This window comes from Kitasatospora sp. NPDC127121, from assembly GCF_042677305.1.
Taxonomy (GTDB): domain Bacteria; phylum Actinomycetota; class Actinomycetes; order Streptomycetales; family Streptomycetaceae; genus Kitasatospora.
Window position 1 is genome coordinate 60,105 of record NZ_JBHXTQ010000014.1, and the last position, 55,296, is coordinate 115,400.

Below are 55,296 nucleotides of genomic sequence, written 5' to 3' on the forward strand. Positions count from 1 at the left end.
AGACCTCTGCGGTCTTGGTGTCCGGGTTGTAGACGGTGGTGGGGCTGTCGGTGAACTTCCAGTCGCCGGTCATCGTCCAGGATCCCCAACCGGTGGCACGGGTCCAGGTGGTGCGGTACAGCGATCGGTCCGTACCGATCGCGAAGAGCTCAACGGCATTGGTGACCGGGTTATAGACGACGGCGGGAGTGCCCGTGAAGTGCCCCCCGGCGCCGATCGTGAACCAGCCGGACCAGTCTTTGCCGTCGGTGTTGTAGTGGGCGTTGGTCATGGTGCCGTCGGTGGTCAGCGTGAAGATCTCTGCGGTCTTGGTGTCTGGGTTGTAGACGGTGTTGCGGCCCCCGGTCCGACTGGCCATCACAGCGGACCATGCTGAGGTGGTCTGTTGGATCCAGGTGGCGAGGTCGTCGGTGCGGGTGTTGTAAGCGCCGGTGTGGGTGGTTTCGGTGGAGCCGAGGCAGTTGTTCTGCCAGGAGCGGCTGTTGAGGGCGGCGAGTTCGTAGTGGTCGCCGACCGGTCGTAGTGCGGGGCCGCCGGTGTCGCCCTTGCAGACGGCGGCGTCTGCGGGGGACTTGGCGGTGATGGCGAGGCCGGTCGGGTCGATGGCGCCGACGGTGAAGGCTGCGCTGTGGAGCTGGTCGGGCACCCACTCGGTCTTGGTGCGGCCGTAGCCCGTCACCCGTAGTTCCTCACCGGCGGTGGGGGCGGTGGTGGACAGGGCGAGTGGGGTGATGTCGGTGACGGGGTTGGCCAGGCGCAGCATGACCAGGTCGCGGTCGGTGCGGAGGACGAGTTCGGCGACGTCGCGGACCTGGCCCGTGGTGGTGGGGTCGGTGCGGCCGATGGTGGCGGTGGTCTTGAGTGCGGGTGGGCCGGCGGGGACGGTTGCCGGTTGGGCGGGGTTGTCGGCGAAGCAGGAGGCGGCGGTGATGATCCAGTACGGGTCGATCAGGGCGCCGGAGCAGGCGCGTGTGCCGTTGCCGATGTCGATCCTTGCGGTGAACGCGTAGGAGCCGGTCGGCGGGGTGTCACCGCTGACGGCGGGCGCGGGCGTGCCGGTGAGCAGGGCACCCGTCAGGGCGGCGGCCGTGACGGCCCCGGTCGTCCAGGCGGTACGTGAGCGTGAGCGAAACATGGGATGACGTTCCTTCGTTGCCGTTGCGACCGGTGGGTGACTCTGTAACGGGTCGGTGCCCGCTCGGCAGTGGCCCGACGGGCGCGGGGTCAGCCGGTGACGCGGAGTTCGACGAGCATGGTCGACTTCTGGCCGGCGCCCTCGCCGACGCCGGTGATCCCGCCCTTGGGGATGTCCACGGTCTGGGCGACGCCGTCGGCGGTGAGGTTGGCGCGAACCGCGCGGTCGTTGGTCTGGATGAGGAACGTCTGCGGCAGTTCGAGGGTGAGCTGGCCGACGGTGCCGTTCACCCGAAAGCAGACTGAGGGACCGCCGGCCGGGTTGGGGACGGCCCGGCTCCAGAGCTGGATCTGGGTGGCGGTGTTGCAGTCGGCGAGGAGGATGTGGCCGTCTCCTCGCAGGAGCTTCAGGCTCGGGAAGGGGCTGGCGCCCGGGTAGCTGAAGTCCTCGACCGCCGGCGGCGGGGTCGGGTCGGCGGCCGCGGCAGCCGGGGCGGCGGCGGGCCGGGTGGCGGAGGAGGAGGAGTCGGCCGAGGCGGCGGCCACGGCGGTGAAGGTGACAACGGCGGCAAAAGCGGCAGTCGTCAGCCGGCTGAGCGTGCGGCGGCTCATCCGATTCCCTTTCTGGGCTGATCATGCAGACAGATCTGCAGATGCCAAAAGTATCGAGGATGCGTCCGTTTTCGCCTGGAAACTCAGGGCGCCGGGACGCGAAGAACGCACCGTCCACCCTGAGGGGATCATCAAGGGAAAGTCAAGGGTCACTATTGTGCCTCGACCCTGAATATCGCCGACACGTGTGGAAATCCGTGCATGGCGCCCCATAAGGCCCGATGTCCGGCAAGGTTTGGCCGCCTACCTCACCCGTCCCACCAGGAGCAGGGGCCCCGGTTCTGTGAATCCGGAACTCCTGTCATCGGCTCGGGGACTGGAGCGGGGAACTCCATTTTCGGACCCTGGTTCCGGCCGCTCGAAATATTTCTGCCAGGGGTGGACCGGGCCCATGAATTCGTGCTCTTCTTTCACGTAATGCCAATAGCCAGGCCGTGCTCGAACGAGGCCTGAGTGAGATCCGGGGGGTTTTCTCGTGACGCAGGGGTGGGGTGGTTATGCCATGCGCAGAAGGCGACGCCGAGTACTGGCGGGCATGAGCCGGGTGTGGCTGGGGATGTTGCCGCTGGCCCTCGTCGCGGGGCTGCTGGGGACGAACCCCGCCTCGGCGGCCGGCGGCGACGGGCAGCCGGTGCCGCTGACGGACCGCGCCCGGGTGGTGATCTTCTGGCAGAAGGGCGGCCCAGGGGTCCAAGCCGCGGCGGAGGCCGCACTCACCGGCTCGGATGCCGACGTGCGCCGCTTCCTGGACAGCGAGCAGGTACTCGCACAGATTCAGGACGACCAGGTCAGCGCGGCCCAGATCCACTCCGTGGGCGGGAAGGGTGTGCAGGAGGCGGCACGCCGGGCGCTGGCCGGCACGCCCCAGGAACTCGCCGCGTTCCTCGACGGGGGATGGCGTGAACCGCTGAAGGCCGATCAGCAGGTCCGGGTCGCCCAGCTGATGAACGGCGCCGGACCGGGCGTTATACAGGCCGGGCAGGCCGCGCTGAACGGCACCGAGGATGACGTCGACGCGTTCCTGAACAACGGCCAGTACACGGCGCGGGAGGCCGATGACCGCGTACAGCTGGTCCAGATCCTCAGCCAGGGCGGACCCAACACGGTGGCCGCCGCCCGCCTGGCGATCAGCGGCACGGCCGACGACGTCCGCGAGTTCCTCGCCGTCGGCCAGCACGTCGCCCGCGCCCGCGACGTGGAGCGCACCACCGTGGCGCAGCTGGCCCAACAGGCCCAGGAGGCCGGGGCCCAGGCGGTCCGTGAGACGGAGGCGGCGAAGGCGTCCGCCGCGCAGGCAGTGGCCGCTTCCGCCCTGGCCAAGGAGGCGACGGCGAGGGCGGCTGCCGAAACGGAGGCCGCGCGCAACGACAGCGTCAAAGCCGGGGCGGCCGCCGCACGGGCGGCCGATGCCGCGGAGCGGGCCGGTCGGGCCGCGCAGACGGCGGTGCAGGCCTCGCGGGCGGCGACGAACTCGGCGCGCGCCGCCGCCAGTGCCGCCTCCCAGGCCGCGTACGCTGCGGCCGGCGCCGCGCAGGCCGCCTCCGCCGCACGGTCGTCCGCGGCAGCAGCCGTCTCCGACCGCTCGCGCGCAGGTGACGCGGCCAAGGCGGCGGAGGCCGCGGCCAAGGCGGCAGCCGCCGCGGACGTCTCGGCACAAGCACTGACCCAGACCAAGGTTGCGGCCTCCGCCAGCAAGGACGCGGCAGATGCCGCGGAGAGCGCCAGCGGCAACGCGATGGCCGCCGCCGCCTCCGCGGACCAGGCCGGCGACTTCGCGGGCCAGGCCGGCGCGCAGTCCTCCCGGGCGAAGGCCGCCGCCGCATCCACCCGCCGCCACGCCCAAGAGGCCGCCCGTGCCGCCGGCGCCGCCAGGTCCCTGGCGGGGGACGCAGCAAAGGCTGCGGCCAGTGCCTGGACGCTGGCCGCATCCGCCGCCGCCCACGCCCGCGCCGCAGCAACGGCCGCCGACGAAGCGGCGCAGCACGCGACCGAGGCGTCCCAGGCCGCCCAGGTAGCCACCACGCATGCGGACGCCGCGCAGGTGGCCGCCCAGGAATCGAGCGACGCCGTCGAGGCGGCCAGTACGATCCAGGACCTCGCGCGGCGCGCGGAGGCGGAAGACCTCAACTCCCGTACCGCCGCCGCCGTGGAGAAGGCACGGGACGCCAAGGCTTTCTACGAGGACAAGCAGACCGCTGCGGGCGAGGCCGTCCAGCAGGTGCGCCGGGTCAAGGACGAGGCGGATCGTCTGGCCGGCGCTCTCGCGCAGCCGGGCCCCGACACGACGCGCATCGTCACGGACGGCCGCAAGCTGGCCCTGCTGTCGATGCGGATCTCGGACGCCTGGGGCACGGCCGCCGCCGGCGCCGCACTCTCCGGCCCCGACAGTGCCGTCCTGGAGTACCTCACGACCGGACGCCACCGCGCCAGCGAGATGGACGACCGTGAACGCGCGAGTGCCCTTGCCGTCGGCTCCGAACTGCCGGCCGTGCGCGCCGCCGCCGCCCATGCCCTCGCCGACGGGCCGAGCGCGGTCACCGCGTTCCTGAACACCGGCCAGTACCAGGTGGCCGCGCCCGACCTCCAAATCAGCGTCGCCCAGCTCGTCGCGAGCAGCGGACCCGGAGTGCAACAGGCCGCACGCGCGGCCTTGAACGGCCCGGTGAGCGCCCTGCGCGACTTCCTCACCCGCGGCCGCTACACGGCGCAGATCAGCGACGACCAGGTCCAGGCCGCCCAACTGGCCGGCACCGGCGGCCCCGAAGTCCAGGCCGCGGCACACATCGCCCTCGAAGGGCCGCCGACAGTCCTGCGCGCCTTCGTCGAGACCGGGCAGTACACCGCGCAGCGCAAGGACCGGCTGACCGCCACCCATGTCGCCGAGATCCAGCGCTTCATCGCCGAAGCCTCCGCCGTCGCCGCCTACGCCCAACAGAGCGCCGCCGAGGCCGCACAGGTCGCGGCCATCGCCCGCCAGGCGGCGGCCGAGGCCAACGGCTACGCCGTCCAGGCCCGCCAACACGCCGACCGTGCCGCCGGCTACGCCGCCGACGCCCGTACGAAGGCCCAGCAGGCCGAGGCCAGCGCCAACCGGGCCGCCGCCGCGGCCCAGACGGCGACGGCCGCCGAGGGCACCGCCCGCAAGGCAGAGGCATCGGCGGCGTACTCGGCCCGGCAGGCTCAGGTCTCGGCTTCGTGGGCGAACACGTTCGCCCAAGATGCGTACGAGTCCGCAGCAAAGGCCCAGACTGCGGCGCTGGAGGCCGGTCAGGACCGCCAGAGCGCTGGAAAGGCCTGGGCCCAGGCTTTCAAGTCGTACACCGACATGGTCGCGGCCGAGCAGGAGGCCGAGCGCCGTGCTGTCGAGAACGCGGGCGCTGAAGCGAAACAGCGGGCCGAACAGCAGAAACAGGACGCCCTCGCCGCCATCGAGGCGGAGCTGCGCAAGCAGGCCAAGAGCGACAGCCCAGGGTGGCTCGGCGGCCTGGTCGACAAAATCCTCGACGGTGGACTCGACGGACTTCACAAGTTCCTCGAAGCCGTCGGAGGGGTGGGCGGCCTCTTCTTCCCCGGCTTCGCGGACATTGCCGACCTGATCAACTGCGGCCTCTACGGCCTCCAGAAGGATGTCGAGAACGCCCTGCTGGCCTGCGCCGGTGCCATACCCCTTGCCGGCGACGCGGCAGCCATCGCCAAACTGGCCAAATGGGCTGAGAAAATACCCGGATCAGGGAAAGTCGTCAAATTCCTCGAAAAACTGTTCGCCAAAGTCCCAGGATCATGCCTGAAGGAGAACAGCTTCCCCGCCGGTACTCGCGTCCTTATGGCCGACGGGACCGGCGAGCCCATCGAACGGGTGTCTGTCGGGGCGCAGGTCCTCGCCACTGATCCACTCACGGGCGAAACCGGCGGCCGCCCCATTGACGCAGTCATCTATACGCCTGACGACAGGGCGTTCACCGACCTTCAGATCCAAGGCGAGGACGGCATCGCCCACAACGTCACCGCCACCGACAACCACCCCTTCTGGTCGGAAACCGCGAAGGCCTGGGTCGACGCCAGCGACCTGAAGACTGGGGACGTACTCCGGACACCGTCCGGCAATGGTGTACCCGTCAAAAGTGTCGCTGGCTTCACCACTCCGCAGCCGGCCTACAATCTGACGGTCTACGGCCTGCACACGTACTTCGTCGTGGCGGGGAACACCCCAATTCTCGTCCACAACGGCAAAAAGAATCCATTCCAGCTCTGCGGTGAGGACGCCAAGGCCCTCGACGACTGGGTGGGAACCAATATGGACCTTATGACGACTGCAGAGTACCACCTGGATAAGCATGGAAAGGGCCGCACGTTTGCCGAGTACACCAAGGAGGCCAAGAAGCTCTTCTCGGACCCAAAGGCCTCCCGTCGCGAAGTTCGGCTGAAGAACGGGGACATGGGGTTTCAGATAGACGGCGGCCTCATGGGTGGTCAAGGAGTGTTTACGAAGGATGGAAAGATTGTCACCTGGTGGGACTGAAAGTCGGGGATTCCTGGCCGCGTACATGGAGTTTCGCGACCACCCATTCCCGAATTATCCGAAGAGTCTCAAATTCACCGACGCAGGATTCGAACTCCTGCAGTTGGACACCCATATTGCAGGAATTTCAATCAGTGTGTTCAACGGCCAAGTCCAGGCAAGGGACGTTCCTGAACTCGGGGATCTCGCCTATGACCTCGACAGGCTTGACGGCCTGCTCGAATCAGTGACGGTGGAGAACGATGAAGACGCAACGACCGTCACGGAGTTCCGTAGCTATGGACACCTGTTGTTGAGGCTGATCCGGGAACTTCAGAAGCTGGCCTCCGCGTAGTAGATCCTTCGACGCCAGCCTGCTGCGACGATACGTCATCCCCCTCCGAACCTGGAGGGGGATGACGTGTTTTTCGGGTACGGGGTGAAGGCGGCCAGCGTCGCGTTGGCCTGTCCTACCTTCCAAGAATGGTTCGAGCTGGAGGCGCTCGGCATGATCTGGTCGAAGAACGCCAACGCCTGGGAACGCGGGGCCGCCTACGCCGCCGCCTTCCACCATCAGCACGGGCACCTGGCGGTCCCGGCGACCGCGAAGCCAGCGCAAGGCCGACAACCTCACCAAGGACCAGATCGCGAAGCTCGACGGCCTTGACGAGCTGTGGCGCCTGGAGCCGGACTGGAACAGGTCGTACCGCCGCTTGCTCGCCTACCTCGCCGCCGGCGGCACCCTGGACGGCCCGGCCAAGCGCACCGGTCTCGGCGACGACCCGGCGTTCCGCCCCGGCACCTGGCTGCGCAAGCAGGACAAGGCCCGCACCGACGGCAAGCTGACCGACCACCAGACCGCGCTCCTGGACGCGCTCACCCGGCACGCCGAGAGCGCTACGACCCCGACCACGACACCGCCCTCCAGCACGCGTTGCGCGCCCAACGCCACCGGCAGGACGTCGCCGAATGCGCCCGCGAGGCCGCCCACCAGGCCCGCGCCCACGCGAGCACCGTCGTCCGCAACCCTCGCCTCGACCATCGCGACCGGCTTGTCTCCGACGGTCCCTGCCCGCAGCCGCTGGACCTGGGCGCCCTCCAACTCGTCCTGCCACTGCCGGACGGGCGCAAGCAGCCGGCCAACGGGCCTCCATGACCAATCGGGCGCCCTGACCACCCGCAGCCCCCGCAGCTGGTCCGGCAGGCCGCGGCGATCGGCACCGGGCGGGTATCAGCCCCACCAGGCCAGCGCACACCCGTTGATGGCCAGGTGCACGGTGTTGTCGGCCACGATGACCAGGGCGCTCGCCAGACCGGCCAGGGTAGCGACGGATGAGCCGTGGTTCTTCTGCACATCCGCCCACGCCACCCGACGACCAGCGGGAGCAATCAGGTTCTGGGACCACACCAGGTACTTCGCCGCCCGGTAGCGATCGAGGACGACATGCGTCACCACGATCACCGCGAGCGCGATCGGTGACTGGGTGACCAGCAGGAACGGCAGGCCGTAGGTGGCGCCGTGCGCGATCGCCGGCCACCAGCGCTTGGTCTTCTCCACCGCCATCCAATCCGACTGCAGGACGAAGTCCTCGATCAGGTGGGCCAACAAGGCGTCGAGCACCATCAGCCGGCCAGTGGCGCGACGCGCTGTTCCATCGAGGCACCCCGGTCGTCCGCGTGAAGTTCTCCCAGACCGACTGCCGCCCATGTCAGACTCGCCCTGAGTGCATCAGCTCGACCGCCGCCAAACATTGGTCGGAACTGGGAGTTCCAGGGACTGCCGGGGGCCGACCTTGCTTGCCGACCAGCGCCAGGGTCAGCCAGATCACGAACTGCAACTGTCGTGACCGTTGGCCCCGGTGGCGGATCACTCCCCGGGTTCGACCCACTGCGATCGCCAGGCCGGCGGGTCGAACGGGTCCGCGAAGTACTGCGTCTCCCTCACCACGCGCCCTGCCGAGAACTCCATGATGCTCACCGTCTGCGTGGGTTTGCCGTCATAGGTGAGCACGAATTCGGTGACCCAGAGGTCGTCGGCTCCGAGGATCCTGCGCACGGTGAAGGTCCGGACCGCGGGATGTTGGGTGCGCAGTGCCTGGATGTTGCTCCTGCCGCGGATGACCTCGCCGGACTGCGGGTACTCGACGATGACGTCGTCGGCGTAGATGTCGTGTTCCGCGTCCGCGTCACCGCTGTTCGATGCGGCCCAGTGCCGGTCCAGCAGGGCCCGGGCAACCGTCGCTTCCACCGTCATGGCCCTTTCGTTCGGAACACCACGTGCCCGACGTCCTGCGACGCGGGCGCGTGTCTGGGCGGGATCGCTCCAGGACAGGTCACTTGAGGATCTCCAGCATCCGGTTTCCGAGGACCGCGGCCGAGGCCGGGTTCTGTCCGGTCACCAGGTTGCGGTCCTCGACCATGTAAGGCTCCCAGACCGGACCGCGGCTGAAGTCGACCCCGACCTTCGCCTTCACGTCGGTCTCCAGCAGCCACGGCACCCTGGAGGCGAGTCCGACGCCGTCTTCCTCCTCGTCGGTGAAGCAGGTGATGTGGTAGCCCTTGAACGGCGACTCGCCGTGGATCCTGGTGGCCAGCATCGCGGCGGGACCGTGGCAGACGATGAACAGCGGCTTGCCCGAGGCCAGTTGCCGGGTCAGCAGCCGCCCCACGTCGGCGTCCCACGCCAGGTCCGCCATCGGGCCGTGACCGCCCGGCAGGTAGACCGCGTCGTAGTCCTCCAGGCGCACGTCCGACAGCTGCAGCGGTCGACGCAGCACCTCCGCGGAACGGATGATGGCCTCCAGTTCCAGGGCGCTGTCGTTTCCGCCGACCATCTCGGGGCGCAGGCTCATCATGTCGACGGTCGGCGTCACACCGTTCGGCGTCGCGACGACGACCTCGTGACCGGCGTCCGTGAGGATCTTGTACGGGTTCGCGAACTCCTCGGCCCAGTAGCCGGTCGCGTGCCGCGTGCCGTCCTTCAACACCCAGTAGGTGGCTCCGCTGACGATGAAAAGCACTTTTGCCATGGCAGAAATCCCCTCTCGGACGCATGCCAGGAGCGGGTTCGGCGGGATGCCCCACGCAACCACGCTAGGCAGCTGCGCCGACCGCGCGCAACCCGGTGCTCCGTCGGCGCTCTGGCACACGTATCGCGCCGCCGACGGTGGCGCCCCCGGCTACGGACACATCCGGTCACATGTCGAGGACCACGTCGGCCGGGGGTGTCGAGCAGCAGATGAGCGCGCTTCCCGTGGCGGGGGGCTCCAGGGGCTGCGGGGCGTAGTCGACGTGGCCGGAGAGGAGCGCGGTCTCGCAGGTGTGACAGATTCCGGTGCGGCAGGACCAGCGCACGGGCACGTCGCACGCCTCGGCGAGTCCGAGCAGCGTCCCGTAGTCAGGGTGCCAGGGGACGATCAGCCCGCTGCGCGCGAAGGCCACGGACGGCCCCGGGCGGCCGCCGGGAGGAGCGGCCGGCTGGTGCGGTGCCCGGGCGGGTCCGGTCGCCACGCCGGGGGTGATGGCGGACGTGGCCCCGAAGACCTCGGTGTGGATCCGGGAGGGCGGCAGGCCGCAGGCCTGAAGGGCCCTGGTCATGTCCCGCATGAACGCGCTCGGCCCGCAGATGTAGGCGTCGGCGTCCGGAGGCGGCTCCAGGCCGCGGATCCGTTCGGGACTGAACCGCCCGCTGACCATGTAGTCGACACCTGGGCGGTCGACGCCGGACGGGCGGCTGTAGGAGACGAACGACCGGCTTGCGGGCAGCTGGGAGAGCAGCGTGCGCACTTCGCCGGCGAACGGGTGGTTCTCGCCGTCCCGGGCCGCGTGCAGCCACCACACCGCGCGCTGCGAGTGCTCCGCGGCCAGGGCGTGCAGCATGGCCAGGACCGGGGTGGCACCGACACCGGCGGACAGCAGCAGCACCGGAGTGTCCGCGTCCGTGAGCAGGAACGTGCCGCGCGGAGCGGCGACATCGAGGACGTCACCCACCTTCACGTGCTGGCGCAGGTAGGTGCTGGCGACGCCGTGCGGCTCCTGCTTGACACTGATGCGGTACGTCTCGGCGCCCGGTCGGCCGGAGAGCGAGTAGTTGCGGATGATCGGGGAGGCCTGTGGGTCCGGCCGCAGGCGGACCGTGAGGAACTGCCCCGGCAGGGCGGCGGGGAGCGGTTCGCCGTCGACCGCTGCCAGAGTGAGCGAGAAGATGTCCGCGCTCTCCGGTTCGATGCAGGCGGCTTCGAGCTGACGGAACCCGGGCCAGGCCGGCGGCGGGCTGCTGGTGGTCAGCCCGCGGTTTCCACCCGCGGCGCCGGGGCCGTGGTCCGCGTCGTCGAGCAGGGCTCGCAGCGACGTCCTCCAGCCGGGGCTCAACGCGGCGATGCGCAGGGCCCGTTCGAGCTGCGGCCGGGCGTGGCCGGGCAGGTAGAGCAGCGCGTCGATCTCCGCGACGGTCATCTCCTCGGGGCCCGAGGCGATCTTCACGATCTCGTCCCCGGCCCGCACCGGCCCTTCGGTCAGCACCCGCATGTAGAAGCCCGGGCGGCGATGGGACACCAGCAGGGCGGCCATCTGCGGCTCGCCGAGCCGCAACCCCACGCGGTAGCACGTCACGCGGGGTTGGGTGACCTCGAAGACCGCACCGCCGATCCCGTAGCGGTCACCGATGCACACCTCGTCGTCGGCGAGTCCGTCCACGGTGAGGTTCTCGCCGAACTGGCCGTACGTGAAGTCGTCCCGCTTCAGGTGCTCCTGCCAGTGACGGTAGGAGTTCAACTGGTAGACCAGCACGGCACGTTGCTCGCCGCCGTGCCCGGCGAGGTCACCCTGCCCGTCGCCGTCCAGGTTGAGCCGGCGCGCCATCACGGGCCCGGCGACGGGGTGCTTCCAGATGCCGGTGCGGGTGGTCCTGCCCTGCCAGGGGACATCCTTGGGCATGCCGACGTTCACGGCGATCAGAACGGCCATGACCTGTGCTCCTCCCGCGCTCGACAGGCCGGTGCCTGCCTCCAGCGTCGTACGGTCGGCCGCCGACCGCACCCGAAGAGCTCTACTCGGCGCCGGGGCTCGGCGCCGAGTAGAGTGAAAACCGGTGGGTGTCGTCGCCGCGCGCGTACCGCAGGCGCGGGTACGCCGCCGTCGTCGAGGCGGTCATGAATCTCGACGATCATGCACCTCGAACAGGCCTCGTTCGTCATCGGTGAGATCCTGCACTTCGACGGCGGCCAGAGCGCCGGCTTCTGAAAGAACTGGGATCGGGAGCGATCGACCTATGCGCACTCGCAAGCAGCTGACTCCGCTCGGCGCTGTCGGTGCGGGCCTGACGGCGGGAGTGGTCGGCACCGTCTGCATGGACGCCGCGCGGTTCCTGCGCCAGCGCCGGGCCAGCGGCGAACACAACGCCCTGCACTGGGAGTTCGCCCCGGTCCACACCTGGCAGGAGGCGCCGGATCCCGGGCAGGTCGGAAAGCGCCTGGTCGAGGCCTTCACCCGGCGCGAGCTGCCGGACAGCGCGGCGTTCCCCGTCAGCACGTTGATGCACTGGTCCTACGGAGTGGGCAACGCGGCCTTCTACGGCGCCGTCAGCGCCTCGCTGCGCAAGCCCCACGTCCTGTACGGGCTCCCGTACGGTGCGCTCGTGTGGCTCAGCGGATACGTGGTGCTTCCGATCGCGGGACTCTACAAACCCATCTGGAGGTACGACGCCAAGACGCTGGGCGATGATCTGACCGCCCACCTCGCCTACGGCCTCGGCACGAGCAGCGCTTTCTGGCTGCTGAGCAGGGTTCCCGTTTTCTCACGACAGCTGTAGTTCGCGATCCGGCTGGTACTGACGCTGGCACTGGCGTTGGTCGGCGAGGCGTGACCCAGGAGCAGAAAGCGGTGGCCGCCGTCACGGTAGCGCGTGGGCCGTGCCTGGGTCGGTTCGAGGGCCTGTTAGGCCGGGTGGCCGGCTACCTCCCGCCGGGGGCGGGACGTTCCGGGAGACGGCCCAGGGCTTACCGATGGAGCCGGAGGACGTGAACTGCAGGCTGCCGGCCGAGGCGATGGGGCATCGGGGTCCGCGCCGCTGGCACACCTGCTGCCCCGCGCGGTCCGGGATCCGAGTGAACGTGCCCGGAGCCCGCTCTGCCACAGTGCCGAGTCGGCCGCTCTGTGTCGCTGGTGCCACCCGTTGAACCGGCTCCGTCCCGCCAGGAGCGGTTCAGGTGAGCCGGAACCGGCCCTTCGGCCGTAGTCCAGGGTGGCGGCACAAGCCGCTCGAAGAACCTTGTGCGATCAGCCTGGAAGCCCGAATGAGATGACTCGACATGACGCTGCGCGCCGGCCGCTGGCGATGGCCAGCCGGAAAGCGCCCGGAGGCGGTGAGACCGGTGGGGCAGCCGAGGCATGGAGTGACGCCACGCTGGTCGGGCGCAGGGGGTTCCTGGCAGCGATTCGCTGAGTGTCCCGAGGAGTAACGGGAGACGACTCTTCGGACTCTTCCGATTGACATGAAATGGTGGAGTGGGACTGTGCGGCGGCAATTCGATCCGTTGGTGGGAACAGAGAACGAGCGGCACTGGCACTCGCAGATGGTTCATGAGGGACTGCTCTTCCCGCAGATCTACGGGGAGCGCACGCTGTACTCCGAACTCGCGCAGCGGCCCGGACGGATCAGGGAGATGCAGCGCGAGCGGCTGACAGCGGTGCTCCGGCACGCCGTCGATGCGGTCCCGGCGTACCGGCGGACCGGGATCACGGTCGACGGCGGGGCGGATCCGTGGCGGGTACTGTCCGCCTTCCCGTTGGTGGGCAAGCGTCAGCTTGCCGAGGGCATGATCGACCACTGCGACGACGACATCGACCCGGCGGTGTGCAGGGTCCTGGAAACGTCGGGGACCAGTGGTGTGCCGTTGCGGATGATCCGCCATGACGACGCGTTCGTCCACGAGTGGGCCACCGCGCTCGTCCGGAACGAGCGAGCGGGGTTGGCGTTCGACCGAAAGGTGCTGATGCCGTGTCTCGCGCGACTCGACCACTGGTTCGAGTACACCTCTCCCGGGATGGGGTTCTCGCGCGTTGCGCAGTTCGGCACGGCCGGACGCACGGCACCCGACCGTGCCGGGTTCGCCGACCGGGCGAGGGGCTTCCGCCCCGACGTGCTGACGGGGTCTCCGCGTAACCTCATGGACTTCATGGGGCTGCTGGGGCAGCACGGCGGCCGCCTGCCGTCGGTGCGGTCCGTCGTGTCGTGCGGGGAGCTTCTCGTCCCCGCCGCTCGGGAGGCACTCGCGGACTTCTTCGGGCTGACGGTGACCGACATGTATGCGATGAAGGAAGTCGGCACCATCGCGGTGCAGTGTGCGCTGGGCTCCTACCACATCGAGTCGGAGCGTCTGTGGTTGGAGGTCGTCGACGACGATGGTGTGCCGGTGCCGGAGGGCAGCGTCGGGGAGGTCGTGATCACCGATCTGACCAATCTGGCGATGCCCCTCATCCGCTACCGGACGGGGGACTTCGGCTCGCTGGCAGGGGCGCCGTGCGCGTGTGGCCTCCCGCACAAGGTGATGGACTTGGTGGAGGGGCGGAACCCGGGGGAGCTTCGCCGGCCGGACGGGACGGCGGTCCCCGTGCTCTGGGCCGTCCGGGCTGTCCGCCGCCACCCGGTCCGCCGCTACCAAGTCGTGCAGGAGGCCGACTTCTCCGTGTCCGTGCTGGTCTCGCCCGCTCCTGCGTTCACCGCTGCGGACACGACGGAGCTGACCCGCAGTCTCGCGGACGTCCTCGGCACGGACGTCCGGTGCCGGGTGCGGGAAGTCGACGACGGCGACTTCCACAGCACCGGCCGGCGCAAGGACGTCGACTTCGTGAGCTTCCTCCCCGACGTCGCCGACAGCCCGGGCAGGCTCTGAGCCTGGGCAACGAAGGCGACAGCAGCGACAGGGGAGGCCCGTTGTCCGATTCCGAGAGGAGGTGACCAACATGACCAAGGAGGAGCGCATCGCGCAGATCCAGCAGTTCTTTCGTGCCGACGGCGTGATCTAGCCGGTCGCCCGGCGACCCGCACGGGGAAGCCGGATTCCGCCCCCGGGCCGGCACCGCGCCGGCCCGGGGATCGGGGACGGGCGCATGTGATGAATCCGAGATACCACGAGGTGACGTGTAATGGGGTTGTCGTGAGGCCGTGTCAGCCGGACGGGGAAGTCCTGCGAGTGGAGAACCTTCGCAGGGCATTTCCCGGAACCCCGCCTGTCGAGGCGCTGCGTGGCGTCAGTTTCACGGTGCGTGCCGGGGAGATCGTCGGACTGCTCGGAGACAACGGTGCGGGCAAGACCACGCTCTTGAAGATCCTCTCGACGCTGCTCCTCCCGTCAGCGGGCGGGGCCGCGGTCTGCGGTGCCGACCTGGCCGGGCAGGCACGCCGGGCACGCCGTCACATCGGTGTCGTCTTCGGCGGAGACCGGGGGTTGTACCCCCGGCTCTCGGCCCTGGACAACATCGTGTTCTTCGGCGGCCTGTCCGGCCCGCACCGCCACCTGCGCGACCGCTCGTTGGCGGCCCTGGAGGAGGTCGGGCTCGCCGAACGGGCCGAGAGCCGGGTCGAGACGTTCTCCAAAGGCATGCGGCAACGCCTCCACCTGGCTGTGGGAATGCTGAACCAGCCGTGCCTGCTCATGCTGGACGAGCCGACGATCGGCCTGGACCTCCTGGAGGGGGAGCGGGTCCGCGAGGCCGTCGCGCGGCTCGCCGGCACGGGCACGGCGGTGCTCCTCACCAGCCACTACCCGACCGACATCGACCGCCTGGCGGGCCGAGTCGTGCTGCTCGAATCCGGCTCGGTCTCCCACGACCTGCCCGTCAACGAGTTCCGGCGGCAGGCGGGTTTCACTGCGGAGGTGAGCTTGTCCGGCCCAGGCGTCGCGCCGCGTGACGCTGCCGAACTCCTGGCCAACGCGTCCGTGCGGATCCAGCAGGACGAGGACGGCTGGAGACTTGCCTTCCAGGTCGGAGCCTGGGACGCGGACGTGCTCGCCCGACTGGCCGAGGTCGTACGACGGCATCCGGTGACGGACATCGATGTCGCCTCGCCCGGTGTCGAGGCCGTGATACGACGACTGGCCGTGAATCGTGGGTGACGCCCTGCGTGCCGCGCGGACGGAAGCGTGGGCGGTGTGGCGCGCGGCCGTGCTTCAGATCAGGGAGACCGGCCGGGTCAGAACGGCGATGGTCGTCTCGGTGATCCAGCCGGTGGTCCTCCTGGCCGTAGTCTCCCGGGGAACCGCGAGTACCGACTCCGGACAGGCGACCGAGGTCGTGTTCGGTTGCGTGATGATCGGACTGTGGTCGTCCACCCTGTGGGGCGCGGGAACGCTACTGCGCCGTGAGGCGGCCCAGGGAACCCTCGCGGCACTGCTGGTTCGCCCTGTTTCCCTGCTGTCCGTCCTTCTCGGCAAGACGCTCGGGGTTGCTGCGGCGGGACTGGTGCGCACGCTGGCCGCGGTGGTTGTCGCCGTGCCCGTCCTCGGGCTGCACCCACAGCTTCCCCGGCCGTCGGCGGCCGTACTCGTCACTGTCGCGGCCGTCGCCTCCGCAGCAGCCATGGGGCTCCTCCTGAGCTGCGTCGTCCTTCTGTCCCGAGCGGGGCTGCGCATCATCGAGGCCCTCGGCTACCCGGTCTTCGTTCTCGGCGGCATCGTCATCCCGCCGGATCTCCTCGCTCCGGTGCTGCGCTGGCCGGCCCAGGCCGTCAGCCTGCACCATCTGGCCGAGTTGGTGCACGATGCCGCCCACGGCCGGGCGCCTGCCTCCGTTCACCTGGCGGGCGTGCTGATCCTGACCGTGCTCTACCTCGCCTGTGGGGTGTACGCGTTCAATGCTGTGCTGCGGCGCGGCCGAGTCAAGGGGACCCTTGAGCTTGCCTGAATCCGTCCGAAGTGCGCTCACCGTCGGCCTGCGGATCTGCCGTCTCTCGGGGAAGGACTATCGGGTCGCCTCAGCCGGCTTGGCGGCGTCGTCCAGCGTGGCGATTCGGACGGTCTTCCAGGTCGCCTTCTTCACCCTCCTCGGGCAACTCGCTGGGGGAGCCACCGGACGTGCGTACGCGTTCGTCGGAGCCGTCGTCTTCGCTCCGGTCGCAGCGGTCACCAGCCACGTGTCCACTGTGGTGACCGCCGAAGTCCCCCAAGGGACCATGTACCGGCTGCGCCTCGGGAACGTCCCCCTGCTCGCCGTCATGCTCCTGCGGTCGTGGGTGTACGTCGCCGAAGGGCTCGCCATGTCACTCGTGGCCCTGGTTGTCCTTGGGCCCACCTTGCTCGGCTGGCGCGCGACGGCCGACGTCGCGGCTGCGTATCCCCTCGTTCTCCTCACCACGATGGGCTGTCTCTGCACAGGAATGCTCTGCTGCGCGCTCGTTCTCCTCGGCCTGGACGAGGGAATGGCCGTCAATTTCGTCGGCTACCTCATACTGCTCTGCGGCGGCGTGGTCGTTCCTGTTGATCCGGACGGAATCCTTCACCTGATCGGCCAGGCGCTACCCCTGGGCGCCGGCCTGAACGCGGTGCGGATCGGTACGACGGGTCAGGTATGGGGGGCGGTGGCACACGAGGTGGCCGTAGCAGCGTCGTGGCTTCTCCTGACCGGCGTCCTCCTCCGGTATCAGGCCCAACGTGTCCGTCATGGCTCCGCACCCGAGTCGGTGTGACCGCGCACCCACCGGCTGCATCCTCCCCCTCAACTCCCCTTCCGGAGGCACTTCATGGCTCCATCGGGCCAAGAACACATCCGCGCCCTCGTCCAGGCGCTGCACCACCTCGACACCGATGTCCTGGACCGCTGGGGTCGGATCCTCGCCCCTGCCCTGGCTGCCGGGAGGCGACTGCTGGTCGCGGGCAACGGCGGGTCAGCAGCCGAGGCCCAGCACCTGACGGCCGAACTGGTCGGCCGGTTCCGCGCCGAGCGCGCCCCGCTCTCCGCGATTGCGCTGCACGCCGACTCCTCATCGGTCACCGCCATAGCCAACGACTACGGGCCCGAGGAGGTCTTCGCCCGGCAGGTCCGTGCACACGGGCGCCCTGGCGACGTCCTGCTCCTCCTCTCCACCTCCGGTACCAGTCCCAACGTGCTCGCCGCCGCCCGCGCCGGCCGGGAAGCAGGCCTCACCGTATGGGCCTTGACCGGCCCCGGCCCGAACCCCCTCTCCGACGTGAGCGACGAGGCGGTGTCCGTGGACGCCGCCCAAGCCGCCACCGTCCAGGAATGCCACCTGGTCGCCGTACACCTGCTGTGCGCCGGCATCGACACCCACCTCACCGGACCCGCTCCCTCCGCCGACACACAACCGGACGGCCCGCGTCGACTGGTGGTGGTCGGCGACGTCCTGCTGGACCGCGACATCACCGGGACCGCAGACCGCCTCTCCCCGGAAGCCCCCGTCCCCGTCGTCTCCGGCACCCAGACCGTCAACCGGCCGGGCGGCGCCGGGCTGGCAGCCGTCCTCGCCGCCCGGACCCCCGGCTGGCGCGTCACCCTCGTCTGCGGTACCGGGCACGACGAATCCGGGGCGCAGGTACGCGCCCTGCTGGGCGAAGCCGGGATCGAGGTCATTGATCTGGCAACCGGCGGGACCACCCCGATCAAGACCCGCATCCGCACCGCCGACCGCACTGTGCTCCGGCTCGACACGGACACCTGCCCACTTCCACTCGGACCGTTGCCAGAACTGGCGCATGCCCGGCTGGCCACCGCCGAGGCAGTCCTGGTGTGCGACTACGGGCGCGGCATCACCTCCCACCCGGAACTCCGCCAAGCCCTCACCTCGGCCGCAGCCGGCCGTTCACTGGTGTGGGACCCGCACCCCAGAGGCACAGCGCCGGTTCCCGGCACCGCCCTGGCCGTCCCGAACGCCGAGGAGGCATTCGCCTTCAGCGGACACACCGGACCTCGCGACCTGGCGGGCGACACGGCCCGCGCCGTCCGACTGCTGGCCATCTGGCCCGTGGAGCAGCTGGCGATCACACGCGGCCGCAACGGCGCGGTCCTGGTCACGAATCCCGACGGCCACCCCCTGGCAGTCCCGGCCAGATACGCAGCCGGCGACACCTGCGGAGCCGGCGACCAACTGGCGGTCACCGCAGCTATGACGCTCGCCGCCGAACGGCTGCCCTCCCACGCCGTGGCCGCAGCTGTCGAAGCTGCCACCAGCTACATCGAAGCAGGCGGCCCTGCCTCCCTGGCCGTCGTGCCCGCCCCCTGGTGCACGGGCCCGCTGGAGCGCGCCGCCCGGGTACGCGCGCAGGGCGGCAAGGTCGTCGGGGCGGGCGGCTGTTTCGACCTGCTGCACGCCGGCCACCTCTCCCTGCTCGACCAGGCCCGGCGCCTGGGCGACGTTCTGGTCGTGTGCATCAACAGCGACGCCTCCGTTCGCCGCCTCAAAGGCGAGAGCCGGCCGGTCGTGGGCGAACGCGAACGCGCCATGCTGCTGACAGCCCTGAACTGTGTGGACGGCGTGATCGTCTTCGACGAGGACACCCCCGCAAGGGTGCTGGCCGAGCTCCGCCCGGACATCTGGGTCAAAGGCGGCGACTACGCAGGCCAACGGATCGCCGAAGCCGACCTCGTCGAAAGCTGGGGAGGAGAAGTCGTCACCGTGCCGTTCCTCGACGGCCACTCCACCACCGGCCGGATTCACCACGTCGCCCAGCGGGCGGGCGTCAGATGATCCTCGGCGGCAGCATCCCGGTCACCGGCACGGTGGTATTCGTCGGCCAGCACACAGTGACGGCCGTGCGACAGAATGACCCGAGGCACAGGCCGCATCCGGAACGGCGCCGGAAGGCCGTGTTCCTCGACCGCGACGGCACCCTGACCGAACCCCGCCACTACCCCTCCCACCCCGCCGAGCTGGTCCTCCAACCAGGCATCGAGGCACCACTGCTGGCCCTCCAACAAGCGGGCTACGCCCTCGTCGTCGTCACCAACCAGAGCGGTGTGGCCCGCGGGTTCTTCACTGCGGAGACCATGAGCGCCATGCACGACCGGTTGACCCTGCTCCTCGCCCACCACGGCGTTCATCTCGATGCCGTCTACGCCTGCCCTCACCACCCGGAAGGCACCCTTCCCGCGTACCGAAGCGTCTGTCAGTGCCGGAAACCGGCTCCGGGAATGCTCCACCAAGCCGCCCACGACCTCGGACTCGATCTCACCCGATCCTGGATGGTCGGAGACTCACCAAGCGACGTCGCCGCCGGTCAGCGAGCCGGAACCCGTACCGCCCTCGTCGGCCGCCAAGCACTCAGCTGCCCGCGCCCGGACCTCCAGTCCTCGACCACTTACGACGTGCTCCGCCAACTGATCTGACGACCGAGGGCTGCTCGGAGCCGCGACGCTCTCCGAACCGCTGGCGGGATACCAAGGGCTGCAGCGGCACCAGCCGGCCTCAGCCCGGACTCGCCTGCATTCCGGCCAGCAGACAAGCACCCTGGCCCGCCGGCACCGCTCCGGAGACGGCCGGGATCCCTCACGCTCGAACGTCCAGCGCCGCCACGGCGCGGAGAAGCCCGCGCATGGTCCCGTTGCCGCGCAGGGCGACCCGCACCGGCAAGGGCAGGGTGGTTATTCAGTGCCGCGTCGCTCGGTTCCGCCTTGTGCCTCAATTCGCCAAGGAGCTGTCCTTAGTCGATGAAGTCTTGTGTGAAATAGAAGTAAGTGGCTGGGCTTCCGTCGGGAGATGTGCCGGGCCCATAGGCCGTTCCCAGGCCGGCCCGTGTGTGATTTCGGTCGAGGAGGTTGGCTCTGTGCGCTGGTTCATTCATCCACCAGTTGAACGCATCCTGGGGTGTGGGCGGAGGAGCGTTTCCTGAGAACCATCCGAAGTAGACGTTCTCGCTGCCGGAAATTCCGACGGCTCTCATGATCCGCGCTGGTGGTGTACTGCCGTCCGATCCCATGTGGCCGGGCCATCCGTTCCATATCTGGTCCTTCAGGCCGGGGTGGTCGGCGAGGTCCTGGCTGTGGGCGCGTGTCGCGCCGACGAGCGCTGCGTCTATCGATACGTCCGGGGACCCGTTCTGCTGACGGGCGCTGTTGACGAGGTCGAAGGTTGCCAACTCCTGCCAATCCATGTAGACCTGGGGTTCATCTGGCCAATGATCGATGACGAATGTCAAGCCGCTCGCCTGATGTCCACCGCCCGCAGCGCATAGGCCTTTCTCCGGAAAACCGTTGAAGAACATGGCGTAGCAATTGGCGCAGTAGCGCCAGTTCGTTTGCTGGGTCGGGGCGTCTCCTGAACCGTCATGCCGGACGGTGCACATGTAGCCGCTCGCCTGGTGTCCGCCACCCGCAGCGCATGTGCCCTTTTCTGGAAAACCGTCGAAGAATAAGGCGCAGCAATTGCCGCACCGGCGCCAGTTCGTCTGCTGGGTGGGGGTCTCCGTCGCGTCGGAGGGGAAGCTGTATGCGAAGCCGAAGGCTTTGTGTCCTTGGCCGGCAGGGCATGCGCCTTTCTCCGGAAGAATGTCGAAGAACAGGGTCTGGCATTTGTAGCAGGAGCGCCAGTCGACCAGATTGGTCATGGGGTCCTCCAGGACTTGACGCAAGACCTGTTGGTTCTTGCGGGCCCCCTCGGAGTTGTAGCGGGGCGGGGTGCCGGACGGTGCCGCCCCTCCCAGGATGGCGCGCAGGAAGCACCTGCGCACGGTACCGGTGGGCGTTCGGCGGGAGCTGGGGGAGCAGCTGCAGCTGGGTGTGCGGCGGCCGCAGGTGGACCCGCGGCCCCGGTGGCCGTGGCTGGCCCCGCGTGGCCCTTCGCCCAGGCCCGCGCTCAGTCGAGGCCGGCCTCGAAGCGGGCTTCGGGGACCGGCGACCGGATCATCCCGAGTGCGTCAGGACCAGACGGTGACCTGCTCGGATGCCGGTCCCTCGTCGGCTCGCGCGGGGCGTTGCGACACGCGGGGTTTCTCATTGTCCCGCTACCTCGAAGTGATCGGGTATGGGCGTCTAATGGTGGTTTGTCATGATTTTTCGTCAGGTGTCCTGTGTCGCTTGCGCCTTGTCGCGCGGGGGTGCGGGGCGCTTTGTTGTGAGGAGAGGTGAACCTGCGGATGAGCGCTCGTACTCGTGGACAGGGCGATCCGCCGTGGTACCGGGTCAGCCGTCAGTGGCCCGTGGCCGTGTCCAACAGGGCCCTGGCCGGTGAGACGCCCCCGGGCGGTGCCGTCGTCGCATCCGATCCGGTCGGCTCGGGTGGACGGCGCGGGGAGCGCCGTGCGGGGGTGGTGTCGGTGGGGAGCGCGCTGCTGTCCGGTATGGCACTGCTGGCGGCCACGGCTCCACCGGCGACCGCCGCGCCGGTGGGGGCCGTGCCGGTGCGGACGCAGCGGACCGATCCGTCGCAGACCTTCACCTTCACCGGCGCTTCGCAGACCTTGACGGTTCCGGCGGCGGCGGTGGTGACGATCACCGCGGACGGTGCCGGCGGCGCCGACAACACCGGTACCGCTTGTTCCGTGACGGGGGCCGGCGGGGCGGGGGCGCGGGTGGTGACCACCCTGCCGCAGACCACCACATCGACGACCTTCACCATCAACGTCGGCGGCACCGGTGGCAAAGGCTGCAACGGCACCGGGACGCCGGGGGCCGGCGGGTTCAACGGCGGCGCCCCAGGGGGAGGTTTTCCGCTCACCGGTTTTCGTTTCGAGGGCCCGGGTGGGGGCGGGGCCTCCAGCGTCAGTACGGGCGGTTCCCTGCTGGTGGTCGCCGGGGGCGGCGGTGCCGCCGGCGGCACCGGAGCGGGCTCCGGGGGAGGGAACGGGGGCAACGGCGGGACAACGCCGGACGCCACCGGCGGTACCTCGGGAAGTGCCACCGGCCCCGGGGCTTCGCCGGGGCAGGGCGGGGGCGGTGGCAGCACCAGCACGAGCACCGGGGGTGCCGGAGGGGCCGCCGGCACCGTTGCGTTCTGTGCGGTCATGAACGGTGGGCCGGGGAGCGGGTTCTTGGGTGCCACGGTCGGTACCGGTGGCACCGGGGGCAGCTTCGACGGCGGCTGCGCCGCTTCTGTCATCGCTACTGGTGGCGGCGGTGGGGGCGGGTACTTCGCCGGCGGGGGCGGCGGCAGCGGCGCCGTCAACAAGACGGGCACCTCAGCAGGTGGGGGAGGGGGTGGTGGGGGCAGCAGCTTCGCCACTCCCGCGGGTAGCGGCACGAGCTACGCGCTCTCGACGATCGGGACGGCGAACCACAGCGGCCAGGTGATCATCTCCTACACGGTCCCGTCCCTGACCATCACCAAGACCCACGCCAGGCACTTCACCCAGGGACGGGACGGCATCTACACCATCGCCGTCGGCAACGCCGCCGGGGCCGCTCCGACCGACGGCACCACGGTCACCGTGCACGACACCCTCCCCGCGGGGCTCAAGGCCGACAGCATCAGCGGCACGGGCTGGACCTGTGACCGGGGCACGCTCACCTGCACCCGCAGTGACGTCCTTCCCGCCGGGAGCAGCTACCCGCCCATCACGCTGCAGGTCGATGTCTCCTGCCGGGCCGACGACGAGGTCACGAACACCGCGACCGTCACCGGGGGCGGCGACACCACCACCCACACCGCCACCGACCCCACCACGATCAAGCACCACAAGCACGACGAACACGACGAGTACGACATGCGCTGCGACCACCACGAGCACTGGTAGACCAGCCCGAGGTCCGATGGGACGAAGCACCGGCCGCCAGCACGGTGGCCGGTGCTTCGTGCTGTCCGGCAAGGGGTCCGAAGGTGTGACCTGGCCTGCTTGCAGTGCTCGCTCCTGGAGGGCCCTGGGCGGGGCCGCCGGTCCGGTGCGGATGCGCGCTGGGCCATTGGTGTGCAGGGTGGATGAGTACGGTCCGGGCTGCTAGGCGGCGGCGGTCCGTCCAGCCGGGGATGCGTTCGGCGGGCGGGTGATCGCCCGGCCGCCGGTGAACTTCCCGGGAGCGCCGTCGACGACCGAAGGAGACGCCATGTCCACCTGGAAGATCCTCCGCAGGGCTCTGGCCCCGACCGCTCTCGCCACCGTGCTGGCCGCGGCGTTCACGCTGCCGTCGCCGGCGCTCGCCACGGAGGCCCTCGCCCCGCAGGTGGCGGCCGCTGCCGCGCCGGTCTCGTTCGTCGGCCTGCCCGACCGGCCGCTGCCGACCGACCACGCGGCGCACCCGATCACCGTCACCTACCGCAACGACTCGTCGGCGGACCGGACCGTCGCCCCGCAGATCCTCGTCGAGTCACCGGACAACGGGCCCTTCCTCGCCCCGAGGGACATCAAGCTCGAGGTCCTGACCGGCGGCCACTGGAAGACCGTGCGGCTGGCCAGCGAGACCGGCACGCTGTACACCGACCTCACCCGGGCGAAGCTGGTCCTCCACAGCCATCACACCCTCACCCAGCGGTACCGGCTCACCGTCGTCAACGCCGGCCCGGGCACGGTCCAGCCGAGGGTCGCGCTGTACGCCTGAAATCCTCGGGGCTTCGCCGGCCGCGTGGGCCGCATCGAGATGCCCGGTGACTCGTACACGGTGACGAACGACGCCGGGACGTCTTCGGAGCGGGGGAAGCCGGCGGGACGGGCGTCTCGGTGGCCGGCCGGGGTTCCGTGACGGCTTCGCGCCCTGCCCGCCTGTCGCCGTGCCGACCAGGGGCCCGACAGCCGCTGCGACGCCCTGTGGTGCCGTTCCCCCATCGGCCGGGTGTGGTGGCGGTCTCAATGGCAGCCGATTGGCACTGACTCAAGGTGATGGCGGTGGGCCGGTCGGTGATGGCGCCGGGGCTGGGGCCGTGAGTGCGCTCACATGCGAATGCGGTGTACGACGACGGATAGTGGTGTCCGTTTTGCACTATTTTGCAACTATTTGGCATGTTATTGGGGGGCGTTTGCGCAGGCCGGGAGGGTTCGGCGCGCTCCGGGCGGCCCGCCTCTCGAATCAGTGCCGGTCTCTTGGCTACGACGGCGGGTCGTAGCGAGGGGGTCTTGGCGAGCGCCGATCCGGTCTGGCAGCTTTGCATTCATCGCCAGCCACACCGGCTCCTGTCCCACCGGTGAACGGCTCACCGCCGAGTCACACCCCGCGACCGTTCGGCCCCTGTCCGGCCACGGTCGAGGCGGGGAGTGACACCGGCCCAACTGATTGAGGTCTTGTCTATATGCCCGCTTTCAAGCTCCGCATGCGTACCTCTGCTGTGATTCTCGCCGGTGCCGCCGGTGTGACCGCCCTGGGTGCCGCCGTGGTCCCCGCCGTCGCCTCGGCTGCGGACGCCTCCCCGCAGGCCCTCGCCGCTCAGATCGTGCCGGCGGACCAGCTGGCCTCGTTCAGCCAGATCATCTCCCACGAGTCGGGCTGGAACGTCACGGCGACCAACCCGAGCTCGGGCTCGTACGGTCTGGGCCAGGCGCTGCCGGCCTCCAAGATGGCCTCGGCCGGTGCGGACTGGAAGACCAACCCGTCCACCCAGATCAAGTGGTCGCTGGACTACATGAACACCCGCTACGGCAGCCCGAACGCCGCCTGGAACTTCTGGCAGGCCAACCACTGGTACTAAGCCGACCATTCGGCTTCCCCTCACCCCGGGGGCCGGACAGGGGCAACCGGAGTGACCCACGAAGGGCCTGTGCCAGCGCATCTGCGCGGGCACAGGCCCTCGTGCCGTTCTCCCGGCCGTCCGAAACGCCCCGATCGGCAGCAGCGCACCCCTCTGGGACGTCGGTTACGTGTTGCTCATGAGGTCGTCGAACCGCGGTGACACAACGGTCAAACGGCGCGAAAAACGGCCTCCTAGCGTCTTCCTCATGACCTACGAACGCCGAACGTCCCATGACCACGAGACCCCCTCCGTTGGCCGTGGCCTGCGCCGCGGTGCCGCCTTCTGCGCGGCCGCCCTCGCCGCCGTCCTCGCCCTGACCTCCTGCGGAAGTTCCCCGGCCGAGGACGGGGGTGGCCCGGGGCCGGCGAAGGCCGGCGCCGAAGGGCTGAAGAAGCCCTCAAGGATCCTGTGGATGGGTGACTCCATCGCCGTCGGGCAGGCCCAGCCGCTGGCCGCCGCGCTCAAGTCCACCGGTATCGAGCTCACCTCCATCGCCGCCGACGGCGGCGGCGCAGCGGTCGGGCCGGTGGCGATGTCCAGCGGCGACGTCGCCTCCCGGCTCGCGTCGGTTCGCCCCGAGCTGGTGGCCTACCAGATCACCACCTATGACTGGGGCAGCCCGCAGGAGCAGCAGCAGGCGTACGAGAAGCTGATCGGCACGGTCAAGGCCGCGGGTGCCCGGCTGGTGATCGTCACCACTCCGCCGTTCGACACGGGCGATGACTTCTACGCCCCGCACAAGGCCGACATCGAGTCCGCTCCGGGGGCGGCGAAGGCGGCCGTCGCCGCGCACCCCGGCGATGCCTTCTTCCTCGACGCCTCCGCCCTGTGGGGCACCGACTTCAAGGCCCCGCAGGCGCAGCGTTCGAACGACAGGACGCACTCCTGCCAGCAGGGCACGGCGAAGTTCGCGCAGTGGTTCACCACCGAGGTGGGCAGGCTGGCCGGGTTCTCGCCCGCCGATCCCAAGAGCTGGGCCAACGGCGACTGGACCAGGTCGGATGTGTTCGCCCAGCTGAACTGCGCCTGAGCCGGTGTCCGAGATGGTGTCCGAGATGAAGACCGCCTCGCCGGCGGCCCGGCGGCGGAACGCGCGCGCGTCCCGCCGTCGGCCGGGCACGGGGCCTGCCGCGTGCTCCGGCTCCCGCCGCTCCCATGTCCCGGCCCTGGACGGTCTGCGCGGGCTGGCCGTCCTCGGGGTTCTCCTGTTCCACCTCGGGGACTTCCCCGGCGGGTTCCTGGGGGTCGACCTGTTCTTCGTGCTCTCCGGTTTCCTCATCACGGGGCTGTTGCTGCGGGAGGCCGGGGAGAACGGTGGCCGGATCGACCTGGTGGCCTTCTGGGGCCGCCGGGCCAGGCGGCTGATGCCCGCCCTCGCCCTGGCCCTGGGCTCGGCGATGGTGCTGGCCTCCGTGCTGGGCACGGCGGCCATGGCCCGCTTCGCGCACCAGGACGCCCCCTGGGTGGTGGCCAACCTCGCGAACTGGCATTTCATCGACGCGCAGGTCGGTTACTTCCAGGCGAACCCGACCCGGGTGTTCACCCACCTGTGGAGCATCGCGGTGGAGGAGCAGTTCTACCTGCTGTGGCCGCCGTTGGTGCTGCTTCTGCTGCGGCTGCGCCGGACCGCGGGTGCCGGCGCGGTGGCCGGCGTGGCGCTGGTCGGTGCGCTGGTGTCCGCGGCGCTGATGGCGCTGCTCGTCGACCCGATGGACACCACCCGTGTCTACGAGGGCACCGACACCCGGGTGTTCGCCCTGCTGCTCGGCGCGCTCGCGGCGACTCCGGCGGTGCGGCTGCGGGTGGCGCGGCTGCCGGGGCCTGCCGCAGGCCGGCTGGCGCTGATCCCGGCGGGCCTGCTGGCCGCCGGGTGGGCGCTGGCCTCGGGGACGGGGCAGATCGTCCTCTTCCGCGGCGGGTTGCTGCTGCACTCGGCGGCGGCGGCCGCGCTGATCGCCCTGCTCGCGCACGCTCCGACGTCCCCGCTGGGCAGGGTGCTGAGCCGGCGCCCGCTGACGGTACTGGGCGGGCTCTCGTACGGCCTGTACCTGTGGCACTGGCCGCTGATCCTGCTGCTGGACCACGCTGGTCCCCGCCTGGACGGCTGGGTTCGGACCCTGTGGCTGGGCGGGCTGGCGGTGGCGGTCGCGGCCTGCTCGAAGGCGCTGCTGGAGGACCCTGTCCGCCACCGGGCCCGCTGGGCCCACGGCCGCCCCGGGGTCCTGGCGGCCGTGGGCACACTGGCCGCGCTCGCCGCACTGTGGCTGGTGCTGCCGCTGATCGCGCCGACGGCGTCGGGTGCCGTCGTGGACGTCACCCAACTGTCCCTTCCCTGAGGCGCGGTGGCCGGATCCGTGCTGTGCCCGCGGGTGTTCGGGCCGGGCTTCGGGACCTCTCCTGGACCGTGGCGGGTAGGTAGGCATCCGGTGCCGGTGATCCGGCTCGCCGAGCCCAGGTCGGGTTCCGTCGGACTCAGCCGGTGTGGTGGAGGTCGCACTGCACGAAGACCGGTCCGGGGGCGTCGCTGCTGACCATGGCGATCCGGGGGGCGGTCGCGGTGGTCGCGGGGGCGTCCTCGGCGGTGCAGACCAGTTGCTGGATGGCGTAGGGGCTCAGCGCGGAGGTCGGCCAGGACAGGCGCAGGGTGACGGTGCCGTCCTCGGTGGCGGCGGTGACCTTGCCGGAGGCGGGCAGGGCGGTGCCGAGACCGGTGTGCTGCTCCGTCCGGGTGGGGCCTGCCATGAGGGTGTCCAGGGTCTGCTGGAGGCCTTCGCGTTCGGTGCCCGGCCTGATCGTCAGGCGGATTCCCTGGGGGCTGAGGAAGTACAGCCGGGTGCCGGACTCGATCCCGGTGGCGGGTTTGCCCGACTTCACCGCGCCCGCCGTGTCGGGGATCGCGCAGCCGCAGGCCGTGAGGAGCAGCGCCGCTGCGGCGATCGCGCGGAGGCGGATGGTCATGGGGCGTCCTTCGTCAGGGGTCCGCGGGGCAGGACGAGGGTGAACACCGCGCCGCTGCCGGGGGCGTTGGCGGCCTCGATGAAGCCGCCGTGCAGGCGGGCGTTCTCCTGGGCGATGGCCAGGCCGAGCCCGCTGCCCTCGGAGCGGGTGCGGGCCCTGTCCGCCTTGTAGAAGCGGTCGAACAGGTGGGGGAGTTCGGCGGGCGGGATGCCCGGGCCCCGGTCGGTGACGGTCAGCACCAGGTCGGATCCCGGCCCCGGGCCATGGGTGGTGAGGGTGAGGCGTACGGGCGGGCGGCCGTGGCGCAGGGCGTTGCCGGCCAGGTTGGCGACGATGACGTCGAAGCGGCGCGCGTCCAGGCGGACGGGCAGGGCGGCGGGCAGGTCCAGCTCGACCCGGTCGCTCCAGCCGCGCAGGTCGAGGGTGGCGCGTACGGCTTCCGCGGCGTCCACGTCCTCGGTGCGCAGCGGGGCGGCGCCGGCGTCCATGCGGGAGATCTCGATGAGGTCGTTGACCAGGCGGGTGAGGCGCCCGGTCTCGTTGCTGATCATGCGCAGGGCGGTCGCGGTGTCGGCGGGCAGGTGCTCGGCGTCCTCGTCGAGGATGTCGGTGACGGCGGCCATGGCGGCCAGCGGGGTGCGCAGCTCGTGGGAGACGTCGGCGGCGAACCGCCGGCCCTGGCTCTCGACCGCCCGCAGTTCCTCGATGGTGCCCTGGAGGGTGCGGGCGGTGTGGTTGAACGTCTTGGACAGCTGGGCGAGTTCGTCGTGGCCGGAGACGGCGAGGCGGGTGTCGAGCCGTCCCTGGGCGAGGGCCTGGGCGGCGTCGCCCAGGGCGCGGACGGGGCGCAGGACCTGGCGGGTGGCGAGCAGGGCGAGGCCGGCGGCCAGTACGGCGGCGAACGCGCCGGCGCCGGTGGCGGCGGCCAGCAGCGCGCTGGTGGCCGCCTGTTCGCGGTCCAGGGGCAGGAGGGCGTAGACGGTCAGCCCGGACAGGTCGCCGGCTCCTGAGGCGGGGCCGGCGGGGGTGCGGGTGACGGGGACGCCGACCGCAGTCCGCCCGTGCCGGCGGGGACGGCGGTGACGACGGCGTGGTGGGCGCGCGCGATGGAGGCGACGATGGACAGTCCCAGGCCCGCGCCCTCACCCGGGCTGTGCCGACGCTCCCGGAGGCGGCGGAAGGGCTCGAAGAGGTAGGGGACCGTCTCCGGCGGCACCTGGGGGCCGGTGTTGGAGACCTCCAGGACACCGTCGTGCACGCCGACCTCGACCCGGCCGCCGTCGTGGTTGTAGCGCAGGGCGTTGCCGACCAGGTTGCGCACCAGGTGTGCCAGCAGCACCGGATCACCCTCGACGGACACGGGGGCGGTGTCGGTCGAGACGGTGACGCGGTTCTCCCGGTCTTCCTGCGAGGCGGCGCACTCGGCGGCCACCGCGCGGGCCAGCTGGTCCAGTGCGACCGGTTCACGGCGGTCCAGCCTCTGGTCGGAGACGGACAGCAACAGCAGGCCCTCGATGAGCCGTTCGCTGCTCTCGGAGACCTCGATCAGTTTGCGGCGGACCCGGGCGACGGCGGCCGGATCCTCGGTGGCCAGCCCGATTTCGGCCGCGGCCCGCTGCACCGCGAGCGGAGTCCGCAGTTCGTGTGCGGCGTTGGCCGCGAACCGCTGTTGCGCGCCCACCAGTTGTTCCATGCGGTCGAGCATGGCGTCGAAGGTGTCGGCGAGCTGTTTGAGCTCGCCCGGGGGTGCGTCGAGGGCGATCCGCTCGTGCAGGTTCTCACCCGAGAGCCGCCGCGCCGTGTTGGTGATCACCGCCACCGGGCGCAGCACCCGCCCCGACATCCACCAGGCCAGTGCCACCGAGATGACGGCGAAGGCGGCCAGAGCGATCAGGGAGACGGTCAGCAGCTGGTTCTGGGCCGCCTGCTCGGCGGCCTGGGTGACGACCTTGACGGCCTGGAAGTGGGACTGTCCGCCGTCGGCGGAGGTGGTTCCGGGTAGAGCGCTTGCGGGTGCGGCGGTTCCCACCGTGAGGGTTTTCGCCGCGGCGGGGTCCGGGGTCCCCAGTGTGGCCAGTCGCGGTTCGACGGCGACGGCCGTGCTGATCGAGGTGTACAGGTTCTCCCGGACCAGGAAGTTGACCAGGAAGATGAGCATGGCCCCGGCGAGGACGAGCAGCCCGCCGTAGAGCATGGTCAGCCGGCCCCGTTCCCCGCCCGGCAGCCGCGGGCTTGGTCGGCCGGGCAGCGGAGGGCGGTTCAGGCCGGCCGGGGCGAAGCGCCTCACGCCGGGACGCCGATGCGGTAGCCGTGGCCGGGCACGGTGTCGATGACCGAGGGCTCGCCGAGCTTGGCGCGGAGTTTGCTGAGGACGACCCGAACCGCGTTGGTGCGGTATCCCATGTTCTGCTCCCACACCTGCTCGATCAGGTCATCACCGCAGACCACGGCGCCCTCGGCCTGCATCAGCACCTCCAGTACGCCGAACTCCTTGCGGGACAGGGCGAGGTAGCGGCCCTCCCGGAAGGCTTGGCGGCGGGCGGTGTCGAGGGTGATGCCCGCACGTTCGATGACCGGCGGAAGGGCGGGGTGGGTGCGGCGGCCGAGCGCCAGTACCCGGGCCAACAGCTCCTCGTAGGCGAACGGCTTGGTGAGGTAGTCGTCCGCGCCCAGGTCCAGGCCGTCGACGCGGTCGCGGACGGTACCGGAGGCGGTGAGCATCAGCACCCGGGTGAGCAGCCGTTGCTCGACGACGCTCCGGCACACCTCGTCGCCGTGCGCCCCGGGCAGGTCGCGGTCGAGCACGAGCACGGCGTAGTCGGTGAGCCTCAGCCGCTCCAGCGCGTCGGCGCCGTTGTACACGACGTCGACGGCCAGGGCGTCGCGCCGCAATCCCTCGGCGATCATGTCCGCCAGGAATTCCTCGTCCTCCACGATCAGTACACGCATGACACCAGGTGTACCTGAAACCCACCTTTCGTCGCCGTAAAGGTCTCGGCTGACAGCGGCGAAATGCGGGTGCGTGCCAGCCTCTGCGTGGTCGGAGCGGCCGGAGCGGTCGGCCGCTCGTCATCGGCCACTCGTCATCGGACACGGAGGAATTCCATGCGGAACCACATGCGGAACCACAGGTACGGCGCGGCGGCCGCGTTGGTGGCAGGGCTCGCGCTGTTCGCCACGGCCTGCGGCGGAGGCGGCACGGGCTCCGGCGGAGGCGGCGGCTCGGACTCGTCGGGCAAGGGCGCGGCGGCGGACCAGGCCTACGAGCACCGTAAGTGCCTGCGCGAACACGGCGCCCAGGTGAAGGAGCCCGAGCCGGGCCAGGACCCGCGGGCCATGGTCCTGGAGGGCGGCCAGGACAAGATGGCGGAAGCCCTCAAGGCCTGCGGGGGAGCCGGCGGCTCGGGTGGCGCGAAGATGTCCCAGGCCGACAAGGACAAGGCCCTCGACTTCGCCCGGTGCATGCGCGGTAACGGTGTGGACATGCCGGACCCGAAGTTCGACGGCGACTCGGCGATGTCGGGATCGGCGATGAAGGTCCCGGAGGGCGCCGAGAAGGACAGGTTCGACCAGGCGAACAAGGCGTGCAGTGGTCAGAATGCGCAGTGAGCGCGGGCGCAGCCGCCGAACGTACCTGATCGCCGTGCTGGCCACCTCGGTCACGCTGGCGGGCGGGGTCACGGCCCTCTCGCAGGCTGGAGGCAGCGGCAACGCCGGCGCGGCACGCACGGACGGGCTGCCGCCGAGCACGGGTTCGGTGGAGCGGCAGGATCTGAGCAGCCGGACCCGGGTGGACGGGACCCTCGGCTACGCCGAGGAGCGCCGGATCAACGCCGGTGTGCCGGGCACCCTCACCTGGCTCCCGGAGGCCGGCGCGGTGGTGAAACGCGACGGGGTCCTCTACGAGGTCGACGGCCGGAAGGTCCGGCTCATGGTCGGCGAGCGCCCGATGTACCGGACGCTGAAGGCCGGAGACGAGGGGGCGGACGTCAGGCAGCTGAAGGAGAACCTCCGCGACCTGGGCTACGGCAAGGGGCTGGCCGCGGACGAGAAGTTCACCGCCGGTACGGCGGATGCGGTCAAGCGCTGGCAGAAGGCCCACGGCCTGGCCCAGAGCGGCGAGATCGGCCCCGACCAGATCGCCTTCTCGCCCGCGGCGGTGCGGATCAAGAAGAACGACGCGGCCGTCGGCGGCCAGGCCGCTCCCGGCAAGCCGGTCCTCACCGCCACCGGCTCCGAACGGCAGGTGCAGATCAAGATCGAGGTCTCCCGGGCCGACCTCGCCAAGCCCGGCACCCGGGTCGAGGTCGCCCTGCCCGGCGGCGGCAAGGCCAAGGGCAAGGTCGCCTCCGTCGACCGCACCATCGGTGAGGACGGCAAGGAGCAGGGCTCCCCGGACAAGCCCGCCAAGATCACCGCCCGGGTGGTCTTCGACGACCCGGGGCAGGCGGAGGGCTTCGACCAGGCGCCCGTCACCGTCGAGCTCGAAGGCGAGGTCCACAAGGACGTGCTGACCGTACCGGTCAACGCACTGCTCGCGCTGTCCGGCGGAGGCTTCGGCATCCAGATCGTGGAGAACGGGAAAGTGCGCGAAGTCCCGGTCGAGCTCGGCATGTTCGGACAGGGCCGGGTCGAGGTCAGCGGGAGCGGCCTGACCGAGGGAATGAAGGTCGGGGTGCCCAAGTCGTGAGCACCGTAGTCGAGTTGAACCAGGTCACCAAGGAGTACCCGGGCGGGGTCACTGCGCTGCACGGGGTGGACCTGCGCATCGGACGCGGCGAACTGCTCGCCATCGTCGGCCCTTCGGGGTCGGGCAAGTCCACCCTGCTGCACATCGTCGGCACCCTGGACCGGCCCAGCGCCGGATCCGTCACCCTGGCGGGCCACGACGTCGCCGCCCTCTCCGACCGCAGGCTGTCTGCCCTGCGCGCCCGGCACATCGGCTTCGTCTTCCAGTCCTTCCACCTGGTGGCCGGGGTCAGCGCCCGGGACAACGTCGCCGAGGGCCTGCTCTACTCGGGCCTGCCGCGCGCCCAGCGCCGCAGGCGCGCGGCCCTGGCCCTGGAGCGGGTCGGGCTCGCGGACCGCATGCACCACCGTCCGCACGAGCTGTCCGGCGGCCAGCGCCAGCGGGTGGCCATCGCCCGGGCGGTGGTCGGCGAACCGGACCTGCTGCTGGCCGACGAGCCGACCGGCGCACTGGACTCCGCGTCGAGCGAAGCGGTGATGGAGCTGCTGTACGACCTCAACGCCCAGGGCGCCACCATCGCGGTGATCACCCACGACGGCGAGATCGCCGACAGCCTGCCACGCCAGGTCCGCATCCGCGACGGCCGCGTCGTGGCGGATCTGCGCACCGGCGCCGCCGCCCCGGCCGATCGGGGTGGGCAGCGGTGAGCCGCACACGGCTGGCCCCGGCCCGGCTCAGCCCCCGCGACGTCCTCCACGTCGGCTCGGCCGGCCTGCGCACCCGGCCGCTGCGGGTGGTGCTGTCCGCGCTGGGCATCGCCATCGGCATCGCCACCATGATCGCGGTGGTCGGCATCTCCTCCTCCAGCAAGGCCCAACTCCTGCGGCAACTCGACCAGTTGGGCACCAATATGCTGGTGGCCTCCCCTGGCCAGGGGCTGTTCGGCGAGAAGGTGAAGCTGCCCGAGGAGTCGACCGGCATGCTGGGCCGCGTCCCCGGGGTCGAGCAGGTCGGCGCGACCGGGGACCTGGCGCAGTCCGTCAGACGCAGTGAGAAGATCCCCAACGACGAAACCGGCGGCATCACCGTGAAGGCCGCCACCGAAGGGCTGCTGGACGTCGTGCGCGGCGCGGTCGGCTCGGGCACCTGGCTCAACGAGGCCAACGGACGCTACCCGTCGACGGTGCTCGGACACGTCGCGGCCCAGCGCCTGGGCATCACCGCCCCCGGCCAGCAAGTCCACATCGGCGGCCAGTACTTCACCGTCATCGGCATCCTCGACCCGCTGCCGCTGGCACCCGAGATCGAACGGGCCGCCCTGGTCGGCTGGGACGGCGCCGGCACGCTGCTGGGCTTCGACGGCCACCCGACCCAGATCTACGAACGGTCGACGGACCAGGCGGTCAGCGCGGTCCGCGCGCTGATCCCCCGCACCGTCGACCCGCAGAACCCGCACAACGTGCAGGTCACCGACCCCTCCTCGGCGCTCCAGGCCAAGGCCGCCACCGAGGGGGCCTTCACCGACCTCCTGCTCGGGCTGGGCGGGGTGGCGCTCCTGGTCGGCGGCGTCGGAGTCGCCAATACGATGATCATCTCAGTGCTGGAGAGGCGCCACGAGATCGGACTGCGCCGCTCCCTGGGCGCCACCAGGGGCCAGATCCGCCTCCAGTTCGTGACGGAGTCCCTCCTGCTCTCCGGACTGGGCGGGCTGGCCGGCGTGGCCCTGGGCGCGGCCGCCACCTACGCCTTCGCCGCCGCGGGCGGCCTGCCCTGGGTGGTCCCCTTGTGGGCCGTCACCGGAGGCTTCGCCGCCACCCTGCTCATCGGCACGGTCGCAGGCCTCTACCCGGCCGTCCGCGCCTCCCGACTCTCCCCGACCCTCGCCCTCCACACCGGCTAACGGGCGGCACGGCGTGGGGCACTCCCTGGAGTGCCCCACCCGCCGGACCGCAGCGGGCGCGACCGGGGTGGAAGGAGACACAGCGCCGGCGGGTCAACCGCAACACCCCCAGAACCCCACAACCGGATCCCGAGCGTCTACCCTCCAGCCGCTGGTCCACCCGACCCGCCCAGAACGTGTCCGGCCCCGACGTCTCCGTCGGGGCCGGACACGTTCTGCAAGGTTTCGATCCGACCGGCCTCATCCGGTCAGTTGATCTGCGCAGCTGCGCCACCGAGGACTCGATGTCGACGGGCGGTGAGGTTTCCGGCCTCGTCGGCCTTGACGGTGACGCCCGTGCCCTTGGTGGTGAAGCGGACCTTGACCAGGGCCGGTCGGGCCGGACGAAGTCGGGGTGGTCGATCTTGTGCCCGGGCTACTTGCGCCACATCGCCTCGCGGACCAGCCGTTCCAGTTGGGTGTCGTCTTCGGGGCGGTGCCCGCCTCCCGCTCCCTCCCTCCCCGCTGCGCGGACCCACCGGCGCAGCCGAGCCCTCGCCGCCGGAACAGACCACCCCAGCGGCCGTCGACGCCATGGCGTAGCCCCGCGCGCTGTCAGCGGCCGCCACCGGCACCGTGGAGGGAGGCTTCCCGGGCTCGAACCCCCGAGCGGGTCCGGGAAGCCGTACCAACGGCAATGGCCCCAGCGCAATGCCCCAGGCGTCATCGTCAAGACCTTGCACCTGCTCGCCGTCGTCGACCCGGTCGACCACACCTGTCGCCGCCAGACGCACAAGCGGCCAGGCGAAGTGAGCTAGGAATCCCCGTCCTTTAGGGCAGGGAGGATGTCAATGGGAGTGGTTTTGAACGCGGTAGTCCTGTGGACGACACGCTACGTCGCCGCCGCCGTCGCCCAGCTGCGTGCCGAGGGCCACGACGTTGGAGCCGGGTGCCGTCCGCACCCGCAGTGACACTGAGGACCTCGGCGTAGGGGTTCGCGGGTGAGGCCGGGACCTTGCCGCCGGATTCGGGTCCGGCCCTCCATGGAATGCGGAACAGGAATCACGCCAGGAGGGAGCCAGGGGGTGTCCCCGTAGATCAAGGTGAGGTTGACGGTGCCCGGGGAGATATGTTCTCGCTTGCGTCTGCCGACACACTGCGGGACAGGCCGGATCGCTTGCTGAGGAGCGTCAACGCGGTGATCAAGGCGAGAGCGGTGAAGACGCCGGCTGCCCCGAACGCGGCATGCTGCCCGGTGGTGAGTGCGAGCGGTGTCGGACCGCCGATCGCGGACGTGCGGGCGGCGGCGACGCTGGTGCAGATGGCGGTGCCGACGGCGGTGCCGACGGCGAAGGAGGTGTCGGAGAGGCCGGCGGCCAGGCCTGAGTCCTTTTCGGTGACGCCGGTCAGCGCGGCGATCTGTGCGCATACCGTGACGGCGCCCATTCCCGCCCCGAACAAAAACAGGGCCGCCGGCAGAAGACTCATCGGGCCACCGGCCGGTATGCGGGTGAGCAGCAGGCAGCCACACCCGAGCAGGACGGTCCCGGCGGCAGCTACCCGCCCCAGCCTGAGCCTGCGCACGATCCGTTGGCTCAGCAGTGCGCCTGCGGCCGCGGTGACGGTCATCATCGCGGCTGCCAGCCCGAACCGCGCCGCCGGCCAGCCGAGCACCTGCTGCACGAAAGAGGTGAGGGTGACGAGCATGCCGTCGACGGTCATGCCGGCGATGAGCAGGAGGAGGTTGCCACCGATCAGCATGCGAGAGCGCAGCGACTGAAAGGAAACGAGCGGGGCCGTCGATCGCTTCTCCACCAGGATGAACATCCAGGCCAGCACGGCCACGGCGGCCAGTAGCCCGATGCTCTGTCCGTTCGCCCACCCGGATGTCGGTACCCGGGTGATCACGTATACGAGCAGAACGAGTGCTGGGGCGATGGTCAGCGCACCAGGGACATCGAAGGAACGGGAGCGTGTGCGGTCCCGGCTTTCGCGCAGCGTGGCGGGGGCGAGCACCAGCACGAGGGTCCCGACCGGGACGTTGACCCAGAACACCCACTGCCAGCCGAGGGTATCGGTGATGATGCCGCCCAGTAGTAGACCGGCGGTGGCGCCGAACCCGCCGAGGCCGCCCCAGATGCCGAGCGCCTTGTTCCGCTCGATCCCTTCGGGGAATGTGTTCATGACCATCGACAACGCGGCCGGAGCGATGATCGCGGCCGAGACGCCCTGCACCGCCCGGGCGGCCACCAGGGTCTGGATGGACGGGGCGAGCCCGCACGCCAGCGAGGCCACGACCCGCAGCACCATCCCGGCGATGAACACACGCCGACGGCCCAACAGATCCGCAGCGCGGCCGCATAACAACAGCAGCCCGCTGAAGGCCAGCGCGTAGGCCGTCACGGTCCATTGGATGGCAGGACCGTGCAGGCGAAGGTGGCCTTCGATCGCGGGCAGGGCGGCGAGCAGGCTGGTGCCGTCCAGAATCGTCATGAAGAACGCCGTGCCCAGCAGCGCCAGCACTTGCCAACGGCGAGTCCGCGAACGGTTGCTCGTGGTCATCGCTGTTGCTGGATGCTTCGCAGCAGTTCGGTGGCGAGCGCGTCAAGCCACGTGCCGGTGCCCTGCTCCCGCCAGCTCGGTTCTTCGCGGCCGTCGAGGAAGGTGCTCTGCTCGGTGAGCAGCAGCCGGGTGCCACCACCCTCGGGGAGGAACTCCACCGTCGTCAGCGACACTGTCGCAAGGTCTTGCCCCTCGGACAGGGTGGAGGTGTAGACGATCCGCTCGTCCTGGATGATGTCGCGGTACCAGGACTCGAAAGTCAGCACGGGCCCACCGCCGGAGCGGCCGCGGTTGACCTCCCGCCCACCGACGCGGAAATCGAGCTCGTGCTCGGCGTCGAGGCCGGCGAACCAGCGGGCCTTTGCTTCGGGGGCGGCCCACGCGGCGAACACTGTGGCCGGTGAGGCCGCGTAGAGGCGTTCGAGGGTGAACGTGGCATGTGTGACCAGGTGATCGGTCATTGTGTGCTCCCTTGATCCGGGCTGTCGCAGTGTTCGGTCAGGTAGTCGCCGAGGCGATCGAGGCGGTGTTCCCAGGCAGTGCGCTGCGCAGCGATCCAGTCCTCGGCCATTCGCAGCACAGCCGGCTCAAGGTGGCAGGTGCGTACCCTTCCGGCTTTCTCGGACCGGACCAGTCCGCACGCCTCCAGTACCTGTAGGTGCTGCATCACCGCTGGCAGCGACATGGCCAGCGGCTGGGCCAGCTCACTGACCGAGGCAGGCCCGCGGATCAACCGTTCGACGATGTCCCGGCGAGTCGCGTCCGCCAGCGCTTGGAACACCCGGTCCAACGAACCAGATTGGTTAAGCATGTGCCTAACTGTTCGATGGTGGCAGCGAATAGTCAAGCATTTGGTTAACTTTTCTCCCGTCGGGAGTGCGCCGTTCCCGGGAGAAGACCCTCGAAGGCCAGGTCACCGCCGGTCGAGCCGTGCCCCCAAAGGTGTTGCAGAGACAGCTGGAACCCAAGACCCGTTGGCGCGGGAGTCGCCGTGCGCGCCCCGTGGGCGCTCCTGCACGCCGTCTACCGCGTGGCACGGAGGTGCGCGAGGCGCCGCTGCTTCTTCAGGGCGGACCGCGCCGCATCGGGGACGAGGTCGTCGCCGCCTGGACCCGGTGGGAGGAAGCCGGCCGACCGGACCGCTACGAATACGGGATCACCGTCACCCCTGATGAGTAGTGGGCATGGCAGGGCGGCCCGCAAGGGGGCCCCACTCGGTGACGGCGCATCCGGCGTCCCCGCGGGCGACGGCCTCCGTTCCCCTGACAGTGCTGCGGCTGACAGTGCTGCGGCGGCCGTCCTCGACCACGGTTGCGGAAAACCCTCAGGCTCCGTGCTCCCGGGCCGCCGCGATACCCGCCCGTACCGCTTCCAGCAGGGCTTCCAGGCCCTGCGCCCGCTGCCATTCCTCGGCCGAGTGGTGCCACGTGTGCTGCGTCGCCGGGGCTTCGGGCGGACCGGCGACGATCTCGACGGTCCGCCTCCCCTTCCGGTCGGGGCCCGTGACCCGCAGGTCCATGTTCCGGATGTGGAACCGCTTCGGACAGCTGCCGAAGACCTCCAGGATCCGGCCGTCGAACGTGTAGAACTCTCTGCCTGCCCTGGCCGTGGTCTCGTCGGTCATGCGGTGACGCTACAGGCGGGGACCGGCGGCTGCCAGGAGCGGCGGCCACGCAAATTCACATGACAGCTGCGGCCGGCTCCGCGATCCTTTGCCGGTGGCCACGGAACCGGATCTTCTCCGTCTGAGCATCGTCTGCCCACCGCCCGGCGAGGGCGGCGTGGAGGTCCGACCGTTCGTCAGTGGCCGGGATCTCCTGGCCGACCTGTCCCTCCGTAGCAGGGAATCAGGCGGCCCCCCGTTCGTGGGATCAGGCCCCCGGTATCTCCTGGGCCGGGGCGGGCCGTTGCATGCCACCGGAACTCCCCACGAGGTTCGGCTCGCTCGATCCGGATGCGGCTTTGAGCGGTGCTGCAGTGCTCTGTACGTGACGGTCACGCGCGACGAGGAGCATGTCGTCTGGGCGGGCTGGCGCGACCCGGTCGAGCGGGGCTTCGACCTGCCGGAGTTTCGGTTCGCCGCGGATCAGTACGAGGCCGAGGTCCTGCGAGCCGAGGAGGACCGCGGCTGGGAGTGGCCGGCGGCAGTGGTCGCGACGCTGCTGGAGGCGGGGCTGAGGGGACGCGAGGACTGGCTCGCCAGGTGGGAGTGCGAGGTGGAGGCGGTCTGGGCCTTCCGCGGGGAACCCGATCGGATCGACGTCGTCCTTCGGCATCCCCCTGGCCGGGACGAGACGGATCTGCCTTGGGCCCAGTTCCTGATGACCCTGCCGATCTCCGCGGACGACCCGTCGGACCAGGCCGAGCACCTTGAAGCGCAGCTGACCGCAGGCGATCCCCGTGCCACCGCCGAGCTCTGCGGAGGCTACCGGCCAGAGCAAGTGGGCTACCCGTGGCCGTAGCCGGCCGACCCGCTGTTCATGTGAACGGCAGGAAGAGGCGAGGCTGGGCGTCCTTCTGCCGTGCCGGACACTCCCCGTGCTCGGTCGGCGCCTGAAGACGCGGCCGCGGGGTGCCGGGGTCGCGGGGAGGGGCTTCGCCGGGGTGACGGCCACGACCTGCTCTATCGTTCCCGTACGGATGGGGTGGGACGGGTGAGCGGCCGTGGGCCGGGAAGGGGCGTGCGGTGTCGGGGAGTTCGGGCCGGACGGTCACGGTGTTGGGCGGCGGGGTGGCCGGGCTGACGGCGGCCATGGAGCTGGCGGAGCGCGGCTTCGAGGTGACCGTGGTGGAGCCCTCCGGGTGGGGCGGGAAGGCCCGGAGTGCCTCGGTTCCCGGCACGGGTACCGGCGGGCGGCTCGACCTGCCCAGCGAGCACGGGTTCCGGTTCTTCCCCGGCTTCTACCGGAGCCTGCCGGACACGATGCGGCGGATCCCCCTCCCGGGCTCGCTCTCGGGCGTGGAGGGCAACCTGCGGGAGGCGCCGCAGATGCTGTCCGCCCGGTCGGGGAGGATCGGGGAGACGGTCGTCGACGTGTCCCTGGCCGCCGGTCCGAGGACGCCCCTGCAGATCCTGAAGGCCCGGGGCATGAAGCTGGGCGCCGAGGGGGAGCTGAACGAGGAACTGCTGTACTTCGCCAACCGGTTGCTGGTCTACATGACCAGCAGCGCGCAGCGGCGGCTGGGGCAGTGGGAGCAGATGTCGTGGTGGGACTTCACCGCCGCCGACGGCGCCTCCGAGGAGTACCGGAAGGTGTGCGTCGTCGGGGCGACCCGTACGGTCGTGGCGGCCAGGGCGGAGGTGTGCAGCGCGCACACCGTCGGGGGGTTCCTGGAGGCCTTCGGCTACGGCTTCCTCGGCCGGGGCGAGGCCCAGGCCGCCGACCGGGTCCTGAACGCCCCGACCAGCACCGCCTGGATCGACCCCTGGGTGCGGCACCTGGAGCGGCTGGGGGTGCGGCTCGAACTCGGTTGGCAGGTGGAGCGCCTGACGGTGCGGGGCCGCGCCGTCGTCGGCGCCGTCCTGCGCGGCCCGGGCGGTCGGCGGCGGGAGGCGGCCGCCGACTGGTACGTGTGCGCGCTCCCGGTCGACCGGATCGGGACGCTGCTGGAGCGCGGCCTGGCCGAGGCGGACCCGGAGCTGAAGAAGACGGCGGACCTGCGCACCGACTGGATGGTCGGCCTGCAGTTCTACCTCACCGAGCCCACCCCGATCACCCGCGGCCACGTCATCTACCAGGACTCCCCGTGGGCCCTGACCTCCATCAGCCAGGCGCAGTTCTGGGACACCGACTTCCGCGCCACCTACGGCGACGGGACGGTGGCTGACTGCCTGTCGGTCGACATCTCCTCCTGGGACACCCCCGGCATCCTCTACGGCAAGCCGGCCCGCGACTGCACCCGGGCCGAGGTCGTCGCCGAGGTCTGGGCCCAGCTCGCCGACGCCCTCGACGACGGCCGCCGCCGGACCCTCCACGACGGCCTGCTCCACTCCTGGCACCTGGACCCGGCCGTCAAGAACCTCGACGGCCCCGGTCCCGCGACCAACGACGAGGCCCTGCTGATCAACACCACCGGCTCCTGGGCGCTGCGCCCGCGGGCGCGGACGGCCGCGGTCAACCTGTTCATGGCCGGGGACTTCGTCCGCTGCCCGGTGAACCTGGCCACCATGGAGGGCGCGAACCAGAGCGGCCGGGCGGCGGCGAACGCGCTGCTGGAGGCCGCCGGGCACGGCGCCGAGCCGGCCGTGGTCCACGCCCTGTACGAGCCGCAGGAACTGCGCCGCCTGAAGGAGGTGGACGCCGCGCTCTACCGGCAGGGCCGTGCGCACATCCTCGACACCCCGGCGCCCTGGTCCTCCCGCGCCGGGGGCGACCGGCTCAGTACGAGCGGTTGACGATCAGTTCGCAGAGCGCGTCGAGGTCGGCGACGGCACCGGGCACCGCACCGGGGCCGTCGGCGAGGCTCCGCAGACGGCGCCGGGCCCCGTCCGCGTGCTCGGCGGCGCGCTCCACCGTCCAGCGCCGGCCGCCGGCCTCCTCCACCAGCCGGGCCAGCTCCGCCTCCCCGGCCCGGCCGGGGCCGGCCGGCAGCGCGTAGCGGCGGGCCAGTTCGTCGCCCGCCGCGGTGTTCGAGGCCATCGCGGCGACCACCGGCACCGAGAGCTTGCGCGCCCGCAGGTCCGCGAAGACCGGTTTGCCCGTGACCGCTTCGTCGCCCCAGATCCCCAGCAGGTCGTCCACCAGCTGGAACGCCATGCCCAGGTCGTGTCCGAACGCGGCCAGGGTCTCGACCTGCGCCGGCCCGCCGCCGCCGTGGAGGGCGCCCAGCCGGCAGGCGCAGGAGATCAGCGACGCCGTCTTGCCCGACACCATCTCCAGGCACTCGGACAGCTCGACGCGGGGCGCGGCCTCGAACAGCACGTCCAGGCTCTCACCCACCGCGAGCTGGATGAGCGTGTCCAGCAGGGCCGCCGACGCCTCGCCGGCGACGGCTTCGGCTTCGCCGTCGGGGCCTGCGAGCACCTCGAACGCCAGCATCAGCAGCGCGTCGGCCGACCGGGTCGCCGCGCCCGGCCCGAACACCTCCCAGGCGGCGGCCCGGTGGCGACGGAGCGCATCGCCGTCCAGGACGTCGTCGTACAGCAACGACAGGTTGTGCACCATCTCCACCGCCACGGCGGCGGGCACCGCCCGCTGCGGGTCTCCTCCCACCGCCCGGGCGCAGCCCAGTGCCAGGGCCGCTCGAACGTTCTTGCCGCCGTGCCGCCGGTCCGGGGATCCGTCGCGGGTCCATCCGAACTGGTAGGCCGCCACCTGGCCGACCGCGCCGTCCAACTGCCCGACCCAGCGCCGCAGGTGTGCGTCACAGGTGGCAGCCGCGTCCTTGAGGACCGATTCGGCCCGCGCACGATCCGACAACACCCACCCCTGCCTGCCGGTCCGGCCGCGCCCGGCGACCCGGCCGCCGCCCCACACCTTCGCGGCACCCGGGCGAGCGTACGCGACCATGCCCCCGGGCGGTCCGGCGGGCCCGCCCCGGATCTCCCGGAGTCCGGGACAGCCGTCCGGCCACCCGGTGGCCGGACGGCATCCCGCCCCGGCAAGGACTCTCAGTGTCGTGGTGGCCGTTCTCAGGCCGAGGGCGTGACCGCTGGTGAACAGGCCGGACTGCGGGACGTCGAGCGTGTGAAGGTGCGGCGGTAGGCGGTGGGGGTGGTGTCCAGTGCGCGCCGGAAGTGCAGCCGCAGGTTGGCCGCCGTGCCCAGCCCGCAGTCCCGCGCCACCTGCTCCACCGAGCGGTCCGTGGATTCCAGCAGCTCCCTCGCCCTGCCCAGCCGGGCGTTGAGCATCCACTGCAACGGGGTCGTGCCCGTCTCCTCGGTGAACCGGCGCATGAAGGTGCGCTGCGAGAGGCCCGCGTGCCGGGCGAGCACGCGCAGCGAGAGCGGCTCGCCGAGCCGCTGCAGGGCCCATCCACGGGTACCGGACAGCGACGCCTCGCCGGCCACCGCGACGGGAGCCGGCACGTACTGGGCCTGCCCACCGTCTCGGTGCGGGGCGGCGACCAGACCGCGGGCGATCTGGTTGGCCAGCTCCGCGCCCAGGTCGCGGCGCACGATATGCAGGCACAGGTCGATGCCGCAGCACACCCCGGCCGAGGTGAGCACGTCGCCCTCGTCGACGTAGAGCACGTCGCGGTCGACCGAGACGGCCGGGAAGCTCCGCTCGAACTCGTCGATGTGCTTCCAGTGGGTCGTGGCGTGCAGCCCGTCCAGGACGCCCGCTGCGGCCAGCGCGAAGGCGCCCGTGCAGATCGACACCACGCGCTTGCCTCGGTCGCGGGCTCCGGCCAGTGTCTCGAGCACGGCGTCCGGCACCGGGAGGATCAGGTCGAATCCCGGCACGATCACGGTGTCGGCGGTGCTCACCCGCTCCAGGCCGTCGTCGGCGACCAGGGCGAAACCCGCGCTGGTGGCCACCTTCGGCTGCAACGCGCACAGGGTCATCTCGTAGGGGGTTTCCGGCCGGGTGGTGAAGATCTGCGTCGGGATCGCCAGGTCGAGAGGGGTGACCCCGTCCAGCGCCAGGACCGCGACTCGATGCACTGCCATGGCAGGATTCTAGCGAAGTAAGGAAATTTTGCCTCTCACCAGGTCAGGGCGGTCACGGCCAGGCTGAAGACATGACCGGACCCACCCACGAGGCGACCGCCGACCTGATCACGCTGCCCGGCACACCGCTTGCCGACGCCGTCATGAACCTCATCCGACCGGTGGAAACGCCGTCCGTCTTCAACCACAGCATCCGCAGCTACCTGTTCGCCCGGCTGGTTGCCGGCCGCCTCGGCCTGGTCGTCGGCCACGACTACCAGGACGACCTGTTGTTCGCCGCGTGCGCGATGCACGACCTCGGCGTGGCGTCGGACGGCCCGCACAACCAACGGTTCGAGGTCGAAGGCGCCGACCGGGCCGCCTCATTCCTCATCGACCGCGGATTACCGGCAATCGATGCCGACCAGGTCTGGCAGGCCATCGCCCTCCACACCTCCCCGGGTATCGCAGAACGCCGCGGCACGCTGTGCGTGCTCGTCCGCGAGGGCGTCGCACTCGACTTCGGTGGCCCGATCGGCGCCGCCCACATCGACGCCGTCACCGACGAGCAGGCCGACGCCGTGCACGCCGCCTATCCACGGCTGGACATGATCCGCTCACTCACCGACGCGATCGTCGCGCAGGCCGCGAAAGACCCGAAGAACGCACCCCGGTACACGATCCCCGGCGAATTCCTCCGTGAACGCGAGACCTTCGGCCGGACCCGGCTGGAGCACGCCTGCCGTTCGTCCCGCTGGGGCAACTGACTCCACGGACTCCACGACCGCGTCACCGAAGAACACGACCGAGTCACCAAAGAAAAGGAAGCACCGCAATGACCGTCCACACCGTCGCGATCCCCGAGGACAACGCAGTCTTCGGACAAACCACCAGCGCCTTCGCGAGCTTCGGCTATTCCGCCGCGGTCCGCGCGCACGGCCTCCTGTTCATCGCCGGAACGATCGGTCGCCGCGCCGACGGAACCATCCCGGACACCATCGAAGAGCAGACCGAGATCGCCATCCGGAAGATCGAAGAGATCCTTCGACTGGAGAACCTCGACCCGTCCGCCCTCGTCGACGTCACCAGCTACCACGTCGACATCCGCCGGCACCTGCCCGGCTTCATCGAGGCCAAGCAGCGCCTCGTCAAGGCGCCCTACCCGACCTGGACGATCATCGGGGTCAGCGGCCTCGCCAGCCCGGGACTCCTCGTCGAAATCCGCGCGACCGCCGCGTATCCCGCCGCATCCCGGTAGACCGCCGCTCCTGGGCCGGCGCCCTGGCCCAGGAGCCCGTCGCGACGGACGTGAGGTACTCACGGGACTGCGGCGGCACCGAGGAGACGACGGGACCCTGCCCGGTCTGCAGATGGTGGTCGTAGAACGCCGCCAGCACCGACACCGCGTGGTTGACGGTGGCCGGGGCGTAGCCCGACCTCAGGTACGGCTTGCCGGTGGCGCGTTCAGCGATCCCGGCACGGGCGCATCCGGTCGGCGCCGGTCCCGCGCCGGGTTGTGGCACGTCCGCAGCCACAGGACGAAGTCGCGTACGTCCATGCAACGCGGCCGGTGAGGTGCCGCGGAACCTGCGGATCAACCTCGTCAGCTCCGCTTCCAGGGCCCGCCCCAGTACGGGGCCGGGTCGGGGGGGCGGGGACCGGTGGGTCAGCGGTGGGTGAAGCGGGTGGTGAGGGTGACGGTGGTGAGGCCCTTGATCATTGCGGCTCTGTTCCAGTTCATGCCGAAGTCGTTGCGGTCGACGGTGATCTCGCCGCTGAGGGTCACCTCGTGCGGGCCGGCGGCGGTGGCGCGGGAGGTGAAGGTGAGCGGGCGGGTGGTGCCGAGCACGGTGAGGCTGCCGGTGACCTTGGCGGTTCCGGCGCTGTCGGCGACGACGCGGGTGGCGGTGAAGGTGAACGTCGGATACCTGTCGACGTCGAAGAAGTCCGCGGAGCGCAGGTGGGTGTCGAGTTTGGCCTGCTTGCTGAGGATCGACGCGGCCTCGACGGTCAGTGTGCCGTGCGCGGAGCCGTCGGGGCTGATCTCGCCTTCGCCGCTGAGCTTGGTGAAGGCGGCCCTGATCGTGGCCAGTCCCCACATCGACTTGTGCTTGATCTCCACTGATGACGTGGCCGGGTCCAGGACCCAGGGGCCGGTGCTGAGGTCGGACAGCCTGGTGGAGGGCTGGGTGGGGTCGGTGGTGCGGCGGGTCATGGCGACCGTCTTTCGGGGTGGGGCAGGCAGTGGCGTTCGGGTGGGGTGCGGCGTCGCGGGCTGGTGAGTCGCGGGCTTGCTTCCGCCCGGTGGTGGTGTGGCGGGGCCTGGATTCGGGGGCGTCCGTCGTCGCGGGGGCGGCCCTGCCCCGCCCCCGCGACGACATCAGCGGCGGCGGCGGTGGTGCGGGCCGGGTTCGGTCCGCGCCGTGCCGGTGTACGGCCCGCAGGTGCTGGTCAGGCGGAGAGGCCGGCGGCGAGGGCCTTGGCCTTGGCAGCGGCCTGCTCGTGGGCCTGGGCGCGGGAGGCGTCCGACAGGTCGACCAGGTCGGCCATCGCGGGGACGGTGCGGGCCAGGGTCAGTTCGGGCGTGATGACGTCGACCTTGAGGCCGAGCAGGCCGGTCAGCGCCTTCTCCAGGTAGTTGGCCGCGAACTCGAAGTCCTCGCGCGGGGTGCCGGGCGCGTAGGAGCCGCCGCGGCTGGCGACGACGGTGACGGGCTTGCCCGCGACGGAGGAGTTCTCGCCGCCGGTGCGGCCCATGATGATCACGTGGTCCAGCCATGCCTTGAGGCTGGAGGGGATCGTGAAGTTGTACATGGGGGCGCCGATGAGCACCGCGTCCGCGTTCTCCAGCTCCGCGGCCAGCTCGGTGCGCAGGGCGAAAGCGGCCTTCTGCTCGTCCGTGTGGTCGGCCGGGTCGGCGAAGGCGGCCGTGATGCCGGCAGCGGTGAGGTGCGGCAGCGGCTCGGCCGCGAGGTCGCGGTAGACGACCGTGCCCTCGGGGTGCTGCTCCTCCCATGCCTTGCGGAAGGTGGCCGTGACCTCGCGGGAGGCGGAGCCGTGGGGCAGGGCGGAGGAGTCGAGGTGCAGCAGGGTGGCCATGGAGGGCTCCAGAGCTAGGGGCTGAGGTTTCTTATGTAGCTAGTAATAACATAGCCACTTACTTTTCTAAAGCTACGTAGGTCGAGGGCTACCCTGGTGGCATGGCGAATCACGGCGAGCAGGCATGCAGGAAGGCCGACGAGGGCATTGCGCGCGTCTTCCAGCTCTTCGGCAAGCGGTGGACGGGCCTGATCGTCGTCACCCTGATCCCGGGGCCCGTGTACTTCGCCGATCTTCGGCGGGCCATCCCGGGCATCAGCGAGCGCATGCTCTCGGAGCGGCTCACCGAACTCGGCGAGGCCGGCCTGATCCTGCGAGAGGTGGACGCCGGCCCTCCGCTGCGGGTCTCCTACCGGCTGACCGAAGCGGGCAACGCGTTGGAGCCCGCGTTGGCCGAGCTGGGGCGGTGGGCGGCCACGCACCTGAACGGCGGTGCACCCTGCTCCGGTGGGCCGGAGCGGCTCCCGCTCGACGTGGCCGGCGCGGCCGGCGGTGCGTCGGCGGGGTGACCGCCGGGCCGGTCGCGGGGCCGGCGGCGGAGCGGCTCCGCCGCGTGCCGCACCAAGGACTGCGAGTCCCGCGGCGGCGTGCACGCCGGGTGGCGCCACCGGCGCTTTCCGTCCGGCTTGTGCGAGGTTGCGAGGCTGAGCCCACCTGGGCCGGGGTGGTGTCCGACCCGCGTTTCGCGGCGCGGGTGTGGTGGGTGCGTGTGCGGGGTGGTGCCTGCGGTCACGCTCGGCCGGGCTGCGGGGCGGCGTAGAGGATGCTGCGCGGTCAGGTGCTGGAGCGTGGCGCCCGGATCGTGTGCGGCAGTGATCCGGAAGCGGACGCTCGTGTCGCCGTCGGCGAGGATGCGGCCGGTGAGCGGGATGCGGGTGTGGAGGGCGCCGGTCTGCGCGCCCAGGCCGCTGCTTCAGGTGCGTCGCCGAACCGGAATCAAGGCCCCCGCCGCCGCCGATTTCCGTTCGACTCTCCCGAGGGCCGGGCCCGTTCCGGCACCGAACGGGCCGATCTCGCCCAGTGGCTGACTGTGCGTGCCGACGGTGTTACGCTCCCGAGAGAAGAGAGAGCTGACTCTCACTTGTTGGCCGGGGGCGCCGTTCGTCCGCCCTGGCCTGGACGTGCAGGAGAGGGCGGTTCTGCCGAACGTTCGCTGCTCTTGTGGCCTTTGGCCGGTGAGGAGACACCATGACCGCCCCCGCACCGCAGTTACCCTTCGAGCGCCCCGACGCCCTGGACCTGGCGCCGCTGTTCGCGCGTCTGCGCGAGGAAGGTCCGATCACGCGGGTGACGACACCCGCCGGCGACCCGGCCTGGCTGGTGACCCGCTACGAGGAGGCCCGGGAGGTCCTGGGCGACGCCCGGTTCTCCCGGCTGCGCCCCGATTCCGAGGGCGCGCCGAGGATCTCGGAGTCGGCGCTGCACACGCGCCCCGCCCCCACGCCCGAGGAGGAGGACCGCGAGCACACGCGGATGCGGCGGATGCTGGCGCCCGCGTTCAGCGCTCCGCGGATGCGCCGGCTGGGCGAGAGGATCGGGGAACTCGCCGCATCCTGCCTGGACGCGATGGAGGAGGAGCGCGCGCGGGATCCGGAACGCGCCGTCAACCTGCACGACCACCTGTCGTTCCCGTTGCCGGTGATGGTGATCTGCGAGCTGCTGGGTGTGCCGGTCGCGGACCGGGGCCTGCTGCGCGGCTGGTCGGAGCGGATCGCCGCGCTGTACGGCGGGGCCGACGGCGCCGCGGCCATGGCCGAGTTCGAGGCGTACGTGGCCGGCATCGCCGAGGAGAAGCGGAAGCAGCCGGGGCAGGACGTGATCAGCGACATCCTGGCCGTGCAGGCGGAGGACCCCTCGTTCACCGAGGGGGAGATGACCCGGCTGGCGGTGGGGCTGCTGTTCGCGGGCCACGAGACGACGTCGGCCCGGATCGACCTGGGGGTGCTGTTCCTGCTGAGCGACACCGCCCGGCGGGACCGCTTCGCCGCCGACCCGGACGCGCTGGCCCGCGCCACCGTGGAGGAGGTCCTGCGGATGGCCTCGCCCGGTGGCCTGGGCCTGACCCGCTACGCCCGCGAGGACGTCACCGTCGCGGGGACCGCGATCGCGCGGGGCGAGGCGGTGCTGGTGGCGATCAACGCCGCGAACCGGGACGGGCGGGTGTTCGAGGAGCCGGACACCTTCGACCCGTCGCGTTCCCCCAACGCGCACCTGGCCTTCGGGCACGGCGGCCACTACTGCATCGGCAACGTGCTGGCACGCACCGAGATGCAGGTCGCGCTGACCGCGCTGTTCCGGCGCTTCCCCGACCTGCGGCTGGCGGTGGACGCGCGGAGCCTGCGCGACCACGACGAGCGGCTGGCGGGCGGCCTCAGCGAGGTCCCGGTCCTGTGGTGAACGAGGAACACCCGCGCGAGCGGCCGGTCGCGCGGGTGGAGGCGGACACCTCGCGGTGCGTGTCGTCGGGGCAGTGCGCGGTGACCGCGCCGCTGGTGTTCGACCAGGACGAGGCCGGGCAGGTCGTCGTGCTCGCCGCCGAGCCCGGCGCACGGGCGGCGGAACTGGCCCGCCAGGCGGCCGCCATGTGCCCGGCCTCGGCGATCCGGGTGTATCCGGTGAGCTGATCCGGCGCGCTAGCGGCCGGTGGTGCCGGCCGCCCCCGCAAGGGCGGCCGGCACCCGCCTCGGCGTCAGGGTGTGCGGGTGTGCAGTGCGGGGGCGGGGCAGGGCAGCGGGCGGGCCCCGGCGGGGGTGAGGCCGTCGAGGACCAGGGCCAGGTAGCGGCGCCAGCCGTCCTCGTGGGGTTCCATCGTCCACAGCACCGAGACCAGCATGACGACGACGCGGTGCAGGTCGTCGGGTACGAGGTCGGCGCGGATCACACCTGCGTGCTGACCGCGCGCCAGGAGAGCGTCGAGGGCGGCGAAGAACTCCTGCCCGGTCGCCGGGGTCAGGACGCCGGCGGAGCGGGCGGCGGCCAGCACGTTGTAGTCGCCGGCCACCGATTCCAGTGCCGCTTCCAGGACGCGGGCCAGTCCGGAGGCGGGGTCGGGGTCGTGGGCGGCAGCCTGGATGACGGGGCGGACGTTCTCGCCGAAGCGCTCGTCCAGTACGGCCCGCAGCAGCGCGGCCTTGTCGGGGAAACGGCGGAAGAGCGTGGCGGCCCCGACGCCGGCCCGGCGTGCCACGTCGTCGAGGAGGGCGTCGGGGCCTTGTTCGGTGAAGACCTCCCGGGCAGCCCGGATGATCTTTTCCGCGTTGCGGGCGGCGTCGGCGCGCAGCAGCCGGGGGGAGTCGAGGGCCATTGCGGCAGCCTATCCAAGGGCCGGCGGAACGGCGTCGGACGGTCCGGGGGCGTGGTGGTGTGGGGCAGATGGGGAGAGCGCGCCGGGCGGCGGGGACCGCAGGGCGGGGCGGGGGTCCGGCCGTCGCGCTCCCTCCGTGGTTCAGCCGTCCAGGTGGGTGGGCGCGAACATCCGCAGCAGGGTGGGCAGGACCAGCACGTTGGGGCCCGGGGCGGCGAGTGCGGCGGCCAGGTCCCGTGCGAGGTCGTCGGGTGTGGTCAAGGCGGCCGGGACGCCGAAGGACTCGGCCAGACGGACGAAGTCCGGGCGGGCCAGTTCGGTGGCGGTGGCCTCGCCGAAGGCGCCCGTCATGTACTCGCGCAGGATGCCGTAACCGCCGTCGTCGATGATCAACCAGGTGGCGTTGAGGCCGAGTTGGCGGGCGGTGGCGAGTTCGGCGAGCGAGTACATCGCGCCGCCGTCGCCGGAGACGGCGAGGACCGGGCGGCCGTCCGTGGCCACGGCGGCGCCCAGCGCGGCGGGGTAGCCGTAGCCGAGGCCGCCGGCGCCCTGGGCGGAGTGCATCGCCCCGGGGCGGCGGGCGTCGAAGGCGGACCAGGCCCAGTAGCCGAGGATCGTCATGTCGAAGAAGACCGGCGAGTCGTCCGGTAGCGCGTGGCGAACGGATGCCAGCAAGTCCTGTTCGAGTTCCAGCCCCTGGCCGTCGATCCGCTCCTGGACGCGCTTGAGCAGTTCGGCGGCCACCGCCTCGGCCCGTCCGTCCGGTACGGCGGCCGGTACCGAGTCGGAGAGGGCGGCCAGGGCGAGGCGGGCGTCGGCGTGGATGCCGAAGGCCGGGTGGTTGGCCTCCAGCTTGCCCGCGTCGGCCTCGATCTGGATGATCCGGCCGCGCGGCGCCATGGTGTGGTAGTTGCTGGACAGTTCGCCCAGGCCGGAGCCGACGACGAGCAGGACGTCGGCGTCCTCCAGCAGGTCGGTGGTGTGGCGGTCCTCCAGCCAGGACCGCAGCGACAGCGGGTGCTCCCAGGGGAAGGCCCCCTTGGCGCCGAAGGTGCAGGCCACCGGGGCCCGCAACAGCTCGGCCAGCCGCAGCAGTTCGTCACCGGCTCCGGCCCGGACCACACCGCCTCCGGCCAGGATCACCGGGCGTTCGGCCTCGGCCAGCAGCACCGCGGCCTCGGCGATCAGCTCCGGGCGGGGGATCGGCGGCCGGGGTTCGGCGCGCAGCCCGGTGACCGGCGGTACGGTCACTGGCGCGAGCAGGATGTCCTGCGGGATCTCCACCCACACCGGCCCGTACGGCGCGCTCAGCGCCGACTCCCAGGCGGCGGCCAGCGCGGAGGGGATCTGCGCGGGGGTGCGGGCGGTGTGCACGGACTTCACCACGTCGCGGAAGCTGGCCTGCTGGTCGACGAGTTCGTGCAGATAGCCGCGCCGTCGCCCACCCAGTCCGGCCGAGGGGATCTGGCTGGAGACGGCGAGCACCGGCACCGAGGCGGCGGCGGCCTCCTGGAGCGCGGCCAGCGAGGTGAGCGCGCCGGGCCCGGTGGACAGGAACAGCGGGGCGACCGTCCCGGCGGTGCGGGCGTAGCCGTCGGCGGCGAAGCCGGCGTTGTTCTCCACCCGCAACCCCACGTACCGCAGGTCGGAGCGGCGCAGCGCGTCGAACAGGCCGAGGGCGTGCTGGCCGGGCAGGCCGAAGACGCAGCGGGCGCCGAGCGTGGCGAGCGACTCGACCACCAGGTCGCCGCCGTTGCGGAGGTATGTCATGCGCGCACCTCGCCGGTGGCGTCGTGGGACTCCGTGCGGGTGGCGGCGGGGCCGTCGGGGCGTCCGTCGGTGCGTCCGTCCGGGCGGACGTCGGTGCGGTCGCCCGCGCCGGCTCGCGGACCTGGCTCCGTCCGTTCGCTCGCGATCTGGCGGGCCATCAACGTCGTCAGCTCGTAGGCGGTGTGCGAGGCGGCCACGGCGGTGATCTCGGCGTGGTCGTACGCGGGTGCGACCTCGACCACGTCGGCGGAGACCAGGTGGCAGCCGCTCAGGCCGCGGAGGATCTCCAGCAGTTCGCGCGAGGTGAGTCCGCCGGCCTCGGGGGTGCCGGTGCCGGGGGCGTGCGCCGGGTCGAGCACGTCGATGTCGATGGAGATGTACAGGGGGCGGTCGCCGACCCGCTCGCGCAGCTGCTGGGCGACCTCGTCCACGCCGCGCCGCAGGACGTCGGCGGAGGTGACGATGCCGAAGCCGAGCTTCTCGTCGTCGGTGAGGTCCTGCTTGCCGTAGAGCGGCCCGCGGGTGCCGACGTGGGAGAGTGCGGAGGTGTCCAGGATTCCCTCCTCGACGGCCCGGCGGAACGGTGTGCCGTGGGTGTACTCGGCGCCGAAGTAGGTGTCCCAGGTGTCCAGGTGGGCGTCGAAGTGCAGCAGCGCGACCGGCCCGTGCCGGCGGGCCACGGCGCGCAGCAGCGGGAGCGCGATGGTGTGGTCGCCGCCGAGGGTCATCAGCCGGGCGCCGGTGTCCAGCAGTTCGCCGGCGGCCGCCTCGACGGTGTCGACCGCCTCGTGGATGTCGAACGGGTTGGCGGCGATGTCCCCGGCGTCGGCGACCTGGGCGAGCGCGAACGGCGAGGCGCCCTGGGCCGGGTTGTAGGGGCGCAGCAGCCGGCTGGCCTCGCGGATCGCGTTGCCGCCGAAGCGGGCGCCGGGCCGGTAGGAGACGCCGGTGTCGAAGGGCACGCCGACGACCGCGACGTCCGCGCGCGGCACCTGGTCGATCCGGGGCAGGCGGGCGAAGGTGGCGGGCCCGGCGTAGCGCGGTACGCGGGAGGAGTCGGTGGGGCCGAGGGGGCTGTGGGGGGCGTGGGGGTCGGGGGCGGTGCTCATGGCTGCTCCTGTCGGGCGGGGCGGGGCGGGGCGGCGTCAGGGCGAAGTCGGGGAGTCGGCGTCGAGGTGTCGGCGCGTGGGCGTTGCGCCGGGTCGACGGGGTCAGTTCGCGTGGTCGGGGGCGATCCGGTCGGCGAGGCGCAGGAGAGCCGCCCAGGCCAGCTCGCCGGCCCGGTCGTCCTGGAGGTCGGAGCCGTGCTCCTGGCCGGTCAGCTGGCGGGCGGTGAGCTCGGCGGTCTCGCGGGACGGCAGGACGAGCGGGCCGCCGCCGGCCTGGGCGGCGATCTGGATCTCGCAGGCCTTGTCCAGGTAGTACATCCGCAGGAAGGCCTCGCCCGGTGTGCGGCCGACGGTCAGCAGGCCGTGGTTGCGCAGGATCAGCGCCGGGTGCCCGCCGAGGTCGGCGACCAGTCGTTCCTGCTCGGCCAGGTTGAGCGCGACGCCCTCGTAGTCGTGGTAGCCGACCCGGTCGTGGAACTCCATCGAGATCTGGTTGAGGGGCAGCAGCCCGTCCCGCTGGGCGGCGACCGCGCAGCCCGCCCGGGTGTGCGTGTGCAGCACGCAGTGGGCGTCCTGGCGGGCCGCGTGGACGGCGCTGTGGATCACGAAGCCCGCCGGGTTGACCAGATGGGGGGTCGGCTCCACCGGGTTCCCGGCCAGGTCGATCTTGACCAGGTCGGAGGCGGTGATCTCCTCGAACAGCAGGCCGTACGGGTTGATCAGGAAGTGCTGCTCGGGGCCGGGGACGCGGACCGAGATGTGGGTGAAGATCAGGTCGGTCATCCGGAAGTGGGCGACCAGCCGGTACACGGCGGCGAGTTCGCGGCGCAGCCGGGCCTCGGTCGGTGCCGTTGGTGCGGTCGGTACGGACGCAGTGGGCGGGACGGTCGGTGCGGCGGGCAGGCCCATGAGGCTTCCTCTCAGAGTGCGGCGGCCGGGGCGGTGGCGGCGGGAGCGGCCGGAGTCTCGGCCTGCCCGGCGAGCCGGCCGCGCCAGTGCTCCAGCACGGTGGCATCGGTCGGGCGGGTGGCCAGGCTGACGGTCAGGTAGGCGACCAGGCTCACGGCGAGGCCGAAGTAGATCGGCTCGTTGGCGAGGACACCCTTGGCGGCCATCAGCGCGATCACGGTGCCGCCGCCCGCGACCATCGCGGCGAGCGCGCCCGGCAGGTTGCCGCGCCGCCAGACCAGCCCGCCCAGGATCGGCACCAGCAGACCGCCGACCAACAGGTTGTACGCGACGGTGAGCGCCGAGATCACGTCGTCCAAGACGCAGGCGACGCTGATCGACAAGACGCCGAGGGCCACGATCGCCAGCCGGTTGGACCGCACCTCGTCATGGTCCGTGGCCGCGGTGCCCGACCCTCCCCGGCCGACGAGCGTGCGTACCCGGGCCCAGATGTCGTTGTTGGCCACGGTGGCGGAGGCGATCAGCGCGCCGCTCGCGGTCGACATCATCGCGGACAGCGCCGCCGCCAGGACCAGGCCGCGCACCCCGGCCGGCAGCGTGTCCTTCACGATGGTCGCGAACGCGCTGTCGGGGCTGGCCAGTTGGGGGTAGAGCGCCTTGGTGGCCATCCCGATCACCGCGCCGGCGACGGCGTACGCCAGGCAGTAGGCGCCGGCCACCGTGCCGCCGTACGTGGCCACCCGGTCGGTGCGGGCGGTGAACACCCGCTGCCAGATGTCCTGGCCGATCAGCATGCCGAAGGTGTAGATCAGCACGTAGGTGAAGATGGTGTCGCCGCCGATCGAGCCGAACGAGAAGTAGCCGGACGGCAGTTCGGCCTTCAGTCGGGCGATGCCGCCAGCCTTCACGACGGCGACGGGCAGCAGCAGGAACAGCACCCCGATGCTCTTCACCACGAACTGCACCATGTCGGTGAGGGTGATCGACCACATGCCCCCGAGCGCCGAGTAGCCGACCACGATGGTGCCGCCGATCACCACGGCCGCCCAGCGGGGCACGTCGAACAGCACGTCGAAGACGCTGGCGTAGGCGATCGTCGAAGTCACCGCCAGCATCAGGGTGTAGACCCACATGACCACGCCGGAGATCACGCTCGCCGCCCCGCCGTAGCGCAGCGACAGCATCTCGGCCACGGTGTACACCCGCAGTCGGGCGATCCGGGCGGAGAAGAGGATGCTCAGCGCCAGCAGGCCGAGCCCGATGGCGAACACCATCCAGGCGCCCGACAGGCCGTAGGAGTAGCCGAGCCGCACGCCGCCGATGGTGGACGCGCCGCCGAGCACGACGGCGGCCATCGTCCCCGTGTACAGCACCGGGCCCAGACGGCGGCCCGCGACGAGGAAGTCCGCCTTCGAGGAGGCGCGCCGCTTGCCCCACCAGCCGACGCCGACGATGCCCAACAGATAGCCGATCATCACGACGTAGTCGAGGGTCATGGGGGGTCCTCCGATCCGGCCGGACGCGCTGGGGGAGCGGGCCGGGCCAGGGCTGTGGGTGGGGGAGCAGGCGGGGCAGCGGG

50 protein-coding genes and 1 pseudogene are annotated in these 55,296 nt (G+C 71.2%); 27 read left to right on the plus strand and 24 right to left on the minus strand.

The features are described 5' to 3' along the window. Both ACFVHI_RS10535 and ACFVHI_RS10540 read right to left on the minus strand, forming a co-directional pair. Window positions 1-1,135 (minus strand): trypsin-like serine protease (locus tag ACFVHI_RS10535; protein ID WP_380337718.1); only part of this gene is annotated, 1,135 nt, incomplete at its 3' end. An 89-nt stretch (window positions 1,136-1,224) separates the two neighbouring features. After that, the gene (locus ACFVHI_RS10540; protein ID WP_380337721.1) at window positions 1,225-1,746 is read right to left on the minus strand and encodes a hypothetical protein; all 522 of its coding nucleotides are present in this window, start codon (window positions 1,744-1,746) and stop codon (window positions 1,225-1,227) included. A gap of 535 nt (window positions 1,747-2,281) precedes the next feature. Between ACFVHI_RS10540 and ACFVHI_RS10545 the strand changes: the two genes are divergently transcribed. From ACFVHI_RS10545 to ACFVHI_RS10555, 3 genes are all read left to right on the plus strand, one after another. Next, the gene (locus tag ACFVHI_RS10545; protein ID WP_380337724.1) at window positions 2,282-6,265 is read left to right on the plus strand and encodes a polymorphic toxin-type HINT domain-containing protein; all 3,984 of its coding nucleotides are present in this window, start codon (window positions 2,282-2,284) and stop codon (window positions 6,263-6,265) included. A gap of 25 nt (window positions 6,266-6,290) precedes the next feature. Beyond that, complete coding sequence (locus tag ACFVHI_RS10550; protein ID WP_380337727.1) at window positions 6,291-6,599, plus strand: hypothetical protein; 309 nt, start codon at window positions 6,291-6,293, stop codon at window positions 6,597-6,599. A gap of 579 nt (window positions 6,600-7,178) precedes the next feature. Further along, entirely contained in the window at window positions 7,179-7,400 is a 222-nt protein-coding gene (locus ACFVHI_RS10555) for a hypothetical protein (protein WP_380337729.1), read from the plus strand. A 75-nt stretch (window positions 7,401-7,475) separates the two neighbouring features. On the opposite strand, the gene ACFVHI_RS10560 is transcribed toward ACFVHI_RS10555, so the two are convergent. From ACFVHI_RS10560 to ACFVHI_RS10575, 4 genes are all read right to left on the minus strand, one after another. Continuing rightward, the gene (locus ACFVHI_RS10560; protein WP_380337732.1) at window positions 7,476-7,868 is read right to left on the minus strand and encodes a DUF3307 domain-containing protein; all 393 of its coding nucleotides are present in this window, start codon (window positions 7,866-7,868) and stop codon (window positions 7,476-7,478) included. Between the two features lie 243 nt (window positions 7,869-8,111). Beyond that, complete coding sequence (locus tag ACFVHI_RS10565) at window positions 8,112-8,498, minus strand: nuclear transport factor 2 family protein (RefSeq protein ID WP_380337735.1); 387 nt, start codon at window positions 8,496-8,498, stop codon at window positions 8,112-8,114. Between the two features lie 79 nt (window positions 8,499-8,577). Further along, window positions 8,578-9,273 (minus strand): type 1 glutamine amidotransferase domain-containing protein, encoded by a 696-nt coding sequence (locus ACFVHI_RS10570; RefSeq protein WP_380337738.1) that lies wholly within the window; start codon window positions 9,271-9,273, stop codon window positions 8,578-8,580. 166 nt (window positions 9,274-9,439) lie between these two features. Next, window positions 9,440-11,209, minus strand: a complete 1,770-nt coding sequence (locus ACFVHI_RS10575) for an MOSC domain-containing protein (protein WP_380337742.1) — start codon at window positions 11,207-11,209, stop codon at window positions 9,440-9,442. A 304-nt stretch (window positions 11,210-11,513) separates the two neighbouring features. Here ACFVHI_RS10575 and ACFVHI_RS10580 point away from each other — a divergent pair, with 304 nt between their 5' ends. The 7 genes from ACFVHI_RS10580 to ACFVHI_RS10610 all read left to right on the plus strand — a co-directional run bounded on the left by ACFVHI_RS10580 (window position 11,514) and on the right by ACFVHI_RS10610 (window position 19,582). Next, window positions 11,514-12,053, plus strand: a complete 540-nt coding sequence (locus tag ACFVHI_RS10580; protein ID WP_380337745.1) for a hypothetical protein — start codon at window positions 11,514-11,516, stop codon at window positions 12,051-12,053. Between the two features lie 727 nt (window positions 12,054-12,780). Continuing rightward, the gene (locus tag ACFVHI_RS10585) at window positions 12,781-14,136 is read left to right on the plus strand and encodes a phenylacetate--CoA ligase family protein (protein WP_380337748.1); all 1,356 of its coding nucleotides are present in this window, start codon (window positions 12,781-12,783) and stop codon (window positions 14,134-14,136) included. Between the two features lie 222 nt (window positions 14,137-14,358). Next, window positions 14,359-15,360, plus strand: coding sequence for an ABC transporter ATP-binding protein (locus ACFVHI_RS10590; RefSeq protein WP_380337751.1), 1,002 nt, complete (start codon window positions 14,359-14,361; stop codon window positions 15,358-15,360). Beyond that, window positions 15,353-16,147: an ABC transporter permease gene (locus tag ACFVHI_RS10595; RefSeq protein ID WP_380337754.1), complete on the plus strand. Its 795-nt coding sequence runs from the start codon at window positions 15,353-15,355 to the stop codon at window positions 16,145-16,147. Before ACFVHI_RS10590 ends, ACFVHI_RS10595 begins: the two co-directional genes overlap by 8 nt. Then, the gene (locus ACFVHI_RS10600; RefSeq protein ID WP_159398628.1) at window positions 16,140-16,928 is read left to right on the plus strand and encodes an ABC transporter permease; all 789 of its coding nucleotides are present in this window, start codon (window positions 16,140-16,142) and stop codon (window positions 16,926-16,928) included. Before ACFVHI_RS10595 ends, ACFVHI_RS10600 begins: the two co-directional genes overlap by 8 nt. A gap of 54 nt (window positions 16,929-16,982) precedes the next feature. Continuing rightward, window positions 16,983-18,944: a D-glycero-beta-D-manno-heptose 1-phosphate adenylyltransferase gene (gene rfaE2 / locus ACFVHI_RS10605; RefSeq protein ID WP_380337758.1), complete on the plus strand. Its 1,962-nt coding sequence runs from the start codon at window positions 16,983-16,985 to the stop codon at window positions 18,942-18,944. Further along, window positions 18,941-19,582 carry a D-glycero-alpha-D-manno-heptose-1,7-bisphosphate 7-phosphatase gene (locus ACFVHI_RS10610; protein WP_380337760.1) on the plus strand — a complete coding sequence of 214 codons (642 nt, stop codon included), beginning with the start codon at window positions 18,941-18,943 and terminating at the stop codon, window positions 19,580-19,582. The genes rfaE2 and ACFVHI_RS10610 overlap by 4 nt, the downstream gene beginning before the upstream one ends. Before the next feature lie 314 nt (window positions 19,583-19,896). Here the strand turns inward: ACFVHI_RS10610 and ACFVHI_RS10615 are convergent, their stop codons facing one another. Continuing rightward, window positions 19,897-20,799, minus strand: coding sequence for a CAP domain-containing protein (locus ACFVHI_RS10615; RefSeq protein WP_380337763.1), 903 nt, complete (start codon window positions 20,797-20,799; stop codon window positions 19,897-19,899). A gap of 516 nt (window positions 20,800-21,315) precedes the next feature. Between ACFVHI_RS10615 and ACFVHI_RS10620 the strand changes: the two genes are divergently transcribed. The 5 genes from ACFVHI_RS10620 (at window position 21,316) to ACFVHI_RS10640 (ending at window position 27,181) form a co-directional block, all read left to right on the plus strand. Next, complete coding sequence (locus tag ACFVHI_RS10620) at window positions 21,316-22,923, plus strand: hypothetical protein (RefSeq protein ID WP_380337766.1); 1,608 nt, start codon at window positions 21,316-21,318, stop codon at window positions 22,921-22,923. A gap of 307 nt (window positions 22,924-23,230) precedes the next feature. After that, entirely contained in the window at window positions 23,231-23,722 is a 492-nt protein-coding gene (locus tag ACFVHI_RS10625; protein WP_363377084.1) for a signal peptide protein, read from the plus strand. Window positions 23,723-24,428: 706 nt separating this feature from the next. Continuing rightward, window positions 24,429-24,803: a transglycosylase SLT domain-containing protein gene (locus ACFVHI_RS10630; RefSeq protein WP_244293774.1), complete on the plus strand. Its 375-nt coding sequence runs from the start codon at window positions 24,429-24,431 to the stop codon at window positions 24,801-24,803. Window positions 24,804-25,050: 247 nt separating this feature from the next. Continuing rightward, window positions 25,051-25,875, plus strand: a complete 825-nt coding sequence (locus ACFVHI_RS10635) for an SGNH/GDSL hydrolase family protein (RefSeq protein WP_380337770.1) — start codon at window positions 25,051-25,053, stop codon at window positions 25,873-25,875. Window positions 25,876-25,900: 25 nt separating this feature from the next. Then, entirely contained in the window at window positions 25,901-27,181 is a 1,281-nt protein-coding gene (locus tag ACFVHI_RS10640) for an acyltransferase family protein (protein WP_380337773.1), read from the plus strand. A 136-nt stretch (window positions 27,182-27,317) separates the two neighbouring features. Here the strand turns inward: ACFVHI_RS10640 and ACFVHI_RS10645 are convergent, their stop codons facing one another. Continuing rightward, window positions 27,318-27,803: a GerMN domain-containing protein gene (locus ACFVHI_RS10645; RefSeq protein ID WP_363377098.1), complete on the minus strand. Its 486-nt coding sequence runs from the start codon at window positions 27,801-27,803 to the stop codon at window positions 27,318-27,320. Beyond that, window positions 27,800-28,654: an ATP-binding protein gene (locus ACFVHI_RS10650; protein ID WP_380337833.1), complete on the minus strand. Its 855-nt coding sequence runs from the start codon at window positions 28,652-28,654 to the stop codon at window positions 27,800-27,802. Before ACFVHI_RS10650 ends, ACFVHI_RS10645 begins: the two co-directional genes overlap by 4 nt. On the opposite strand from ACFVHI_RS10650, the gene ACFVHI_RS10655 reads away from it, so the two are divergent. After that, the gene (locus ACFVHI_RS10655; protein ID WP_380337776.1) at window positions 28,535-28,813 is read left to right on the plus strand and encodes a hypothetical protein; all 279 of its coding nucleotides are present in this window, start codon (window positions 28,535-28,537) and stop codon (window positions 28,811-28,813) included. The two genes, ACFVHI_RS10650 and ACFVHI_RS10655, sit on opposite strands and share 120 nt — an antisense overlap. Here the strand turns inward: ACFVHI_RS10655 and ACFVHI_RS10660 are convergent. Both ACFVHI_RS10660 and ACFVHI_RS10665 read right to left on the minus strand, forming a co-directional pair. Beyond that, entirely contained in the window at window positions 28,786-29,997 is a 1,212-nt protein-coding gene (locus ACFVHI_RS10660) for a sensor histidine kinase (protein ID WP_380337836.1), read from the minus strand. The two genes, ACFVHI_RS10655 and ACFVHI_RS10660, sit on opposite strands and share 28 nt — an antisense overlap. An 89-nt stretch (window positions 29,998-30,086) precedes the next feature. After that, window positions 30,087-30,752 carry a response regulator transcription factor gene (locus ACFVHI_RS10665; protein WP_063351822.1) on the minus strand — a complete coding sequence of 222 codons (666 nt, stop codon included), beginning with the start codon at window positions 30,750-30,752 and terminating at the stop codon, window positions 30,087-30,089. Between the two features lie 168 nt (window positions 30,753-30,920). Here ACFVHI_RS10665 and ACFVHI_RS10670 point away from each other — a divergent pair, with 168 nt between their 5' ends. The 4 genes from ACFVHI_RS10670 to ACFVHI_RS10685 are packed head-to-tail and all read left to right on the plus strand — an operon-like array spanning window position 30,921 to window position 34,393. Further along, window positions 30,921-31,412, plus strand: coding sequence for a hypothetical protein (locus ACFVHI_RS10670; protein WP_079136598.1), 492 nt, complete (start codon window positions 30,921-30,923; stop codon window positions 31,410-31,412). Beyond that, complete coding sequence (locus ACFVHI_RS10675; protein WP_063351820.1) at window positions 31,402-32,493, plus strand: efflux RND transporter periplasmic adaptor subunit; 1,092 nt, start codon at window positions 31,402-31,404, stop codon at window positions 32,491-32,493. Before ACFVHI_RS10670 ends, ACFVHI_RS10675 begins: the two co-directional genes overlap by 11 nt. After that, window positions 32,490-33,200: an ABC transporter ATP-binding protein gene (locus tag ACFVHI_RS10680; RefSeq protein WP_063351819.1), complete on the plus strand. Its 711-nt coding sequence runs from the start codon at window positions 32,490-32,492 to the stop codon at window positions 33,198-33,200. Before ACFVHI_RS10675 ends, ACFVHI_RS10680 begins: the two co-directional genes overlap by 4 nt. Continuing rightward, entirely contained in the window at window positions 33,197-34,393 is a 1,197-nt protein-coding gene (locus tag ACFVHI_RS10685) for an ABC transporter permease (RefSeq protein ID WP_063351818.1), read from the plus strand. Before ACFVHI_RS10680 ends, ACFVHI_RS10685 begins: the two co-directional genes overlap by 4 nt. Window positions 34,394-35,470: 1,077 nt before the next feature. Here ACFVHI_RS10685 and ACFVHI_RS10690 read toward each other — a convergent pair. The 4 genes from ACFVHI_RS10690 to ACFVHI_RS10705 form a co-directional block, all read right to left on the minus strand. After that, window positions 35,471-36,934: an MFS transporter gene (locus ACFVHI_RS10690; protein WP_380337781.1), complete on the minus strand. Its 1,464-nt coding sequence runs from the start codon at window positions 36,932-36,934 to the stop codon at window positions 35,471-35,473. After that, the gene (locus ACFVHI_RS10695; protein ID WP_380337784.1) at window positions 36,931-37,395 is read right to left on the minus strand and encodes an SRPBCC family protein; all 465 of its coding nucleotides are present in this window, start codon (window positions 37,393-37,395) and stop codon (window positions 36,931-36,933) included. Before ACFVHI_RS10695 ends, ACFVHI_RS10690 begins: the two co-directional genes overlap by 4 nt. Further along, window positions 37,392-37,745 carry a metalloregulator ArsR/SmtB family transcription factor gene (locus tag ACFVHI_RS10700; protein ID WP_063351815.1) on the minus strand — a complete coding sequence of 118 codons (354 nt, stop codon included), beginning with the start codon at window positions 37,743-37,745 and terminating at the stop codon, window positions 37,392-37,394. Before ACFVHI_RS10700 ends, ACFVHI_RS10695 begins: the two co-directional genes overlap by 4 nt. A 513-nt stretch (window positions 37,746-38,258) precedes the next feature. Further along, a complete protein-coding gene (locus tag ACFVHI_RS10705; protein ID WP_380337787.1) occupies window positions 38,259-38,558 on the minus strand; it encodes a hypothetical protein in 300 nt (99 codons plus the stop codon). Between the two features lie 364 nt (window positions 38,559-38,922). On the opposite strand from ACFVHI_RS10705, the gene ACFVHI_RS10710 reads away from it, so the two are divergent. Continuing rightward, complete coding sequence (locus ACFVHI_RS10710) at window positions 38,923-39,396, plus strand: hypothetical protein (protein WP_244293771.1); 474 nt, start codon at window positions 38,923-38,925, stop codon at window positions 39,394-39,396. Window positions 39,397-39,620: 224 nt separating this feature from the next. Beyond that, window positions 39,621-41,330, plus strand: coding sequence for an FAD-dependent oxidoreductase (locus tag ACFVHI_RS10715; RefSeq protein ID WP_380337790.1), 1,710 nt, complete (start codon window positions 39,621-39,623; stop codon window positions 41,328-41,330). Here the strand turns inward: ACFVHI_RS10715 and ACFVHI_RS10720 are convergent. Then, the gene (locus tag ACFVHI_RS10720; protein ID WP_380337793.1) at window positions 41,314-42,354 is read right to left on the minus strand and encodes a polyprenyl synthetase family protein; all 1,041 of its coding nucleotides are present in this window, start codon (window positions 42,352-42,354) and stop codon (window positions 41,314-41,316) included. The two genes, ACFVHI_RS10715 and ACFVHI_RS10720, sit on opposite strands and share 17 nt — an antisense overlap. Window positions 42,355-42,566: 212 nt before the next feature. Beyond that, on the minus strand, window positions 42,567-43,547 hold the full coding sequence (locus ACFVHI_RS10725; RefSeq protein WP_380337796.1) for a GlxA family transcriptional regulator: 981 nt from the start codon (window positions 43,545-43,547) through the stop codon (window positions 42,567-42,569). A 71-nt stretch (window positions 43,548-43,618) separates the two neighbouring features. Between ACFVHI_RS10725 and ACFVHI_RS10730 the strand changes: the two genes are divergently transcribed. Both ACFVHI_RS10730 and ACFVHI_RS10735 read left to right on the plus strand, forming a co-directional pair. Beyond that, window positions 43,619-44,293: an HD domain-containing protein gene (locus ACFVHI_RS10730; RefSeq protein WP_380337799.1), complete on the plus strand. Its 675-nt coding sequence runs from the start codon at window positions 43,619-43,621 to the stop codon at window positions 44,291-44,293. A gap of 68 nt (window positions 44,294-44,361) precedes the next feature. Further along, entirely contained in the window at window positions 44,362-44,784 is a 423-nt protein-coding gene (locus tag ACFVHI_RS10735) for a RidA family protein (protein WP_063351808.1), read from the plus strand. 408 nt (window positions 44,785-45,192) lie between these two features. Here the strand turns inward: ACFVHI_RS10735 and ACFVHI_RS10740 are convergent, their stop codons facing one another. Then, window positions 45,193-45,741 (minus strand): YceI family protein, encoded by a 549-nt coding sequence (locus ACFVHI_RS10740; RefSeq protein WP_380337802.1) that lies wholly within the window; start codon window positions 45,739-45,741, stop codon window positions 45,193-45,195. A 236-nt stretch (window positions 45,742-45,977) separates the two neighbouring features. Continuing rightward, the gene (locus ACFVHI_RS10745; protein ID WP_380337805.1) at window positions 45,978-46,625 is read right to left on the minus strand and encodes an FMN-dependent NADH-azoreductase; all 648 of its coding nucleotides are present in this window, start codon (window positions 46,623-46,625) and stop codon (window positions 45,978-45,980) included. Between the two features lie 101 nt (window positions 46,626-46,726). On the opposite strand from ACFVHI_RS10745, the gene ACFVHI_RS10750 reads away from it, so the two are divergent. The 3 genes from ACFVHI_RS10750 to ACFVHI_RS10760 all read left to right on the plus strand — a co-directional run bounded on the left by ACFVHI_RS10750 (window position 46,727) and on the right by ACFVHI_RS10760 (window position 49,249). Then, window positions 46,727-47,134 (plus strand): helix-turn-helix domain-containing protein, encoded by a 408-nt coding sequence (locus tag ACFVHI_RS10750; protein WP_063351805.1) that lies wholly within the window; start codon window positions 46,727-46,729, stop codon window positions 47,132-47,134. Window positions 47,135-47,813: 679 nt separating this feature from the next. After that, window positions 47,814-49,022, plus strand: coding sequence for a cytochrome P450 (locus tag ACFVHI_RS10755; protein ID WP_380337808.1), 1,209 nt, complete (start codon window positions 47,814-47,816; stop codon window positions 49,020-49,022). After that, on the plus strand, window positions 49,019-49,249 hold the full coding sequence (locus ACFVHI_RS10760) for a ferredoxin (protein ID WP_380337811.1): 231 nt from the start codon (window positions 49,019-49,021) through the stop codon (window positions 49,247-49,249). Before ACFVHI_RS10755 ends, ACFVHI_RS10760 begins: the two co-directional genes overlap by 4 nt. A 65-nt stretch (window positions 49,250-49,314) precedes the next feature. On the opposite strand, the gene ACFVHI_RS10765 is transcribed toward ACFVHI_RS10760, so the two are convergent. The 5 genes and pseudogenes from ACFVHI_RS10765 to ACFVHI_RS10785 form a co-directional block, all read right to left on the minus strand. Beyond that, window positions 49,315-49,929: a TetR/AcrR family transcriptional regulator gene (locus tag ACFVHI_RS10765; protein ID WP_063351803.1), complete on the minus strand. Its 615-nt coding sequence runs from the start codon at window positions 49,927-49,929 to the stop codon at window positions 49,315-49,317. A gap of 141 nt (window positions 49,930-50,070) precedes the next feature. Beyond that, complete coding sequence (locus tag ACFVHI_RS10770) at window positions 50,071-51,699, minus strand: thiamine pyrophosphate-binding protein (RefSeq protein WP_380337814.1); 1,629 nt, start codon at window positions 51,697-51,699, stop codon at window positions 50,071-50,073. A 131-nt stretch (window positions 51,700-51,830) separates the two neighbouring features. Continuing rightward, window positions 51,831-52,808 (minus strand): annotated as a pseudogene (gene speB / locus ACFVHI_RS10775) (agmatinase); the annotation flags it as partial. A gap of 102 nt (window positions 52,809-52,910) precedes the next feature. Continuing rightward, the gene (locus tag ACFVHI_RS10780) at window positions 52,911-53,717 is read right to left on the minus strand and encodes a class II aldolase/adducin family protein (protein ID WP_380337817.1); all 807 of its coding nucleotides are present in this window, start codon (window positions 53,715-53,717) and stop codon (window positions 52,911-52,913) included. 11 nt (window positions 53,718-53,728) lie between these two features. Next, window positions 53,729-55,213, minus strand: a complete 1,485-nt coding sequence (locus ACFVHI_RS10785) for a sodium:solute symporter (RefSeq protein WP_380337819.1) — start codon at window positions 55,211-55,213, stop codon at window positions 53,729-53,731. Between the last annotated feature and the right edge of the window lie 83 nt (window positions 55,214-55,296).

What these genes read in the sequence shown, in the direction of transcription:
- ACFVHI_RS10540 (WP_380337721.1), bottom strand. Translation starts at nt 1,746, where the DNA reads ATGAGCCGCCGCACGCTCAGCCGGCTGACGACTGCCGCTTTTGCCGCC.
- ACFVHI_RS10545 (WP_380337724.1), top strand. Translation starts at nt 2,282, where the DNA reads ATGAGCCGGGTGTGGCTGGGGATGTTGCCGCTGGCCCTCGTCGCGGGG.
- ACFVHI_RS10550 (WP_380337727.1), top strand. Translation starts at nt 6,291, where the DNA reads ATGGAGTTTCGCGACCACCCATTCCCGAATTATCCGAAGAGTCTCAAA.
- ACFVHI_RS10560 (WP_380337732.1), bottom strand. Translation starts at nt 7,868, where the DNA reads ATGGTGCTCGACGCCTTGTTGGCCCACCTGATCGAGGACTTCGTCCTG.
- ACFVHI_RS10565 (WP_380337735.1), bottom strand. Translation starts at nt 8,498, where the DNA reads ATGACGGTGGAAGCGACGGTTGCCCGGGCCCTGCTGGACCGGCACTGG.
- ACFVHI_RS10570 (WP_380337738.1), bottom strand. Translation starts at nt 9,273, where the DNA reads ATGGCAAAAGTGCTTTTCATCGTCAGCGGAGCCACCTACTGGGTGTTG.
- ACFVHI_RS10575 (WP_380337742.1), bottom strand. Translation starts at nt 11,209, where the DNA reads ATGGCCGTTCTGATCGCCGTGAACGTCGGCATGCCCAAGGATGTCCCC.
- ACFVHI_RS10580 (WP_380337745.1), top strand. Translation starts at nt 11,514, where the DNA reads ATGCGCACTCGCAAGCAGCTGACTCCGCTCGGCGCTGTCGGTGCGGGC.
- ACFVHI_RS10590 (WP_380337751.1), top strand. Translation starts at nt 14,359, where the DNA reads ATGAATCCGAGATACCACGAGGTGACGTGTAATGGGGTTGTCGTGAGG.
- rfaE2 (WP_380337758.1), top strand. Translation starts at nt 16,983, where the DNA reads ATGGCTCCATCGGGCCAAGAACACATCCGCGCCCTCGTCCAGGCGCTG.
- ACFVHI_RS10610 (WP_380337760.1), top strand. Translation starts at nt 18,941, where the DNA reads ATGATCCTCGGCGGCAGCATCCCGGTCACCGGCACGGTGGTATTCGTC.
- ACFVHI_RS10615 (WP_380337763.1), bottom strand. Translation starts at nt 20,799, where the DNA reads ATGACCAATCTGGTCGACTGGCGCTCCTGCTACAAATGCCAGACCCTG.
- ACFVHI_RS10625 (WP_363377084.1), top strand. Translation starts at nt 23,231, where the DNA reads ATGTCCACCTGGAAGATCCTCCGCAGGGCTCTGGCCCCGACCGCTCTC.
- ACFVHI_RS10630 (WP_244293774.1), top strand. Translation starts at nt 24,429, where the DNA reads ATGCGTACCTCTGCTGTGATTCTCGCCGGTGCCGCCGGTGTGACCGCC.
- ACFVHI_RS10635 (WP_380337770.1), top strand. Translation starts at nt 25,051, where the DNA reads ATGACCTACGAACGCCGAACGTCCCATGACCACGAGACCCCCTCCGTT.
- ACFVHI_RS10640 (WP_380337773.1), top strand. Translation starts at nt 25,901, where the DNA reads ATGAAGACCGCCTCGCCGGCGGCCCGGCGGCGGAACGCGCGCGCGTCC.
- ACFVHI_RS10645 (WP_363377098.1), bottom strand. Translation starts at nt 27,803, where the DNA reads ATGACCATCCGCCTCCGCGCGATCGCCGCAGCGGCGCTGCTCCTCACG.
- ACFVHI_RS10660 (WP_380337836.1), bottom strand. Translation starts at nt 29,997, where the DNA reads ATGCTCTACGGCGGGCTGCTCGTCCTCGCCGGGGCCATGCTCATCTTC.
- ACFVHI_RS10665 (WP_063351822.1), bottom strand. Translation starts at nt 30,752, where the DNA reads ATGCGTGTACTGATCGTGGAGGACGAGGAATTCCTGGCGGACATGATC.
- ACFVHI_RS10670 (WP_079136598.1), top strand. Translation starts at nt 30,921, where the DNA reads ATGCGGAACCACAGGTACGGCGCGGCGGCCGCGTTGGTGGCAGGGCTC.
- ACFVHI_RS10675 (WP_063351820.1), top strand. Translation starts at nt 31,402, where the DNA reads ATGCGCAGTGAGCGCGGGCGCAGCCGCCGAACGTACCTGATCGCCGTG.
- ACFVHI_RS10690 (WP_380337781.1), bottom strand. Translation starts at nt 36,934, where the DNA reads ATGACCACGAGCAACCGTTCGCGGACTCGCCGTTGGCAAGTGCTGGCG.
- ACFVHI_RS10695 (WP_380337784.1), bottom strand. Translation starts at nt 37,395, where the DNA reads ATGACCGATCACCTGGTCACACATGCCACGTTCACCCTCGAACGCCTC.
- ACFVHI_RS10700 (WP_063351815.1), bottom strand. Translation starts at nt 37,745, where the DNA reads ATGCTTAACCAATCTGGTTCGTTGGACCGGGTGTTCCAAGCGCTGGCG.
- ACFVHI_RS10705 (WP_380337787.1), bottom strand. Translation starts at nt 38,558, where the DNA reads ATGACCGACGAGACCACGGCCAGGGCAGGCAGAGAGTTCTACACGTTC.
- ACFVHI_RS10725 (WP_380337796.1), bottom strand. Translation starts at nt 43,547, where the DNA reads ATGGCAGTGCATCGAGTCGCGGTCCTGGCGCTGGACGGGGTCACCCCT.
- ACFVHI_RS10730 (WP_380337799.1), top strand. Translation starts at nt 43,619, where the DNA reads ATGACCGGACCCACCCACGAGGCGACCGCCGACCTGATCACGCTGCCC.
- ACFVHI_RS10735 (WP_063351808.1), top strand. Translation starts at nt 44,362, where the DNA reads ATGACCGTCCACACCGTCGCGATCCCCGAGGACAACGCAGTCTTCGGA.
- ACFVHI_RS10740 (WP_380337802.1), bottom strand. Translation starts at nt 45,741, where the DNA reads ATGACCCGCCGCACCACCGACCCCACCCAGCCCTCCACCAGGCTGTCC.
- ACFVHI_RS10745 (WP_380337805.1), bottom strand. Translation starts at nt 46,625, where the DNA reads ATGGCCACCCTGCTGCACCTCGACTCCTCCGCCCTGCCCCACGGCTCC.
- ACFVHI_RS10750 (WP_063351805.1), top strand. Translation starts at nt 46,727, where the DNA reads ATGGCGAATCACGGCGAGCAGGCATGCAGGAAGGCCGACGAGGGCATT.
- ACFVHI_RS10755 (WP_380337808.1), top strand. Translation starts at nt 47,814, where the DNA reads ATGACCGCCCCCGCACCGCAGTTACCCTTCGAGCGCCCCGACGCCCTG.
- ACFVHI_RS10765 (WP_063351803.1), bottom strand. Translation starts at nt 49,929, where the DNA reads ATGGCCCTCGACTCCCCCCGGCTGCTGCGCGCCGACGCCGCCCGCAAC.
- ACFVHI_RS10770 (WP_380337814.1), bottom strand. Translation starts at nt 51,699, where the DNA reads ATGACATACCTCCGCAACGGCGGCGACCTGGTGGTCGAGTCGCTCGCC.
- ACFVHI_RS10780 (WP_380337817.1), bottom strand. Translation starts at nt 53,717, where the DNA reads ATGGGCCTGCCCGCCGCACCGACCGTCCCGCCCACTGCGTCCGTACCG.
- ACFVHI_RS10785 (WP_380337819.1), bottom strand. Translation starts at nt 55,213, where the DNA reads ATGACCCTCGACTACGTCGTGATGATCGGCTATCTGTTGGGCATCGTC.